The following is a 56,268-nucleotide window of genomic DNA, read 5'->3' as shown; positions in this document are numbered from 1 at the left end:
CAGCCCGGTCCACCGCCCGAAGCCGGTGAAGACCAGGGCCCCCACTCCGCTCGAGAGCAGGGCGGGCAGCATGACCGCGAACAGTTGCGGCCCGCCGACCCCAGCCACTTCGATCAGGAGTACCGCGGCGACCAGCGGGTTGCCGAAGATCGCCGCGATGGCGGCGGCGGCGCCGGCGGCGCCCAGCAGCGCGGTGCTCTGCGGGGTCGCCGGAGCCCGTGTGAGGTCGCGGAAGAGCAGGACCAGGGCACCACCCAGAGCGATCAGCGGTGCCTCCGGTCCCAGAACGGCGCCGAAGGGCAGGCTCGCGGCCGCGGCGAGCAGGACGCCCGGGAGTGTGGCCGGCGTGGTCCCGCCGGTGTGGAGACCGGACGCGGGGACGTGCCCGCCGGCGCCGGGCAGATGTGCGGCGACCAGACCGACGACGACGCCGGCTACCGAGAGCAGGGGGAGCGGCCACCACCACGGCGGAGCGTCCCGCCCCAGCCCGTGCGGAAGGTCCGCCCACAGGACGTGCTCCAGTTCGTGCAGTCCCACGAGGAACCAGAACGCGATCAGGGAGACCGGGATGCCGATGAAGGCGGCGAACGTGAGCGCCTTGAGGTAGCCGGGAGCGCGGAGCATGTCGCGTAGCCGGTCCGCCTCCTGCGGCTGCTGCCCTCTGCCGGGGTCCGCGGGTTGTGTGCTGGGCTCCGTCATGGATGGCCTTCTTCCTTGCCCATGACCAGGATTCTTGGGGATGGCCGCCGAAGCAGCGCCGGCGGCCGGATGGGGGTCGAACGGCCGAGCCCCGTTCCCGATGATCCGCCCGGCCGGCTTTCCCCGCCGCATGGGAGAGGGACTGCGGCTCGGTCACGTCTGCCTCCCTCTGCGGCTGCAGGCGTCAGGGAACGCTCGCAGCCCGGTCGAGTTCACTGTCGAGAGCGAGTGCGGCGGTGATGAGGGCCAGGTGGGTGAAGGCCTGGGGGAAGTTGCCGAGCTGCTCGCCGGTGAGGCCGACCTCTTCGGCGAAGAGCCCGACGTGGTTGGCGTAGGTGAGCATCTTGTCGAAGGCGTAGCGGGCCTGATGGACGCGGCCGGCCCTGGCGAGGGCGTAGACGTACAGGAAGGTGCACAGGGAGAAGGTGCCCTCGGAGCCCGCGAGTCCGTCGGGAGAGGCCTCGGGGTCGTAACGGTAGACGAGGCTGTCCGAGACGAGTTCGGCGTCCATGGCGTCGAGGGTGGAAAGCCAGCGCGGGTCCTTGGAGCTGATGAAGCCGGCCAGGGGCATGAGCAACAGGGAGGCGTCAAGGATGCTGCTGTCGTACTCCTGGACGAATGCCTGACGTTCCACGCTCCAGCCGAGGGTCATCACCTGCTCGAGGATCGCGTCTCGTGTGGCGGTCCAGCGGGTCAGGTTGCCGGGGCGGGCGTTGGCGGTGGCTTGGCGGATGCCGCGGTCGAGGGCGACCCAGCACATGAGGCGACTGTAGGTGAAGTCCTTCCGGCCGGCCCTGGTTTCCCAGATGCCCTCGTCGGGGCGGTCCCAGTTCTCACACAGCCAGTCCAGCAGGGCGGCGCAGCGTTGCCAGTCGTCGAAACCCACTACGTCGCCGGCCTGGCCGCCGCCCTGGGACAGTGCGTAGACGGCCTCGCCGTAGATGTCCATCTGCAGCTGGTCCGCGGCGCCGTTGCCCGCGCGCACCGGTACGGAGCCCCGCCAGCCCTCCAGGTGGTCGAGGACCTCCTCGCTCACGTACGGGTCGCCGTCGACCCGGTACATGATCTGCAGGGGTTCTCCGTTGGGAGCTCCGCCGTCCCTCAGCCGCTGGATCAGCCAGCTCCGGAAGGCGTGGGCTTCCTCGGTGAAGCCGAGGTCGCGCATGGCGCGCACCGACAGGGAGGCGTCACGGACCCAGGTGTACCGGTAGTCCCAGTTCCGCTCCCCGCCCTCCTGCTCCGGCAGCCCCATCGTGGCGGCGGCGATCGGCGCACCGGTGGGGGCGTACGTCATCAACTTGAGGGTGATGGCGGAGCGGTTGACCATCTGCTGCCAGCGACCGCGGTAGGTGCAGTGTCCGATCCAGCCGTGCCAGAAGGCACGCACCGCGTCGAACTCCTCCGCCATCTCACCTGGGCTGACCGGCGGTGGGGCCGCGGTGCCCGCGTCACAGACCGTCAGCAGGACGGCCGCGCGTTCACCCTCGGCCAAGGTCACGGCTGCCCGCACGTCCGTCCCGTCGGCCTCCAGGGCCACAGGGCCCAGGGCTTGCAGGTGCGCGGTGACGCCGGGTCCGTCGAAGCGGGCGGTGTCACCGTCGCACGTGAGGTCGTGGGGCGCCCGGCCGTAGTCGAAGCGCGGGCGGCACTCCAGGACGAAGCGCACGGTTCCACGTACCACCCGGATGACGCGCACCACTTGGTGGCGGTCGGTGGGGGTGTGCGGTTCACGGACGGGCATGAAGTCGATGACCTCGCCGACGCCTTCGGGGGTGAGGAAACGGGTGATGAGGACTGCGGTGTCGGCCAGGTAGAGCTGGCGGGTGATGACGTCCACGTTGTCCGGCGGTTCGCCCGGAGGGATGCGGACGGGGTCGGCGGTGATGGCGAAGTAGCCGCCTCGGCTGTCGTCGAGCAGGCCGGCGAAGATGCTGGGCGAGTCGAAGCGTGGTGAGCAGAACCAGTTGAGCACCCCCTCGGACGAGACGAGGGCACAGGTTTGCAGGTCCCCGATCAGACCGTGCTCGGCGATCGGCGGGTAGGGGCGCACCGGCCCTCCACAGGGGGTGGGAGCTGCCCGTCGGGGCAGCGGCGGCCCGTTGGCCTGCTGGGCCAAGGGATCTCCACGTCATGGGTGGTCCTCAGGCATTGAGGACTTTGGCCTTGGCCTGTTCGTACTCGGCTGCCGTGATGTCGCCGTGGTTCTTGAGTGCGGCCAGCCGGGACAGTGCCTCGGTGTGGTCGGTGGTGCCGGCGCTTTCGCGTACGTAGGAGCGGAAGGCCTGCTCCTGCCGGTGGGCCCGCTTGAGCTCTCGTTCGCCCATCCCGCGTCCTCGGGCGATCAGATAGGCGAAGACGCCCAGGTAGGGCAGCAGGATGACGAAGACGGTCCATCCCGTCTTGCCCCAGCCGTTCATGTCGTCGTCGCGGAAGATGTCGCCGATGACGCGGAAGAGCAGCATGAACCAAAGCACCCAGAGGAAGCACAGCATCATGGTCCAGAAGAGGTTCAGCAGGGGGAAGTCGTAGTCCTCTGCCAGGTTGAGCAGCGAGTTCTGCATGGTCCGCCTCCTTGGGTGGTCGAGGTCCCGCAAGCCCTGGGCGTGGTCCGCGGCTGCTGCATCACTGGTCGTGTCACGCAGGCACCGGGGCGAAGGGGTACAGCTCGTCAGCACCGGGCTGTACGACGCCACAGCTGCTTTCCGGCACCTCGTTCCAGGCGCCCGGCAGGTCCCCGAGGGGTTCGGACACGATGAGGCGGGTCTCCTCTGAAACCTCCCGCAGAAACGCGACGTCGGGGTGCAGCCTGCGCAGTGCGTCCACCCGGCTGCTGTAGAACAGCGACCGGGACGCGTGCCCGCTGGAGTAGCGGAAGGCCCAGACGCGTTCGCCGTCGGTGATGGCCAGGGTCATCTGGAGGGGGAACTCCACGCCGTGGTCACGCCCGGCGCGCTCGACGACTCCCGCCATCCGGGCTACGGCGGCCGGCGGGTCGTGCTCCAGGCCGAAGGTGAGGGCCAGATAGAACATCACCTCGGAGTCGGTCGTCCCTTCGAGGTCGGCGTAGAGCGCGGCGTCCACGAGCAGGGTCAGGTCACGGCGCATGAGGTGGAAGCCGGAGATGGCGCCGTTGTGCATGAACATCCAGCGGCCGTGACGGAACGGATGGCAGTTCGACTGCTGCACCGCGGTGCCGGTCGACGCCCGGATGTGAGCGAAGAACAGCGGTGAGCGGATGTGGTCCGCCATCTCCCGCAGGTTGCGGTTGTTCCAGGCAGGACCGACGTCTCGGAGCAGGGCCGGCGTCTTGTTGTCCTCCGAGTACCAGCCGACGCCGAACCCATCGCCGTTCGTGGTCTCCACGCCGAGCTTGGAGTGCAGGCTCTGGTCGATCAGTGAGTGGGCGGGTTTGAAGAGGATGGTGTCGAGCAGCATGGGTGTCCCCGAATAGGCGAGCCATCGGCACATCTGCGATCACCTGGGTCCTTCAGCATGCCGGGAAGGAACGTGCTTCCCGGTCGCTCGGAGTGGCGCTGCCCGACGAGTTCGCGCGTCACCCCTTCGCCGCGACCGCCATGGTGGGTGGGAGCCACCCCGGCATGGATTGCCGCGGATTCTGCGGGCGACATCCTGGGGATCTTGTCCGGCATTCTCATTCTCGGCTCCGCCTTCGGGGCGCGCCACACGGGGGCGGGAACACGGCGCCCGCGTATCCGGAGGCACCGCTGTGGTGGTGGATCCAGCACCTCCGGCTGGGCGGCCCCCGAGACCGTCAGTGGTCACGGGTGCAGGCCGGGCCGATGGCTTGCCCCTCCCCCGGTGCTATCCGTCTTCGGCAGCTGTCCAGACGAGCGGGTACGCCCCATTGCCGGTTCGCTCGACCCATTGGAGCCGGTCGTACACCACTGCACGCCGGCACTCCGGGGCGTGCTCTGCCAGCCTGTGCAGAAGGTCGCGCATTCTGCGCAGGGCCATCGGGGAACCGGCGGCGGCGAAGACCACGTCGTCGACGGCGGTCCGGACGTACCGGTCCCAGCCGGGCACGGGGACGCTCACCCGCAGCCGTCCGGCAGGGTCGTGGAACCGGCCGATGTCCAGGTCCCGGTCGGCGAGGCGGATCAACAGGTCCTCGAGGCGGTCCATGACCTCCACCGCCGTGGCCGGATCGTTCACCGCCGGGGACAGGGCACGGAGAGCGATGTCGGCGAGGAGCCTGAACGGCAGTTCGGGGTCCTGGCCGAACGTCCGCTCGACCCCCGTCGACAGGACCGCGCGCAGTGCTGTCTCCGCCGGACCGCCCGCCGTCACCTCGGCGAGGACCATGCCCCCCGACAGGGTGGCACCAGGCGCGACGCGGAAGGCAACCGTGGAGTCGTGTTCCTGCGTGATGCCCATGAGGGCGGGCACGTCGATCGCGTGCAGTACGGCGGGCGGTGCCGCCCAGCGGACCGTGACGCCCGCGCCGGCCGCGGAGGGCTGCGAGGTGGCGGCACCGTCCCGGGCGTACGGGCGTGGGTACAGGCCGTCGTAGAGACGGTGCGCACGGGCGGTGATCGCGGTCAGAGAGTGGCCGAGCTGAATCGAGTCGAAGGCCTTCATCTGCAGCGTACGCATCAAGCCGAGGGCGACCAGCGTGAGGAGCATGGCGGCGCACGGGACGAAGGCGGAGACACTCTCCCGCGTACCGATGGTCAGGGCCGAGGTGATGCAGAAGACGAACACGCCGACGGTGAAGGCGAACGCCCGCCAGACGATCGGTTCGTCGCGGAACAGACCAAGGCGCGGTGTGAACGTGCTCGCGGAGAACTGCACGACCAGGAACAGCATCGAGTAGATGATGCTCACCAGGCTGACAACGCCGAAGCCCAGGGTGAACAGGACGCTGACCACCCGCCCTGCGGCCACCTGGGGCCCCGCCGTGACCAGGGGGGCCAGCAGGCCCAGCACCAGCCCGGCGACCGCGCACAGCAGTTGGGACAGGTCCTTGCGCAGGGCGCGCGTGGGCCGCTGGAACAGCGCGCCGCGCCGACTCCGTTCCCGTACCCCGGGGCGGGCGGGGCCGTCAGCAGAGCCGGGCATCCGGTCTCCTCCAGGGTCATGTCTCGAGGGTGGGTCGCGGCCGCCTCCCGGCGCCGCCCCGGGGCAGCGGCCCCGGAGTGGGCGGCGCGGTGGGCGGTGGTCCGGTCTGCGGTGACCCGGGAGCCGTCCACCCGCACGTCAGCCGCTCCGGTGATCCGGTGGACGGCTGTTGCTTCGATGTCGGGGGTCGAGGCGAGCGGGGAGACCGTCCACGCGTACCGCCCGGTGTCGAACACGGTGTCGTGCACCCAGACGGTGAGAAGTGAGGTCTGCGCGAGGATGCACGCGAGCGCCCGGTGCGGGCGCCTCGGCGGGTGGCTCGGACGGCAGGCTCATGGCGCTCCCCGGGGACGACGGAGGTGAAGGCCGTTTCCCGGCCATTGGACACGTCGCGCCGCGGTCTTGCGCGTCAGGTTGAGCTCAGCGTGTGATGCGCCCCACGTCTCCGGCGCAGTCGGAGGGCCGCCGTAGGCACGAGCCGCCACCTGCCCCGTTCCGGACCGGTGTGGCCGCCAGACCGCACACCCGGCATCGCCCCGCAATTCACTGCACGCCGGCACGCCGGCACGCCGGCTGACAGCATGCGGGACATGACGACGCACCCGTTCGAGGCCGTGACGCACACCCCGGCGGTCGAGCCTCTGCTGGACCGGCTGGGCACCGTGTTCCGGAGGTTCGACGATCAAGACTCCGGCTGCACCTCCTATGGACTGCTGGCATCGGGGCAGCGCTGGTTCGTGAAGACGGCGTCGACGCCCGAAGCCGTGCCGTCGTTGGACAGGGCGATCTCCGTTCACGGTGCCATCTCACATCCGGCCGTCGTGCCCCTGGTGCATTCCTTCACCACGGACATCGGCCCTGCGCTCGTCCATCCGTGGACGAGCGGTGAGGTTCTCTACCACCCGACCCGGTCACGCCACGGCGGACGGGTCGCTCCCGGCAGCCCCATGGCAAGGTTCAGGGCTCAGCCGGTCGCCCACGTCGACATCGCCCTGCAGACCCTGCTCAGCGCCCACCTGGCCGTCGAGGACGCCGGGTACGTGGCGGTCGATTTGTACGACGGCTGCATGCTCTACGACTTCGAGCGGCACCGCATGATGCTCTGCGATCTGGACGAGTACCGCCCCGGACCCTTCGAGCTGGAGGCGGACCGGCTGCCCGGCTCCAGCCGCTACATGGCGCCCGAGGAGTTCGTCCGCGGCTCGGTCATCGACATCCGCACCACGGTCTTCAACCTCGGCCGGGCACTGCGGCTCCTCCTCGACTCCGGCGACGAGGAGAACCAGTGGCGCGGAACCCCCGCCCAGCTGGCTGTCATCGCAGAGGCGACCGCGCCTGAGCCGGGGAACCGGCTGCCCTCCGTGCGCGCCCTCGCCGATGCCTGGCAGGCGGCGGGGAAACGGTGAACCGGCCTCGGGTGAGGAGCTTCGCGAGCAGGACCACTCCGGAGGGCGGATCGATCACCGGCTGGATCAGGAGTGCGTCGACGCCGGCCCTTCCACGGTCGTGATGCGGGCTCGCGCAGGCCGCGTCCTGCGCGTCGTGCCGCCGACCGGATGGCCTTGGCGGGCGTTTCGTCTGCGGACGCGCCGCGCGGGGTAGTACGGTTCCGTGCTGTCTTTGCCTGCCGACCACCGCGGCCTGCGTGAGCGCTTCGCCGAAGAGGGCTACGTGCCCCTCCCCGGTCTCGTGCCCCTGGAGCGGCTCACGCTGTTCCGGCGCGAGATCCGCCGTCTCGAAGCGCTGGCGGCACACCGCGATCCCGCGGCGGCCCGGCCCCCGGCCGCCCTCGACGGGCTGGTCATCGCCGCGGAGTCCGAGCTGATCCCGCGCGTCTACCACGACCCCGCCCTGATCGAGCTGGTGCGCGGGATCTCCGCGATGGAGGCCGTGCCCGTCGCCGATCCGCTGGAGCGGCACGTGGTCGACATCCTGCACCGGCACGGCGAGACGCCGGGCACGCACGTCCACCCCCACCCCCACCCGCACCCGCTGGCCCTCGTCGTCTTCGCCGAGGCGCCGGGCTCGGCCCGGGACGGCGGCCTGCTGCGGTACGGTCCCCGGGGCGCGGCCGCGGCGGTGCTGGACGAGGCCGCCCGCCGGGCCCACCACCGGCCCGGCGACGGCTACCTGCTGCGCTGCGACACCACCGCCCACCAGGTCACCGGCCTGCGCCGGCCCGGGCTGCGGCGGGTCGCGCTGCACTTCGCGTACACCACGCCCGACCGGCAGACCGCGGCAAGATAGCAGTCCCGCGAGGGCTTGCCCGGATGTTTATCCGATGGTGATGGTCCTTCCGCAGCGGCACCGGACGGGGCACTAGCGTCCCGTGGCACCCCAGGAGTGCGGGTGCGCACCGCAGGCCGCGTACCGCCACTGCCGCCCCGCGCCTCCTGCCGGCCCACGGAGCGAGGAGGCACAGTGCTGTCATTGCGGCGGCGATCCGTCAGCGGCTTGTCGGTGGCCACGAGGTACACGATCGGGAGCGGTCTCGTCATCGCCGCCCTGGCCGTCACGCTCATCGCGCTGCTGATTCCCGTCTCGAAGTTCGGCGACCGGGCCTCGGCCGCCGCGGCGGGATCGGCCGCCAAGCCCGGTATCGACGACGACGGCGCGGGGACCATGAGCACGGCCTACGGGCCCCTGACCGCCGCGGACCGGGACTTCGTACGCAAGGTGCGGCTCGCCGGGCTGTGGGAGGGCCCCGCCGGGCGGCAGGCCCAGCAGCGCGGGATCCGCCCCGCGGTGCGCACGGCCGGGATGCACCTCGTGGAAGGCCACGCCGACCTGGACCGCCAGGTGATCCAGGTGGGCCAGGCCCTCGGCGTGGACCTGCCCGACAAGCCCAGCGCCCAGCAGCAGGACTGGCTGAACCAGATGACGAACGCCCCCGACAGCGAGTACGAGCGGCTGTTCGTCCAGCTGCTGCGCCGGGCGCACGGCAAGGTGTTCGCGCTGCTGGCGCAGATCCGGGCGCAGACCCGCAACTCCATGGTCCGCGCCCTCGCCACCTCGGCCAACGCCACCGTGCTGGACCACATCACGGTCCTGGAGGAGAGCGGGCTGGTCGACTTCGACTCCGTCTCCGACGCGAGCCCCGCACCCGCCTCCCCCGCCCCGGTCCACCACCAGGGGGCCGCGCCCCCTCAGATGTCCGACCGACGAAACGAAGTGAAGTGATCGTATGAGTCACAAGGGCCACAGGCGCCCCCGGTTCAAACTCCTCGCGATGGTCTCCGCCCTGGTGCTGGGCGGTGGCGGGGTCGCCGTCGTCGCCGGCAACGCGAACGCCGGGCAGGACGGCCGCCCGGGACAGGTGACGGCCACCATCGACTGCCCGGACGTGGGCGACCGGCTCACGTCCGTACCCGACCAGGCCAGGGGCGAGGTCGACGCGAACCTCGCCCAGCTGGACGTGCAGGTGGCCGACGCCTACCGCCGGCTCGCCGCCGGGGAGGTCCGGGGCGAGGCGCAGAAGGACGCGCTCCTCGGGCGGCTGCGGGACCAGCGCTCCACGACGATCAGCAAGGTGTCCGATGCGATAGGCCGCTCCTCCGGCGGCCAGGGCGGCCGCCCGGAGGGACTCGACCAGCTCAGCGGTTGCGAGATGAAGGAGGCTCCGGCGGCGCAGGACGACGCGGCGGCCGCGGAGGCGGGTCCGGACGCGGCCGCCGCCCGGAGCGCCGGGCAGCAGGGCGGGCCGGCCAAGAGCGACTTCGTCTCCATCACCAAGGTACGGCCCAACGTGCGCACCCCCGCGCCCTCGGCGGGCGCCTCCAAGGGCTCCTTCACCTCCGAGTGCGGCCGCAACGAGAACGGCCACTTCAACCCCGACAACGTGATCGTCGCCCCCGGCGTGTCCAACGGCGCGCACCACATGCACGACTACGTAGGCAACAAGACCACCGACGCCTTCTCCACCAACGGCAGCCTCGCCGCCTCCGGAACCACCTGCGGCAACGGCGACCAGTCCACCTACTACTGGCCGGTCCTGCGGCTGCGCGACGGCAGGGCGGAGCGGGACGCCAAGGCCCCCGGGGGTGGGCAGGACGCCAACGTCGGCACGATCCTGCGGCCCAAGCAGGTCTCGATCACCTTCAAGGGGAGCCCGGTGGGGCAGGTCAAGGCGATGCCGCGGTTCCTGCGGATCATCACGGGTGACGCCAAGGCCTTCAGCAACGGCACGGCCAACGCCAACGCCTCCTGGAGCTGCACCGGCTTCGAGGACCGCCAGCTGAAGGACAAGTACCCGGTGTGCCCGAAGGGCAGCGACGTGGTGCGCACCTTCACCTTCCAGAGCTGCTGGGACGGCCGCAACACCGACAGCGCCAACCACCGCACGCACGTGGCCTTCGCGGACAAGTCGGGCCGCTGCAAGAAGGGCTTCACCGCCATTCCGCAGCTGGTGCAGCGGATCACGTACGGAGTGACGCCGGGGGCGCGGTTCGCCGTCGACAGCTTCCCCGAGCAGCTGCACAAGCCGGTGACCGATCACGGCGACTTCATCAACGTCATGTCGGACGGCCTGATGGCCAGGGCCGTGGGGTGCGTCAACAGCGGGCGCAGCTGCCGCTGATCCGGCGCTGCCGTCCGGTCCGGACGCGGCGGTGGCCCGGAGCCGAAGGGCTCCGGGCCACCGCCGCGCTCGCGCGAGGAGGACCGCCGCGGTTCACAGTCCGTTGACGCGGGCCATCCGTCCGACGACCAGGGGGGTGAAGTCGGCGGTGACGACCCGTCCGTTCCTGCGGCCGGAACGCGAGTTCTGGCGCCGTACCTGCGCCATCAGCCGGCGGCTGCGCAGGGCCATCTCCAGCTCGAACCGGGTCCGCGGGTCGCGCAGTCCGGGCCCGAAGAGCTTCTCGAGCTGCCGCATCCGGTAGCGCACCGTCTGCGGGTGCACGCTCAGGGCCTTCGCCGCCTCAGGGGCGCCTCCGCCCTCCAGCCAGGCGAGCAGGGTGACCTCCAGCCGCTCGCTCTGGCGCGGGGTCAGGTCGGCGAGCGGCCGGAGCCAGCGGGCGGCGAGGGCGTGGGCGAGGGGTTCGTCCTGGAGCAGCAGGAGGGTCGAGAGGTGGTCGTCCACGAAGACCGCCCGGTCCAGGCCGCCGCGGTTGGGCGTGAGGGTCAGCAGGCGCAGCGCCCAGCGCAGTGAGGAGGCGGTGTCGCGCAGGGGGACGGCGTGGCCGACGGCGGCGAACCGGCCGCGCAGCGGGAGTTCCAGGGCGGCGCGGGCGTCGGGGTCGGGGCTGGGGAGCAGCAGGCACGGCCGGCCGGCGAACATGCCGGCGAGGGAGTCGTCGAGTACGGCCGCCAGCTGCTGCGTTTCGCCGGGGGTGGCCAGGGCGACGGCCCGGACGGCGGGCGGGAGCGGCCAGTGGGCGGCTTCGGCGAGTTCGGCGAGGGAGCCCTCGCACGCGGTCCGGTCGTCGGTGAGGGCCCGGAAGAGTTCCTGGCGGGCCCGCTCGGGCGGGGCGGCGGGCTCCTGCCGGGCGCCCTGGCCGGCTCCGGTGCCGTCACCGGCTCCGCCGCCGTGGTCGTGGCCGTGCTCGCGCGCGGGTTCGCGCACGTCCTCCCGTACGCCTCCCCCCACGATCTCGAGGCGGCCGTCGTGGCGGTCCTCCTCGCAGCCGTGACCGGCCCGGGCCGGGGCCCCTGGGGTGGCCCGGGGCGGGGTCCCGGACGGGTCCGCGACGGGGTCCGCGCAGGGCGCGTCCCGGTCGGCGGCGTCGCGGTAGCCGAGAGCGGAAAGAAGGGCTTCTTCCACCCTCAGCCTGAGCAAATCGTCATCGATGGCATCGTTGTCATCGACAAGTGCGGAAAATCCCGGAATTCCATGCAGAAGCTCCTCCACTATCTCCGCGGCCAGCGCGGGGAGTTCCCTGCGCAGAACACGGGTCCACTCTCCGCGCGGGCGGGACCAGATGCGGTTCAGAAGTTCGCACATCGTTTCCTCGTTCTTGCCGGGGTGAGGCCTGTCCGGTGCAGGGGTGACAGGCCCGCCGGGTTGTCTGCCTCGCCAACAACCCTGTCTGTCAAGAGAGTTGCAGCCCCCACGTCCCCTTCTGGAGGGTTCCGGCCACTTTCGGTCCCGCGGGTTTGCCTTGATTTTGCCGTCGGGGACGCATGGTTGGCCGGCGACGCGGTGGCCTGTCACGACCTCCACTGGAGGGGAATCTTCCGGGGTTGTTCGATGCCTCGGAGACGCGGTGCGAGAAATTATCACGTTTCGATAAATCCTGTGGAGATGCTGCGCAGCTCCACGATGCTGCTGCACTCCGGCCCCCGAGCCCCTCGGCCGGCGCGGGAATTCCACAGCGCTGCCGGCCGTCACCGACCCCAACCCCCGGGTGCCGAGCGCCAGGTGGACCGCTCGGAGCCCGGGTGCTCAGGAGAACCGCATGCCCCTGCCCCAGCCGCACATACCCCGCTCCCACAGGGCACGACGCAGGAGTCGCCACGCGGCGGCGGCCCCCGGCGCGGCTCCGGCCGCGGGACGGCGGGCCGTCAGAAGGCCCTCCCTGCTGCCCGCCGCCGGAAGGTTGCGCCCCAGCGCCCTGTGCGCCGCCGGCGCCGCCCTCGTCTCGCTCCTCGTGGCGGCCCGAGCGGGCGCCCTGACCCGCCTGTGGGAGTTCCTCGACTTCGGGGCGGGCGTGCTCTCGCTCGTCTGCCTGACCTCGACCGTCCTGTGGGGGCTGGTGGCCACCGACCGGGTGCTGCTCGGCTCGGGCCACCGGCTGCTGGCCCAGGGCGTGCACCGCGGCCTGGCCGTGTCCGGGCTGGGCTTCCTCGCCCTGCACATCTGGGTCAAGGTGGCCGAGCGGCAGGCGGACGCCGCGGCCGCCGTGGTGCCGTTCGCGGACCCGGACCGGCCCGTCGTCATCGGCCTCGGCACCCTGGCCGGATATCTCTTCGTGGCCGTGGCCGCCTCCGGCGCCCTGCGTAGTGTGTTCGCCACCAAGAGCCGCTCCCTGTGGTGGCGGGCGCTGCACATCGGCGCCTACCCCGCGTGGGGGGCGTCGCTGCTGCACGGCCTGAAGGCGGGCCGCGCCGCCGACACCTGGGTGACGACGGCGTACGCGCTGTGCCTGGCCGGGGTCATCGCCCTGCTCGCGTTCCGGCTCAGGGCCCGCGGCCTCGGCGCCGCCTGGCAGCAGCCCTCCGTACCGCAGCCGGCCGCCTCCGGGCGGGAAGCCCCCGCCCAGCCGCCGCGCGTGCGCCCGTTCTTCATCCAGGACGTGCCCCTCGCGGACCTGCTGGTGCGGCCGAGGCCGAGCACGGGCAGGGGCGGGCCCGGCTCCCCGGCACAGCCGCCGCGGACCGGCCGTGCCCCGTACGCGGCCGCCGCCGCGGCCGGCCCGGGCGCCGACCGGACCTCCGAGCAGCTCGCCGACCGGGACCGGACGTGGTGAGCGGAGCGCCGCGCCCCGGGCTCGGCTGCGTGGGCACCCCCCGGCTGCTGGCCGGGCTCGACCGGGACCCGCGGCTCGACCGCGAGGCGCATCTGGCGGCGCACGGCCCGCTGCCCGGCTACGCCCCGGACGAACTCGTCGCCCTGGCCGAGGACATCGACCTGCGGGGGCGCGGCGGGGCCGGCTTCCCCTTCGCCCGGAAGCTGCGTGCCGTCACCGGATCCGCCCGGGAGCGGGAGGGGCCGACCGCCGTGGTGGTCAACGGCAGCGAGGGCGAGCCCAGTTGCCTCAAAGACACCGCGCTGCTGCTGCACGCCCCGCACCTGGTGCTCGACGGCGCCCTGCTGGCCGCCGCCGCGGTCGGCGCGCAGGAGGTGGTGGTGGCCGTCACCCGGGCGGACGTGGAGCGCTCGGTACGGGACGCCGTCGAGGAACGCGGCCCGGGCGGCCGGCGGGTGCGGGTGTCGCGGCTGCCCGAGCGCTTCGTGACCGGCGAGGGGACGGCCCTGGTGGGCGGGCTGAACGGCGGCGCGGCGCTGCCGTCCGGGCGGCGGGTGCGGACCAGCGAGCGGGGGCTGGGCGGGGTGCCGACCCTGCTGTCGAACACCGAGACCTACGCCCAGCTCGCCGTCGCCGCCCGGATGGGCGCCCCCGACTACCGCGCGGCCGGCCTGCCCTCGGAGCCGGGCACCGTGCTGCTGACCGTCGCCGGGCACACGGTCGTCGAGACGCCGACGGGCACCTCGCTGGCGTACGTCCTCGACCTGTGCGGCACCCGCACCGGCCAGGGCGTGCTGGTCGGCGGGTACCACGGCCGGTGGCTGGACCCCGGCGCGGCCCGCTCGGCGGACGTCTCGCGCGGCTCGCTCTCCGCCTTCGGCGCGGTGCTGGGCGCGGGGGCGGTGCTGCCGCTGCCCGAGGACACCTGCCCGGCCGGCGAGGTCGCGCGGGTGACGCGCTGGATGGCGAAGGAGTCGGCGGGGCAGTGCGGGCCGTGCGTACGGGGGCTGCCCGCGCTGGCCGACGTCCTGGAGGACGCGGTACGGGGCGGGGGGCGCGGCGCCCTCGACGCCGTGGAGGCCCGGCTGAGAGCCGTCCGGGGCCGCGGGGCGTGCAGCCACCCCGACGGCACCTCGCACTTCGTGGCCTCCGCGCTCGCCGCGTTCCCCGACGAGTTCCGCGACCACGCCCTCGGCAGCGGCTGCGGGCGGCGGATCGTGGGCGCGCTGCCGCTGCCGCTGGACGAGAGCCCCCCGGAGCGGCTGGTGGTGGACTGGACGCTGTGCAAGGGGCACGGGCTGTGCGTGGACATCCTTCCGGACGTCGTACGGCTCGACGCGGACGGCTACCCGGCGGAGGCCTCCATGCCGGTGCCGGGCCCGCTGCGGCCCAAGGCGCTGCGGGCGGTGCGGCGCTGCCCGGCCCTCGCGCTGCGCATCCAGGAATGAGCGGGCGCACGAGTGCGGGACGCGCCCGAGTTCATTCTTGGCGCGATCTGACAAATTCCCGCGGGTTTCGGTTTCCGCCGCCGTTCGCCCCGTATCAATGACGGCAGGCAATGAGCACCACGGGACCCCATCCCAAGGAGAGATCGTGAAGACAATGCGCCGGGAGATAATCGCCGGGTCGGCAGTCGCGGTACTGCTGCTGACGGCTGGTTGCGGTATCGCCGACAAACCCGCTTCGAAGGCGAATGCGGTACAGCCCGCAGGAGCCGGGAAGCAGCTCGGCGCATACGGTTCCGACGGGGGTTCCGGATACGGGTCGGCGAACGGATCGGGGTACGGCGAAGGCTCCGGGGCCGCCCCGGCCGGCGGGGCCGGACAGAGCGGGCCGGCCGGGAAGCTCCAGGTGCGGGAGATCCCGGCCCTCGGCTCCGGGGTCGCCGACGGCGAGGGGTTCACCCTCTACCGCTTCGACAAGGACACCGCCAAGCCCCCGAAGTCCAACTGCGAGGGCGACTGCGCCAAGGCGTGGCCGGTCGTCCCGGCGGACGAGGCCTCCGCGGGGGCGGGCATCGACGCGGCCCTGCTCGGTTCGGTGACCCGGGCCGACGGGAGCAAGCAGCTGACGGTCGGGGGCTGGCCGGTGTACCGCTACGCCAAGGACACCAAGGCGGGCGACGCCCTCGGCGAGGGGGTCGGAGGCACCTGGCACGTCCTGGGTCCCGACGGGAAACCGGCCGGAGCCGGAAAGGCCCCGGGGATGCAGGGACAGGCGATGGAAAAGGAAGGAGGTGCGAAGGAGGAGGCGAAATCCGCGGTTTCGGTCCGGCAGAATCCCCAGCTCGGCAACATTCTCCAGAATGCGGAGGGCTGGACCCTTTACCGGTTCGACAAGGACAGCGCCTGGCCGATGAAAATCGGCTGCGTGGATTCCTGCACGGACACCTGGAAGCCCGCCGAGCCCGTCGACGCCTCGCAGGTCTCGGGAATCGAAGCCAAACTGGTCGGTTCGGTGAAACGGCCCGACGGGACGGAGCAGCTGACGATCGACTGCTGGCCCGTCTACACGTTCACCGGTGACAAGGCACCCGGTGAGGCCAACGGCCAGGGCAAGCAGGGCCTGTGGTGGGCCGTCACCGACAAGGGGAAGAAGGCGAAGGCGGCAGGCTGACCCTGCCGGGACGCCCCCATTGACGTGGTGCCCGGCCCCCCTCCCCTCCCCGCCGGGCACCACCCCCCCTCCCCCTTCGTCCCCGATCAGCCCGTGAGGTCGCCATGTTCCCGTTCCGCCGCCCCGGCCGCCGCCTCCTCCCCGCGGCCGCCGCCGCGCTGTGCGGCGCCCTGCTGGCCGGCGGCTGCGGCGCGGAGCGGCCCGCGCACGGCGGCGCGTCGGCCCACGGAGCGCAGGGAGCGCACGCAGCGCACGGAGCACCCGCGGGCGACGGCTCCTCCCCCGCGAAGACCGCCACGGTCGAGGAGCTCGCCGCCGCCCTGGGGTGCAGTGCCGAGGTGAGCATGCAGGCCGACGAGCTGCGCCAGGGGGCCTGCGCGACCGGGCAGGGCGCCTACCGCATGACCACCTTCGCCGCCGAACAGGGCCTGCGCTCCTGGCTGGCCGAGACCCGGGTGTACGGCGGGGTCTACCTGGTGGGTGACCGCTGGGTCGTGACCGCCCAGTCGGCGGACGCCCTGACCGCGTTGCGCGAACGCCTCGGCGGGACGTTGGAGAACGGCTCCGGGCACGCCGGCCACTGACCCCGCAACGCACGCGGCGCGTCAGCCAGTTGTCCGGAAATCCAGTCATTCGCGAGGTGGACGGAAGAGCACAGGAGCCGCCCTCGGGGATGATTCGCCCCGCCGCCGCGTGCCCCAGGGTGGGCAGGGAATCGTCCCTCTCCGAAAGGAACGGCCCTTCGTGCGCACGAAACGGCTCGCACCCCTGCTCGCCGCCGCCGGCCTCCTCACGACCCTCCCCCTCCTGTCCGCCACCCGGGCGGCCGCCGCCCCCGCCGACTACGGGCCGCAGCAGCCCTCCTGGCACCGGTGCAGCGCCGAGCAGCCGGCGTCGTACGAGTGCGCGACCGTCAAGGTGCCGCTCGACTACCAGCGGCCCCGCGGCAGGACCATCGACCTCGCGATATCCCGGATCAAGAGCCCGGACCCCGCCCGACGGCACGGCGTCATGCTCCTGAACCCCGGCGGACCCGGCGGCTCCGGCCTCGACCTGCCGCTGATGATGGATGGGGCGATGCCCAAGGAGGTCAGGGAGCGGTACGACCTGATCGGCTTCGACCCCCGGGGCGTCGGGGCCAGCAGCCCGATCAGCTGCGGACTGACCGACGCGGAGCAGAGCATCGACCGCCCGTACCGCCCGGAGACCTTCCCGTCCGACGTCGCCTGGGCGCGGACCGTCGCGGACAAGTGCCGCGAGAAGGCCGGTGCCGTGCTTCCGTACATCACCACCCGCAACACGGCCCGTGACATGGACGCGATCCGCTCGGCCCTGGGCGAGCGGAAGATCTCCTACGTCGGCTACTCGTACGGGACCTACCTCGGGGCGGTCTACACGCAGATGTTCCCGTCCCGGACCGACCGCTTCGTCCTGGACAGCGGGGTCGACCCGCAGCGGCTCTGGCGGGGGATGCTCCAGGTGTGGGCCACGGAGGCCGAGCCCGCCTTCGCCCGCTGGACGCGGTGGACGGCGGAACGCGACGCCGAGTACCGGCTCGGGGCGACGCCGGAGGCGGTGTCGGCGGCCTTCTGGGGGCTGGTGGCGCGGGCCGACCGGGACCCGATCGAGTTCCAGGGGACGAAGGTGACGGGCGATGACATCCGGTCGGCCCGCGCCCTGTTCTTCTACCCGCGGGAGGCGGCCCCCTTCGTCAGCGCGCTCAAGGCCGCTGCCGAAGGCACCCCGCCGCCCGCCGGCCTGGCCGTGCCGGACCTGAAGAAGACGCTGCGGGGTGCCGAGCCGGCCTCCGACAACGGCACGGCCGTCTTCTGGTCCGTGGTGTGCGGGGACACCGGCTCCTGGCCGCGCGATCCCGGACAGTACGCGCGGGACGCGGCGCGGGACAAGGCCCGGTACCCGCTGTACGGGGACTTCGCCTCCAACATCAAGCCGTGCGCCTTCTGGCAGCGGCCCGCCGAGGCGGCCACGCCCATGAAGACCCGGGCGAACGTGCTGACCGTGCAGAACGAATGGGACTCCCAGACCCCGCTCGTCAGCGGGCAGGGCCTGCACCGGTCGCTGAAGGGCTCCCGGATGGTCCTCGCGGCGGGCGGGGAGGGCCACGGGGTGTACCTGGCGGATCCCCGCTCCTGCGCCAACGCCCCGGTCAACTCCTACCTGGCGACGGGCCGGCTGCCCGCCCGGGACGTGACCTGCCGGACCCCGCAGGACGCGGACCGGCAGCGCGGCGCCCTGACGTCGCCGCTGCCGGTCCCGGCCGGCCCCCTGCGGTTCTGACGCCCGGACGGCCTTCGGCGCTCCGCAGGACGCAACACCCGCGAAGGGCTTCGCACCCGGGCACCGCCGCGCCATCATGGGCGGTGCCCGGGTCGTGCCATCGGGGGACCACGGCCGGGCCGTGATGTCCGGGGGGACACGTGTCCGCATCCGTACGCCCGCAGTCGGCGCCGCCGTCGTCCGCACCCCGCGGCCGGGGCGTCCTCGAAGGAGCCTTCGCCCTGCTGGAGGCGCTGCGCCGGCACGGCGAGGAGGCCGGCGTGACCGAACTGGCCCTGGCCTGTCAGGTGCCCAAGGCGACCGTGCACCGGCTGCTGGACCAGCTGGTGGCGCTCGGCGCCGTCGAGCGGTGCGGCGCCCGCTACCGCCTCGGCGCCCAGCTGTACCGGATCGGCGAGGCCTGGCAGCCGCACCCGGGGCTGCGGCCGGCGTCCCGGCTCCCGCTGCACCGGCTGCGCGCGGCGACCGGGGCCAGCGTGGTGCTGACCGTGCTGTACGAGGACCAGGCGCTGACCGTGAACTCGGTGCCCGGGGTGCTGGAGCCCGCGCTGCCGGTCCGCGACGGTGCGGGCTTCCGGCTGGACACGGCGGCGGGCCGTGCCCTGCGCGGCCCGGCCCGGCCCGGGGCGGTGCTGGACCGGGAGGAGGTCATGGAGGGGGTGTGCTGCGCCGCGCTGCCGGTGCGCGCACCCGACGGCCGTGCGGTGGCGGCGCTGGCCGCGCTCGTTCCGGCGGGGCAGCCGCTGGGCCGGCTCGCCCAGGCCGTCGCAGAGGCCTGTGCCGCGATCACCCGGGGGCTGGCGCGCGGGGTGCCGGGCCCCGCGGGGCTGCCGCCGGGACTGCTGCGCTGAACCGCCGTGCGCGTTCCACTGAGCGGAACGCGCGTAGAACCGCGGCCGCCCGGCAGCGCACAGTGGTGGAGCCGCCGGGGGGACCGGCGCTCACACGACACTTCCGGGGGATTCCACCATGAGCCGCAGCATCGCCCGCTTCGCCGCCGCCACCCTGCTCGCCCTGGGGGGCGTCGCCGGGTTCGCGGGGGCCGCCCAGGCCGAACCCGTCGACTACGTACGGATCGAGCTGCTGGAGCTGACCTGCCACCAGCAGAGCGAGGGCGACCACGACGAGGCGTACCTCAAGGTCACCGACGCGAACGGCAACCAGGTCAAGGTCTGGCCGGGGAGCCTGAAGTACCAGACGATGGGCACGAACTACGTGCGCTCGATGGAGGACGGGAACGGCAACGCCGCCCTCGTCCTCGGCAAGCAGCAGGCCCGCACCCTGACCCTGTGGGACTACGACACGACCAGCCCGGACGACAAGCTGGGCGCGACGCTGGCCACCGGGAGCGAGTTCGGCGGCGAGGTCCAGTACCGCTCCCTGGAGGGCTCCGGCGGGGTGTACACGATCGCCTACCGCGTGATCGACATCTGAGCCGGGACCGGAGCCGGGTCAGCCGAGCAGGGCGTACACCGTCGAGGCCTTCGCCGCCGGGTCCGGGCTGCCGTCCGGGGTCATGGTGATGTCGGCGAAGGCCATGCGCTTGCCGAGTTTGGTGATCCGCACGTCGATCAGCACGTCCGCGCCCGTCACCGGCCGCTGGAAGCTCGTCGACTGCTGGACGGTGGTCATCGGGCCGTACGCTCCGCGCGCGGCGGAGATGGCGACGACGGTGGCGGTGTCGGCCGCGGCCATCAGGGCCTGGCCCGACAGGCCGCCGCCGTCGCGCGCCAGGGCGTCGGACCAGGGCAGCCGCAGGACGGCGTGCCGCTCGCCGGTCTCCTCGACGGAGAGGCCGAGGGCGAGCACCCAGGGAGCGAAGTTGTCGCTGAGGATCTTGTCCGCGTCTGCCGGTGTCAACGTCACCCGCCGATTGTGGCGGCCCGGCGCGGGCCGCCACAACTCCCTAGAGGCCGGCGGCGAGTTCCGTGCCCTGGCGGATGGCCCGCTTGGCGTCGAGTTCGGCGGCCACGTCGGCGCCGCCGATCAGGTGCGCCTCGACGCCTTCGGCGCGCAGCGCCTCGTACAGGTCGCGGCGGGGTTCCTGGCCGGTGCACAGGACGACCGTGTCGGCGGGCACCAGGTGCGGCTCGCCGCCGACGGTGATGTGCAGGCCCTCGTCGTCGATCCGTTCGTACGTCGCCCCGGCGACCGAGACGACCCCGCGGTGCTTGAGCTCCGCGCGGTGGATCCAGCCGGTGGTGGTGCCGAGGCCGGCGCCGACCTTGGTGGTCTTGCGCTGGAGCAGGGTCACCTGGCGGGGGGAGGCCGGCCGCTCGGGGGCGGTGAGGCCGCCGGGGCCGGCGTAGGCGGTGTCGACGCCCCAGTGGCGGAAGTAGACCTCGGGGTCCTGCGAGGCGCCCTCGCCGCTGTCGGTGAGGAACTCGGCGACGTCGAAGCCGATGCCGCCGGCGCCGACGACGGCCACGCGCTCCCCGACGGGGACGCCGTCGCGCAGCACGTCGAGGTAGCTGACGACGTCGTCCCGGTCCACGCCCTCCAGGGCGGGGGTGCGGGGGGTGACGCCGGTGGCGACGACGACCTCGTCGTAGCCGCGCAGGGTGTCCACGTCGGCGCGGGTGTCGAGGCGGACGTCGACGCCCTGGGCCGCGAGCTGGGTGCCGAAGTAGCGGATGGTCTCCTCGAACTCCTCCTTGCCCGGGATCCGGCGGGCCACGTCGAGCTGGCCGCCGATGTGGCCGGAGGCTTCGAAGAGGGTGACGGCGTGGCCGCGTTCGGCGGCGGTGACCGCGCAGGCGAGGCCGGCCGGGCCGGCGCCGACGACCGCGACGCGCTTCTTGCGCCGGGTGGGCGAGAGCACGAGCTCGGTCTCGTGGCAGGCGCGCGGGTTGACCAGGCAGCTGGTGATCTTGCCGCTGAAGGTGTGGTCGAGGCAGGCCTGGTTGCAGCCGATGCAGGTGTTGATGGTCTCGGGGCGCCCGGCGGCGGCCTTGGCGACGAAGTCGGAGTCGGCCAGGAAGGGGCGGGCGAGGGAGACCAGGTCGGCGCGGCCGTCGGCGAGGATCTCCTCGGCCTTCTCGGGGGTGTTGATGCGGTTGCTGGTGACGAGCGGGACGCTCACCGCGCCCATCAGCCGCTTGGTGACCCAGGTGTAGGCGCCGCGCGGGACGGAGGTGGCGATGGTGGGGATGCGGGCCTCGTGCCAGCCGATGCCGGTGTTGATGATCGTCGCGCCGGCCGCCTCGACCTCCTTGGCGAGGCGCACGACCTCTTCCAGGGTGGAGCCGCCCGGGATCAGGTCGAGCATCGAGAGCCGGTAGATCAGGATGAAGTCGTCGCCGACGGCCGCACGGGTACGCCGGACGATCTCCAGCGGGAAGCGCACGCGGTTCTCGTACGCGCCGCCCCAGCGGTCGGTGCGCTTGTTGGTGGCGGCGGCGATGAACTCGTTGACCAGGTAGCCCTCGGAGCCCATGATCTCGACGCCGTCGTAGCCGGCGAGCTTGGCCAGGCGGGCGGCGCGGACGAAGTCCTCGATGGTTTCCTCGACCTCGGCGCCGGTGAGCTCGTTCGGGACGAAGGGGCTGATGGGGGCCTGGATCGCGGTGGGTGCGACGAGGTCCTTGTGGTAGGCGTAGCGGCCGAAGTGGAGGATCTGCATCGCGATCTTCCCGCCCTCGGCGTGCACCGCGTCGGTGATCACCCGGTGCTCGGCGGCCTCCTCCTCGGTGGTGAGGCGGGAGCCGCCCTCGAAGGGGCGCCCGGCGTCGTTCGGGGAGATGCCCCCGGTGACGATCAGGCCCGCGCCGCCGCGCGCGCGCTCGGCGTAGAAGGCGGCCAGGCGCTCGAAGCCGCCCTCGTGCTCTTCCAGGCCGGTGTGCATCGATCCCATGATCACGCGGTTCGGCAGGGTGGTGAAGCCGAGGTCCAGGGGGCTCAGCAGGTGCGGGTACCGGCTCTGGGAACTCATGAGGGGGCGCCTCCTCGCGCGGGGGTGATGCTCCCGTTGTAGCGAGGGGAGGGCGGTTTTGCAACTAGGTGCAAAACCGAGTGCGGTCCCTCCGGCCCGGGATTGCGGGGGACGGGGGCCCCTCCCGCCGGACGCTGTGGCGCAGTTCACGCCCCGCCCCGCGCGGGCCGGGACCCGGGCGGGTCAGTGGATGACCCGGAAGCTGCGCCAGGGAAGGGTGCGCGGGGCGGTGACGTTCGACAGGGTCGTGGCCACGTAGACCCCCTCGGCCCCGTCGACCTCGCCGCAGTTCTCCGTCCGGTACAGGACGATGTCCACGAGGGTGTTGTTCTCGACGTGGGTGGCCCCCTTCGGAATGCGGATCCGGTGGCAGCCCTTGACGGGGGTGTTGGAGTAGCTCAGCTCGGCCGGCGAGTCGTGGCCGCGGAAGGTGAGCACGCCCACGGTGCTCCGGCCCATGCCCGAGCAGGCGGTGGCGGTCAGCAGCAGTGCCGCGGCCCCCACGATGGTGCTGATCCGTCGGCTGTGGGACATGGCGCGGTCCTCGTCTGTGCGGTGGTGGCGGTGTCCTTGCCCACAGCTTTGCCCGGCGGAGCGCGCGTGGCTTGCGCTGCTCGGCCGACCGGATGAACAGGCCGGGGAACGCGGTGGAGCCGGACCGGAGCGGACCCGGCTCCACGGACCTCACGCCCGCCGGAGGCGGACCGTGACGATCTGGAACGGCCGCAGGGTGAGGGGGACCCTGCCGTCGGGCGCGGGGGCACCGACCGCCGAGCCCGCCAGGGGGCGCTCCAGCAGGTCGCTCTCGACCGCCGCCACGACCGGGAAAGCCGGCGAGAGAGCCGCCCGGGCGCGTCCGCCGCGGGACTCGTAGAGGCGTACGACCACGTCCCCGCTGCGGTCCTCCGCCAGCTTGACCGACTCCACCACCACCGCGTCGTCGTCGACGGCCAGCAGCGGGGCGACCGGCCCCGCGCCCCGCAGCACGCGTTCGGGCAGGTTGAAGGCATGGCCCTCGCGCACCGCGTCCCCGATCCCCGCGCCGGGTGCGAGCGCGTAGCGCAGGGTGTGGCGGCCCTGGTCGGTCTCGGGGTCCGGGTAGCGGGGGGCGCGCAGCAGGGAGAGGCGGACGGTGGTGGTCTGGCCGCCGTCCGCGCGCATCCCGCGCGTGACGTCGTGCCCGTACGTGGAGTCGTTGAGCAGCGCCACGCCCCAGCCGGGTTCCCCGGCGTGGATCCAGCGGTGGGCGCAGATCTCGAACTTGGCCGCCTCCCACGAGGTGTTGGTGTGGGTGGCGCGGTGGACGTGGCCGAACTGGGTCTCGGAGGCGGTGTGTTCGGCCTTGACGTCGAGGGGGAAGGCGGCCTTGAGGAACTTCTCCGTCTCGTGCCAGTCCACCTCCGTGGTGATCTCCACCGCCTTGGCCCCGGCCCGCAGGGTGAGGGCCTGGGTGACGGCGGAGGAGCCGAAGGTGCGGGAGACGGTGACGGTGCAGGAGTCCCGCTCCCGCTCGGTCACCTCCAGGGAGTCGAGGGCGACGAGGTCGGTGACCTTGTTGCGGTAGAAGGCGTCGACGTCCCAGGCGTCCCACATGTTCGGGAAGTCGGGGTGGACCTGGAGCAGGTTCGCGGCGCCGCCGGGGGCGAGGGCCTCGCGGCCGCCCTCCAGGTCGTACGCGGAGACGATCAGGCCGCGCCCGTCGACCTCCACGAGCAGCCGCCCGTTGGCCAGGACGTGCCCGCCGCCGTGCCGCTCCTCCACCGTGACCGGCTGTGCGGCCGGCCGCGGCCGGGCCGCCCCGCCGGCCGGGATCCCGCGCCGCTCGTGCGGGGCGCAGTTGAAGACCAGCTCCTCCTCGCCCCGGCCCGCGAGGGCGGTCTGCGCGTCGAGGGTGATGCCGGCCAGCTCCCGGCGCACCTCCTCGTAGGTCGCGCGGGCCTCGCGGTGCACCCAGGCGATGGAGGAGCCGGGGAGGATGTCGTGGAACTGGTGCAGCAGGACGGTCTTCCAGATGCGCTCCAGATCCTCGTACGGGTAGCGGAAGTCCGGGACGCGCACGGCGGCCGTCGCCGCCCACAGCTCGGCCTCGCGCAGCAGCGACTCGCTGCGCCGGTTGCCCTGTTTGGTCCGGGCCTGGGAGGTGTAGGTGCCGCGGTGGAGCTCCAGGTAGAGCTCGCCGGCCCACACGGGCGCGTCCTCGTACTCGGCGCGTGCCTTCTCGAAGAAGGCGTCGGGGCGCTCGATCTCCACGCGTGGGGAGCCTTCCAGGTCCCGCTGGCGCCGGGCCCGGGCCAGCATCTCGCGGGTGGGGCCGCCCCCGCCGTCGCCCCAGCCGAAGGGCACCAGGGAGCGCGAACCCCGGCCCTTCTCGCGGTAGTTGCGGGCGGCATGGGCCAGCTGGGCGCCGCCGAGGTCGCTGTTGTAGGTGTCGACCGGCGGGAAGTGCGTGAAGACGCGGGTGCCATCGATGCCCTCCCACCAGAAGGTGTGGTGCGGGAACCGGTTGACCTGGGACCAGGAGATCTTCTGGGTCAGGAACCACTGGGCGCCGGAGAGCCGGACGAGCTGGGGCATCGCGGCGGTGTAGCCGAAGGAGTCGGGCAGCCAGACGTTCCTGGTCTCGATGCCGAACTCGTCCAGGAAGAACTTCTTGCCGTAGAGGAACTGCCGGGCCATGGCCTCGCCGCCGACCATGTTGGTGTCGGACTCCACCCACATGCCGCCGACCGGCACGAACTGCCCGTCCGCGACCTTCTTCTTCACCCGCTCGAAGAGTGCGGGCCGGTGGGTCTTGACCCAGTCGAGCTGCTGAGCCTGCGACATGGCGAAGACGAACCCGGGGTGCTCGTCCATCAGAGCGATCATGTTGGAGGTGGTGCGGGCCACCTTGCGGACGGTCTCGCGCAGCGGCCACAGCCAGGCCGAGTCGATGTGGGAGTGGCCGACCGCGCTGATCCGGTGCGCGGAGGCGTGCGCCGGGGCGGCCAGCACCCCGGCCAGGCGGGCGCGGGCGGCGGCGGCCGTGCCGGCGACGTCGTCGAGGTCGACCTCGTCGAGCGCGCGGTCGACGGCGCGCAGGATCTGGTAGCGCCGTGCGTCGTCCTCGCCGAGCTGGGTCATCAGGTCGTGGAGGACCTCGAGGTCCTGTACGAGTTCCCAGACCTCGGTCTCGAAGACGGTGAGGTCCATCCGGGCGAGCCGGTACAGCGGCCGGTCGCCGCTGGTGAGCCGGTCGCCCTCGTAGGTGGGTGCGTGCTCCACCAGGACGGGGTTGGAGGCGGCCTCGACGTACCACTCGATCCGTTCGCCGCCCGCCGCGGAGTCCGCCACGCGCACCCAGTCGTTGTACGGGTTGAGGGCCTTGACCTCGCTGCCGTCGGCCCGGTGGACCAGTCCCTCGCACTGGAAACCGGGCATCATCCGGTCGAAGCCGAGGTCGAGGACGGCCTCGACGGTGCGGCCCGCCCACTCGGCGGGGACGGTGCCGGTGACCTTGAACCAGGTGGTCCCCCAGGCCCGCCCCCACGCGTCGCCGCTCGCGCAGGGCGCGTACGGGGCGGCGAGCGCCTCGGAGACGGGGACCGGTTCGCCGGGGGCGTCCCAGCGCTCGACGGCCAGGGGCCGCGGGCGGGAGCGGACGGCGGGCCGGATGCGCTCCCCGAGGACCCGGCGGAGGCGGTGTTCGGTGATGCTGCGGTCGTCGTGCATGACGGGGGCTCCAGGAGATCGCGGGCAGGAGGACGGAGAGCGGTGGAGGGCCGGCGGCGGACGGTGCGGGCGCGCGGCGGTCAGAGTTTGACGGCCCCCTCGCCCACTCCCTTGAAGAAGAAGCGCTGGAGGGCGAAGAAGAGCAGCATCATCGGGACGAGCGCGGCCATGGCGCCGGCGGCGACGATCCGCTGGTCGCTGGTCGTGGTGGCGCCGGCCAGGGTCTTCAGACCGAGCTGCAGGGTGTAGTGGTCGCTGTCGGTGAGGACGAGCAGCGGCCACAGGAAGTCGTCCCAGGCCCCCATGAAGCTGGTGATGCAGACGACGGCCAGGGCGCCCCGGGCGGACGGGAGGAACACCCGGGTGAAGCGGGTCCACTCCCCCGCACCGTCCAGGACCGCCGCCTCCTCGATCTCCTTGGGCACGGCGAGGAAGGCCGCCCGCATGATCATGATGTTGAGGACGGAGACCGCGCCGGGCAGCCAGACCCCGACGAGGGTGTCGATCAGGCCCATCCCGCGCACCGTGAGGAACATCGAGATCATCACGGATTCGAAGGGGAACATCAGGGTCGCCACCAGGACGGTGAAGACCGCCTCGCGGCCCTTCCAGGCGGCCCGGGAGAGGGCGTAGCCGCCCATCGCCGCGAAGAGCGCGTTGGAGGCGACCGCCAGCACCGCCACCACCAGGGTGTTGCCCACGTACTGGACGAGCGGGAAGGACTCGGCGACGCGCAGGTAGTTGTCGAGGGTGGGCCGCGAGGGGAGCAGCCCGTCGTAGACGTTCTCGGTGCGGCCGCGGACCGAGGTCAGGAACTGCCAGACGATCGGCCCGAGCATCAGGACGAGCGTCAGCAGGAGCACCGCGTAGCGGACGGCGAGGCCCGTCCGGCGGCGCCGGCGGCCGGCCCCGGTGGTGGTCAAGCAGCTCCCCCCTTCGTGAGCCTGTGCCCCAGCAGGCTGAAGGCCAGGGTCAGGAGGAACAGCAGGAGGGAGAGGGCGCAGGCGTAGCCGGTCTCCCCGGCGAAGCCGAGGCCGACCTGCCGGATGAGGAACGGCAGGGTGCGGGCGCCGCCGCCGGGGCCGCCGCTCTCGCCGCCCAGGATGTAGATCTCGGTGAAGACGCGCAGCGCCGAGATCGCGGAGAGGGTGCCCACCAGCAGCATCATCGGCTTGACCTGGGGGACGGTGATGCTGAAGAAGCGGCGGACGGGGCCGGCCCCGTCGAGGGCGGCCGCCTCGTGGAGGGAGGCGGGGACGTTCCCGAGGGCCGCCAGGTAGAAGACCATGTAGTAGCCGAGGCCCTTCCACACCGTCACGAACATGGCGGAGACGAGCAGCAGGGTGCTGTCGGTGAGGAAGGGGACCGGCTCGGAGATCACGCCGATCGCCCGGAACACGGTGTTGACCAGTCCGTCGCTGCGCAGCACCCACTGCCAGATCAGGCCGACGACGACGGCCGAGGCGATGACCGGGGTGTAGAACGCGGAGCGGAAGAAGCCGATGCCGGGGACCTCCTCGCGGACCAGGACCGCGAGGGCCAGCGGCAGCAGGACCAGGCAGGGGACGACGACCAGCAGGTAGAGCACGCTGTTGCCGGCGGCGGTCCAGAAGTCCGGGTCGGCCAGCGCGCGCGTGTAGTTGTCGAAGCCGACGAAGGAGCCGCCGCGCAGGATCCGGGCGTCGGTGAAGGACAGGACGACGGTGTTGAGGAACGGCCAGATGCCGAACAGGGCCGCGGTCACCAGCCCGGGGGCGAGGAACAGGTAGGGGGTCCACCACCTGCGGTGCACGAGCCCGGTGTCGGCCTCCATGGCCCGGCGAGACCGGCGCAGGCGCCTGCGGTCGCGCCGGGCGGCCGCCGCGGCGGCGCGGGCGGCGGGAGCCGCCGGGGCGGGGGCCGTCACGAGCGGTTCCCGGCGGCGAGCAGCCGGTTGGCCTCCTCCTGGGCCCTGCGCACCGCCGCACGGGGGTCCTGCTCGCCCTGGATGGCCTTCTGCACCTCCCGCACCACCGCGTCGCCGACCTGGTTGGTCCACTGGACGGGGGTGTTGGCGTCGAGGTCCGCCGTCTTCAGCTGCTCGGCGCCGATGGCGCGGGCCAGCGTCTCGGGGTCGTTGCCGTCGCCGCGGTCGGTGAAGCGCGGGTCCGCCAGGCCCTTGGCGTTGGAGGGGTAGATCGTCGCGTTCCGCGAGAACTCCACCTGGTTGGGGCCGTTGGTGACCCACTGGGCGAACTCCGCGGCGGCGTCGGGGTGTTCGGTGTCCTTGCGGATGCCGAGGGACTGCGCGTAGATGCCGATGTGGCCGAGCGTGCCGGTGACGGCGCCCGCGACCCGGGTGCGTGCGTAGACCTGCGGGGCGTTCGTGCGGATGTCCCTGACGAAGCCCGGGGAGCCGGGGCCGAAGACGAGTTTGCCCGCGCCGTACAGCTGGTTGATGTCGTCGGCCTTCAGGAGGGACTCCTTGGGCATGGCGCCCTTGGCGTAGAGGTCCTTCATCCGCTCGACCCAGGCGACGGCCCGGTCGGTGTCGAAGGTGAACCGGTCCCGCGCGTCGTTCAGCAGCGGGACGCCCATCTTCTGCCAGTCGCCCGGCAGCCGCCCCTTGGGGTCGGCCATGAACGCGGCGTACCGGCCGCCGGAGCGCGCGGCGATCTGCTCGGCGTAGTCGAAGAACTGCTCGACGCTGGTCGGGGGCTTGTCGGGGTCCAGGCCGGCCTTCGCGAACAGGTCCTTGTTGTAGGTGAGGATCTCGGGGGTCACGTACCACGGGTAGGCGTACACGCCGTCGCCCTTGCCGGGCAGCCTGAACTGCTCCCAGGCACCGCGGACGTACTCCCCGGCGGCCTTCCCGTCGAGCCGGGCCACGTCCGCGAGCATCCCGCGGTCCCCCAGGAGCTGGAAGGAGTCGGTGGAGAGGTTGACCACGTCCGGCAGGGCCCCGGCCTGGGCGTCGGCGACGAGCTTCTCGTTGTAGCCGTCGCCGGGGACGTCCTCCCACTTCACCCTGACGGCCGGGTACTTCGCCTCGAAGGAGTCGATGACGCCCTGGACGTAGGCGGTGAACTTCGGTTTCAGCTGAAGGGTCCGGAAGGTGATCTCGCCGGACACCTCGCCGGTTCTGCGGGCCTCTTCGGCGCCCGCGCCGCCACCGCCCAGGCCGCATCCGGCCGCCGACAGCAGGCCGGCGGCCACCAGCGTGACGAGGGCCGTGCGGGTCGCGGGGGAACGCGTCATCGTCGCCGCCTTCGGGAGAGGTTCCGGCTCCGCTGCCGGAGGGCGGTGCCCACGCTGGCCGCCGGGGAAGGGGCCGTCAACGAGGCCTGCGCCCCGTTGGCCTAAAGCGGTTCGCCGCCCGCACCCGACGCTCGCGCGGACACCGCGGCGCGGGCCCGGCCCGGGCCGTTAACACGGGGAGGGGGCGGCTGCCAGGCCTTCACCGGCCTCCGACCCGAACGGATCATGGATTTTGCTTGATCAACGCAATGTGATGCAGTGATCACCCACCGTTTCCACCCGCTCGCGAAGGAACCGCCATGCGCACGGTCCGAGAGTCGGTCCTCGACGTCCTGCGAACCCGTGGGATGACCACGGTCTTCGGCAATCCCGGGTCGACGGAACTGCCCATGCTCAAGCAGTTCCCGGACGACTTCCGCTACGTCCTGGGGCTCCAGGAGGCGGTGGTCGTCGGCATGGCCGACGGCTTCGCGCTCGCCTCCGGCACCACCGGCCTGGTCAACCTGCACACCGGCCCGGGCACGGGCAACGCGATGGGCGCGATCCTGAACGCCCGCGCCAACCGCACCCCCATGGTCGTCACCGCCGGCCAGCAGGTCCGCGCCATGCTCACCATGGAGGCCCTGCTGGCCAACCCGCAGTCCACCCTGCTGCCCCAGCCCGCCGTGAAGTGGGCGTACGAGCCGCCGCGCGCGGCCGACGTCGCCCCCGCCCTGGCCCGCGCCGTGCAGATCGCCGAAACCCCGCCGCAGGGGCCGGTGTTCCTCTCGCTGCCGATGGACGACTTCGACGTGGTGCTCGACGAGGCCGAGGACCGGGCCGCCCTGCGGACCGCGGCCCGCACCGTGACGCACGCGGCCACCCCCTCCGCCGAGGTGGTCCGGCGGCTGGCCGCGCGCCTGGCCGGTGCCCGCAGCGCCGTCCTCGTCGCCGGCAACGACGTCGACGCCGCCGGGGCCTGGGACGCCGTCGTGGAACTGGCCGAACGCACCGGCCTGCCCGTCTGGTCGGCGCCCACCGAGGGCCGGGTCGCCTTCCCGAAGTCCCACCCCCAGTACCGCGGGACGCTGCCGCCTGCGATCGCACCGCTGTCACGCTGCCTGGAGGGCCACGACCTGGTCCTGGTGATCGGCGCCCCGGTGTTCTGCTACTACCCCTACGTCCCCGGCGCCTACCTGCCCGAGGGCGCCGAGCTGGTGCTGCTGACCCGGGACGCGGACGAGGCCGCCCGGGCCCCCGTCGGGGACGCGCTGGTCGCCGACCTCGCCCTGACGGTACGGGCGCTGCTGGCCGAGCTGCCCGTACGAGAGCCGGCGCCCCCGGCCGGGCGGATCGAGCGGGCCGAGTCCGTCGCGGACGTGGACGGGGTGCTCACCCCGCTCGCCGCCATGACGGCCATCGCCCAGGGCGCCCCCGGCAACACCCTGTGGGTCAACGAATCCCCGTCCAACCTGGGCCAGTTCCACGACGCCACCCGCATCGACACCCCCGGCTCCTTCCTCTTCACGGCGGGTGGCGGTCTCGGCTTCGGTCTCGCGGCGGCCGTGGGCGCCCAGCTCGGCGCCCCCGACCGGCCCGTGGTCTGCGTCATCGGCGACGGTTCCACCCACTACGCCGTGCAGGCGCTGTGGACCGCGGCCGCGTACAAGATCCCGGTCACGTTCGTCGTCCTGAGCAACCAGCGCTACGCGATCCTCCAGTGGTTCGCCCGGGTGGAGCGCGCCCAGGGCGCCCCCGGGCTCGACATCCCGGGCCTGGACATCGCCGCCGTCGCCACCGGCTACGGGGTGCGCGCCCACCAGGCGTCCGGCGCCGGCGAACTGGCCAAGCTCGTGAGGGAGTCGGCCCTCCAGCAGGACGGGCCGGTGCTCATCGACGTCCCGGTGACCACGGAGCTCCCGACCCTGTAGCCCTCCCGACTCCCCCGCGCCCCGCCCCCGACCCACCGCACCGCACCGCCCCGGAAGGCCGGCATGCCCCCCACCAGCGACACCTCCCTGCTGCTCGACAGGCTCCGCACCGCGCTCCCCGAAGAAGCCCTGCTCACCGACCCGGCGGAACGCGCCGCGCACTCCCGGGACTCCGCTCCCTTCTCCGCGTGCGGCACCCCCGCCGTGGTCGCCGTCCCCCGCACGGCCGCGCAGGTCGAGCACGTCATGCGCACCGCCTACGCACTGGACGTCCCGGTCGTCCCGCAGGGCGCCCGCACGGGCCTGGCCGGCGCCGCCAACGCCGTCGACGGCTGCGTGGTGCTGTCCATGACCGCGATGGACCGGATCCTGTCCGTCGACCCCGCCAACCGCCTGGTGCGCTGCGAGCCCGGCGTCACCACCCGCCGGCTGGCGCAGGCCGTGGCCGCGCACGGGCTGACGTACCCGCCCGACCCGGCCTCCTGGGACCGCTGCACCATCGGCGGGAACATCGCCACCGGCGCCGGCGGCATCTGCTGCGTCAAGTACGGGGTCACCGCCGACTACGTCCTCGGGCTGGACCTCGTACTGCCCGACGGGCGGCGGATGCGTACCGGCCGGGACACCGCCAAGGGCGTCGCCGGGTATGACCTGACGCGCCTGATCGTCGGCTCGGAGGGCACCCTCGCGGTCGTCGTCGGCGCCACCCTCGCCCTGCGGCCCGCCCGGCCGCCGGCGCTCTCGCTGCTGGCCCAGTTCCCCACCCTGACCGCCGCCGGGGACGCCGTCGCCGCGATCACCGCCGCCGGCCACACCCCGTCCGCGCTCGAACTCCTCGACCGGGCCACGACGCAGGCCGTCGTGGACCTCGGCACCCATCCGCTGCTGCGCCCCGGCAGCGCCGCCACCCTGATCGTGGAAAGCGACACCGCCGACCCCTCCCAGGACCTGTCCGCCATGGAGCTCCTCTGCAAGGAGGCCGGCGCCGAGCACATCACCACCTCCGCCACCGGCGAGGAGGCGTACGAGATCATCGAGGCGCGCCGGCTGGTCAGCCCCGCCCTCGCCGCGTACATGGCCGCCCGCGGCGGCGGGCTCACCGCCTTCATCGAGGACGTCGCGGTGCCCCGCAGCGAACTCGCCGGGCTCATCGGCCGGATCGAGGAGATCGCCGACTGCTACGGCCTGAAGGTCTTCACCCTCGGGCACGCCGGGGACGGCAACCTGCACCCCACGGTCGTCTTCGACCAGAACGACCCGGACGAGCTGCGCCGCGCCCAGGAGGCGTACGACGCCATCATGGACGCCGGCCTGGAACTGGGCGGCACGACCACCGGCGAGCACGGCATCGGCACGCTGAAGCGGGACTGGCTGGAACGCGAGCTGGGCCCCGTCTCCCTGGAGCTCCAGCGCGGCCTCAAGCGGCTCTTCGACCCGAAGAACCTGCTCAACCCCGGCAAGGTGGTCACGGTATGACGCAGTCCACCGACACCGCTGACACCGCGCGGGGCGAGGCGCCCGCGCCGCCCCCCGTCCGGGCCGGCCTGGCGGAGACCGTCCGGTTCGTCGCCACCCACACCCTGCCCGTGTTCGTCCGCGGCGTCGCCAGCCCCCGCTTCCCGGTGATGGCCCTGTACGCCCGGGTGAACCAGCCCGCCTGGTCGAACGCGACCCTGCGCGCGATGAAGGCCCGGCACGGCGGCGCGCCCGTCATGGTGCGCGCCCTCTCCGGCGAGATGCTCGTCCTGTTCGACCAGGCCGACATCCGGCGGTTCTTCGAGGAGCCCGTCGCGGACCTCGCCATGGACGCGGACGACAAGCGCGCCAGCCTGTCCGTCTTCGAGCCCACCGGGGTGATCTGCTCGCACGGGCGGGTGCGCGAGGACCGGCGCCGGGTCAACGACCACGCCCTCGCCGCCGACCAGCCGGTGCACCCCTCGTGCGAGCCGTTCCGGACCGTCGTGGAGGAGGAGTGCCGACGGCTCACCTCGCGGCCGGTCGTCGACTTCCCGCTGCTCTGGAAGACCCTGACCCGCATCTCGCGGCGGGTGGTCCTCGGCGACCAGGCGCGCGACGACCAGGAACTGTCCGACTGGCTCGCCACCCTGCGCGGCCGGGCCAACTGGATGGGCCGCAGCAAGCCGGAGGCCGCCAAGGCGCTCTACTCGAGGATCGAGGCCCGGATCGCCCGGTACGCGGCCGACGCGCCTGCGCACACCCTGGCCGCCCGGGCGCTGGCCGAGCCCGCCCCGGAGGGCACCGATCCGCTGGGCCAGACCCACCACTGGCTGCTGGGCATCGACCTCGCCGCCCCCGTCGTCGCCCGCACCCTGCTGCTGCTCGCCCACCACCCGGCCGAGCAGGAGGCGGCCCACGCGGAGGCGGCCGAGGGGGTCCCCGGGCTGCCGAGGCTGCGGGCCTGCCTGGAGGAGTCGGTGCGGCTGTACCCGATCGTCCCCGACCTCGTACGGGTCACCCGTACCGAGACCGAGTGGCGCGGGGTGCGGTACCCGGCCGGCACCAACGTCCTGGTGCCCATCGGGTTCCACCAGCGCGACCCCGCACAGGTCGACGGCGGGAACCTCTTCGCGCCGGGCCGCTGGCTGGCCCCGGACGCCCACCGGGACACCCGCATCGCCCCGTTCAGCCACGGCGGCGCCCGCTGCCCGGGCGAGTACGTGGCCCTGCTGCTCACCTCCCTGGTCTGCGCCGAGGTGCTGCGCGGCCACCGGCTCACCGGGGCCCGTCCGGTGCTCGACCCGGGGCGTCCGCTGCCGGGGGTCATCGACACGGCCGGTATCCGGCTGCGCCTCGGCCGGCTGTAGGAGGAGCCCCGCCATGACCGAAGCCGACACGTCCGTGACCCAGCCGGACGTCGCCTCCCTGCACCACGTGTGCCGCGAACTGGCCGAAGCGGCCGACGCCGTGCGCGAAGCGGCGCGCTACGCCTCGCGGGTCGCCCTCGGCGCCCGGCTGCCCCTGGCGGCGGCCGGCCCCCGCCGGGCCCGCGCCGCCCAGCGCGACCTGCTCAGGACCCTCCTGGACCGCAGGGGCCTGGGCTGGGCGCCGCAGGGCGGCAGCCCGCTCGCCGCGGCCCTCTGGCTGGCCGGGGTGCTCACCAGCCGGGAGAGCCTGGCGGTGAGCCTCGCCGTCGCCGGCCTCAAGGCGCGGATCCGGGCGGCCGCGGTACGCCACCCGGAACTGCTCGACAACCCCACCACCTCGCGGGTGCTGCGCGCCATCGAGGAGGACCGCCAGACAGAGGCGGTACGGCTCTTCCGGGGCCTGCTGACCGAGAAGGGCGCGGAGTACGCCCTCGCCCTGCTGGCGCCGTCCTTCACCGACATCATGGCCTGGAACGCGCTGACCGACGAGAACCCCTTCAACGACACCGCCGGCTGGCAGATCGCCACCGGCCGGCCCCTGACCTCCGACTACTTCGCCGGGGTCAGCAGCTCGGTCTGGGCCCTGCTCAACCGGGGCCGGGGCCGCGCCGAACCGCACACCCCCTCGGCCGCGCTGCTGGGCAGCATCGACACCTCGGGCACCATCGTCGGCTACGTCCGCAACATCGGCCGGATCGGCACGCGCGGGCTGCTCCTCGTCCAGGAGGTCACCGGCCCGGACGGGGAGCGCCGCTACGTCGTCCAACTGGCGGGCATGGGCCCGCGCTTCAACCAGGAGGGCCCGCAGGACCTGCTCGGCGGCATCGACGCGGTCGGCTCCATCGACACCACCTACACCCGTGCGGTGGTCCGGGCGCTGCGCCGGCTCGTCCCCTCCGGCGCGCAGATCGCGCTGGTCGGCCACAGCCAGGGCGGGATCACCGCGATGAACCTGGCGGCGAGCCGTGACGTCAACGCCCTCTACACGGTGACGCACGTGGTCGCGATCGGATCGCCCATCGACCAGAAGCGGGCCGCCGATCCGCGCACCCGGGTGGTCTCGCTCGTCAACGAGCACGACATCGTGCCCAGCCTGGAGGGCCGCTCGTCGGTGTCCCCGTACGCACTGCCCCGGCAGTTCACCGAGTTCACCTGGACCGACGACACCCACTCCTTCCCGCTGTGCCACGCCGCCGAACGGTACGCGCACAACCTCGAACACGACGTCCCGCACGCGCGCACGCACGTCGACTCCGAACTCGCCGCCTTCCGCGGCCGGGTCACCGGTACGCACCTCTTCACCCTCCACGACCGCTGAGGACCCCGTATGACCGACACCGCGTCCCACACCCCGCCGCCGGACACGGCGCCGCCCGCGCCGGAGCCGCCCGGGCAGGGCGCCCCCGCGCACCGGCCGCCGGCCGCGCCGCCGCGGCCGTACGGCCCGCCCGGCCTGCTGGAGCGGCTGGGGTCGGCGGCCTTCGCCCGCGTCAACCGCACCCGCGAGTGGTACGAACTGCCCGGCCCCCTCGGCCTGCTGAACCTGTCCGTGATCCGCGAGGACCTGCGCCGCCACAACCTGCACGACACCTTCGGCGCGGGCGGCGAGCGCGACCGGCGGCCCACGAAGCACCTCGCGCCGTACCGCTCGTACGACGGCTCCGGCTACGACCCGCACGACGAGGACATGGGCCGGGCGGGCACCCGCCTGGACCGCAACTCCCCGCTGCACCTGGCCCATCCGGACGAGGAGGAGGAGCTGCTGGCGCCCAGTCCCCGCGAGGTCAGCCGGCACCTGCTGGCCCGGCGCGGCTTCACGCCCGCCCCCACCCTCAACCTGCTGGCCGCCGCCTGGATCCAGTTCCAGAACCACGGCTGGGCCAACCACGGCGACAACGAGGAGGCCGAGCCCTTCACCGTCCCGCTCGCCGCCGACGACGACTGGGCCGAGCAGGGCGGCACCTGCCCGATGCGGATCAGCCGCACCCGCCCCGACCCGGTCGCCCACACCACCCCCGACGCCCCGCCGACGTACGAGAACACCGTCACGCACTGGTGGGACGGCTCGCAGATCTACGGGTCCGACGAGGCCCGCTGCCGCTCGCTGCGCACCGGCGAGCACGGGCACCTCGCCCTCGACGGCGGGCGGCTGCCCACCGACCCGAGGCCGGGCATGGCCTGCCTCGACGCCACCGGCATGAACAGCGACTACTGGACCGGCCTCTCACTGCTGCACACGCTCTTCGCCAAGGAGCACAACTCCATCTGCGACCTGGTCCGCTCGCACCACCCCACCTGGGACGACGAGCGGCTCTTCCACACGGCACGGCTGGTCAACACCGCCCTCATGGCGAAGATCCACACCGTGGAGTGGACGCCGGGCGTCCTCGACCACCCGGTGGTCCATCGGGCGATGCGGGCCAACTGGTACGGACTGCTGCCCCGCTGGGTGACCAGGAACGTCGGCCGGATCGGCGGCGAGGCCCTCAGCGGCTCCCGGGGCTCGGCCACCGACCACCACGCCGCGCCCTTCTCCATGACGGAGGAGTTCGTGTCGGCGTACCGGCTGCACCCGCTGATCCCCGACGAGATCACCGTCCGCGACCACCTGCGCGGGGCCCGGCGCGAGGTCATCGGCTTCGACGACATGCAGGGCGCGACCACGCGCACCGCGATCGACGCCTACGGGATGAGCGACCTGTTCTACACCTTCGGCGTCTCGCATCCGGGGGCCCTGGTCCTGCACAACCACCCGGACGCGCTGCGCAACCTGAAGCGGCTGTCCGGCGAGCACATCGACCTCGGGACCGTGGACGTCCTGCGCGACCGCGAGCGGGGCGTGCCCCGCTACAACGCCCAGCGGCGGATGCTGCGCAAGCGGCCCGTCACCTCCTTCGAGGAGCTCACCGGGGGCCACCCGGGCGACACCCCGCTGCTGCGGGAGCTGTACGACGGCCGCCTCGACCGGGTCGACACCCTCGTCGGGAACCTGGCCGAGCCCCGGCCGGCGGGCTTCGGGTTCAGCGACACCCTCTTCCGGGTCTTCGTGCTGATGGCCAGCCGCCGCATCAAGAGCGACCGGTTCTTCACCACCGACTACCGGCCGGAGGTCTACACGGCCGAGGGCCTGCGCTGGATCGACCGGAACTCGATGGTGACGGTGCTGCTGCGGCACCACCCCGAGCTGGCCCCCGCGCTGGCCGGAGTGGCCAACGCCTTCGCCCCCTGGAAGGAGCGGGCATGACCGGTCACCCCGCCGACGGCCTGCGCGGCCACGCCGCCGCCCTGCGCGAGCGGGCGGACCGGCTGCGCGGCGCCTGTGACGGTCTGGAGTGGAAGGGCCCGCAGGCCGACGCCTTCCGGGCCCGCGTCGACGAACTGGCCCGGCGGTGCGCGACGGCCGCCGACGGGCTGTCGCGCTCGGCCGCCCGGCTGGACGGCCGGGCGGACTGACGGCACGGCGGCGGACGGCGGGGGCCCGGGCGCGTGCGGTGCGGAGCTACTCCATGCGGTACTGGGCCTTCTCCGCGAGCCTGCCGTCCTTGAAGCAGAAGCGGAGCACGTCCTCGGTCTTCCCCTCGGCGGCGGAGAGGTACCAGGCGCACACGCTGCCGGCGGGCTGCGCCGGGCCGCCTTCCCTGAGGACGTCCTTGACGAAGGTGTCGCCCGAGGGGAGCTTCGCGCGGACCTCGGCCTCGGCGTCGCCGACGCGCACCTCCTCGTAGACCTTCGGGTCGAGCAGGGTCTTGTCGGCCACGTCGAGCACCTTGGACGCCCCGAAGAACAGCGCCACGAGGGCCCCCACCCCCAGCACCAGGGCGATACCGCACCCGATGAGACAACCCTTGCGCTGAGCCATGGCCCCGTTCCTCCGTGCCCTCGACGTCCCGTGCGGTGCGCACCGGTGGGTCAGAGCCTCGCAAGGGCGGGGCGTGCGCGCCGTACTCGAAAGTCGTCGGACGCGGCGACGATCGTCGCGGGGCGGCGGGGAGGGCGGCTGCGGCCATATTGCTGGTCATCGGGCCATAACCCGCGACATGTGTTGACAGCGGGTATGCACACCGCTGCACTGGGCCACGACGCCCGTCGGTACTCCCCCACGAAGGAGACCCGTGCCGCCTCGCCTGCGCGCTTCGCTCCCCTGCCTGACCGCGGCCGCCCTGCTCGCCCTCGCGCTCGGGCCCGCTCCGGCGGCGGCCGAGCCGACCGCGACCTGGGACACCCCGCTCGCGCTCACCCCGCCGATGGGATGGAACAACTGGGCGCACTACATGTGCGACATCGACGAGGCCGAGGTGGTCGCGAACGCCGACGCCCTCGTCTCCAGCGGTCTGGCCGCCAAGGGCTACGACACGGTGACCGTGGACGACTGCTGGATGCTCAAGGAGCGCGACGCGCAGGGGAACCTGGTCACCGACCCGGGGAGGTTCCCGCACGGCATGGCCTGGCTCGGCGACTACCTGCACGCCAAGGGGCTGAAGTTCGGCATCTACGAGGACGCCGGATCCCTCACCTGCGAGCGCTACCCGGGCAGCGGCTCCCCCGAGGGCGGCGGCCCGGACCACTACGCCCGCGACGCGCGGCAGTTCGCGTCGTGGAAGGTGGACTACGTCAAGATGGACGGCTGCAACCTGTGGGTGCCGCCGGGGAAGACGAAGGAGCAGGCCTACCGGGACGCCTACCGGTCCGTCGCCCGGGCGCTGCGCGACAGCGGCCGTCCCATGGTGCTCTCCGCCTCCGCCCCGGCCTACTTCCAGCAGGGCGAATGGGGCGGCTCCGACTGGCACAGGGTCCTGGACTGGGTCGGTGAGAGCGGGCAGTTGTGGCGCGAGGGCCGGGACATCAAGGTGTACGCGCCGAGCGCGCCCGCCGCCTCCCGCTGGAGTTCGGTGCTCGGCAACTACGGCTACAACCGCTGGCTCGGCCGGTACGCGGGCCCGGGGAACTGGAACGACCCCGACTTCCTGATCGCGGGCGCCCCCGGCCTCACCGACGCGGAGAGCCGCAGCCAGGTCGGGCTGTGGGCGATGATGGCGGCCCCCTTCATCCTGTCCTCCGAGGTGTCCGCGCTCACTCCGGGCGGGCTCGCGGCGCTCGGCAACACCCGGCTGATCGCGCTGGACCAGGACCCGATGGGCCGGCAGGGCGCCGTGGTCTCCTCCAACGCGACCTTCGAGGTGCTGGTCCGGCCGCTGGCGGGCGGGGACCGCGCCGTGGCCGTGCTCAACCGCTCCGGCAACGCGCGGGACGTCTCCGTACCGCTGGCCGACGTGGGGCTGCCGGGGGCGTGCGTGGTCGACGCCGAGGACCTGTGGAGCGGGCGGCGCGGCGAGGTCGCGGACGCGCTGACCGGCCGGCTCGGCGCGCACGACACGATGGTGTGGCGGCTCACCCCGCGCGGCTGCGGCGCGGCGGTGCCCACGGGGCAGATCAACGGCCTCGGGGCGAAGTGCGCCGACGGGGCCACCACCAGCGGGGTGGGCGCGGTCGTCCTCGGCACCTGCACGGCCGGGGCCGACCAGCGCTGGACCCTGGGCGGCGGCGGGCGGCTGCGCCTGGCCGGCGAGTGCCTCACGGCCGGCGCGGGCAGCCTGGTCGAGCTGGCCGGCTGCGCGCCGGACGGGCGGCGGGCCGGCCAGAGCTGGAGCCACCGGCGTGACGGGGCCCTGGTGGAGCAGGCGAGCGGGCTGTGCCTGACGGCCCCGGCCCCGCCGGCCACCCCCGACGCCCCGGCCGAGCGGCTGCGGCTCGCCGCCTGCGGCGACCACCGGGTGGACCAGGCCTGGTCGCTGCCGGTCTGAGGCTCCGGCGGCCCGCGGCTCCGCCACGGGCCCCGCGCCCTCACACTTCCGGGGGAATCGGCGCGGGGCGGCCCCCGTCGGGGCGGGGCGCTGGGTTCACTGGGCTGCAGCCGAGGGGCGGCCGCCGGAACGATTCGGCGGCCGCCCCTTCGCGATGTCCCAGGGCCACGAGGCGACAGGAGTGCACCGACATGTCCGAGAGCGCGCACGAGCGCACCCAGCCCCCCGCGCCGCCCGCCGGCATCACCGACGGCGTCGTGGAGCTGCGCAAACGCCGGCCCGCCGGCCCCCTCGCGGACCCGCGCACCGCCGCGGGGCCGTGCCACGGGGAGGCGGTGCGGGCGCAGCCCCCGGCAGCGGTGGGTGAGTGAGACCGCATCGGCGCTACGGTGACAGGACGAAGGGGAGGTTTCCCCCTGATCCGGGCGGAGGTGGCTCCGCATGACGCGTACGCGGGACGGCCGCGGGCTCCGGCGGCGCCGAGCGGCGGCCGGCGCCGTCGGCGGGCTGGCCGCCGGGTGCGCCGGGCTGGCCGTGGCGCAACTGGCCGCGGCGCTCGTACGCCCCGAGGCGGCCCCGCTCACGGTGGTCGGCGGGGCCGTGGTGGACCGTACGCCGACGGCCGTCAAGGAGTGGGCCGTGCGGTCGTTCGGCACCGCCGACAAGCTGGTGCTGACCCTGGGGACGGTGGTCCTGCTGGCCCTGCTCGCCGCGGCGGCCGGGATCCTCGCGGTACGCCGTCCCCGCGCGGGCTGCGCGCTCGCCGCCGCGGCCGGCGCGCTCGGGGCGGCGGCCGCGCTCAGCCGCCCGGAGGCGGCCTGGAAGGACGCGCTGCCCTCGCTCGCGGGCGGGGCGGCGGCGGCCGCGGTGCTGTACCTGCTGGTCTCCGCCCTGCGCCGGCCCCGGCCGGCGGCCGGTTCGAGCGGCGGTACCTGGCCCCTGGACCGGCGGGCCTTCGGCCGGCTCCTGGCGGCCACCGCGGCGGGCTCGGCGGCGGCCGGGTACGCGGGGCGGCGCCTCGGCGCCCACGGCGCGGCGGGGGCCACCGCCTCCCGGGCGGACCTGGTCCTGCCGCCCCCCGCCGTCCCCGCGGCGCCGGTACCCGCCGGGGCGGACCTTAGGGTGCCGGGCCTCGGCCCGTTCCTCACCCCCGGCCGGGACTTCTACCGGGTGGACACCGCCCTGGTGGTGCCCCGGGTGGACGCGGACACCTGGCGGCTGGAGGTCCACGGGGACGGGGTCGCCAGGCCGCTGAGCCTGACCCTGCCGGAGCTGCTCGCCCGGCCGCTGACCGAGCACGACATCACCCTGTGCTGCGTCTCGAACGAGGTCGGCGGCCCCTACGTCGGCAACGCCCGCTGGCTCGGCGTACCCCTCGCGGACCTGCTGCGCGAGGCGGGGGTGAGGCCGCCGTCCCGGGGCGGGCCGGCCGACCAGCTGGTGGCCCGCTCGGTGGACGGGATGACGATCGGCACGCCCGTGGAGGCGGTCATGGACGGCCGGGACGCGCTGCTGGCCGTCGGGATGAACGGGGAGCCGCTCCCCTTCGCGCACGGCTTCCCCGTCCGGATGGTCGTGCCCGGGCTGTACGGGTACGTCTCCGCCTGCAAGTGGCTGCGCGAGCTGCGGCTGACCACCTTCGCCGCGTACGACGCGTACTGGGTGCGCCGGTCGTGGGCGCAGCGGGCCCCGGTCAAGACGCAGTCGCGGATCGACACGCCGCGGTCCTTCTCGCAGCGGCCGGCGGGACCGGTGGCCGTGGCCGGGGTGGCGTGGGCGCAGCACCGGGGGATCGCCCGGGTGGAGGTACGGGCCGACGGCGGCCCGTGGCGGGAGGCGCGGCTCGGCGCCCCGGACGGCGTGGACACCTGGCGGCAGTGGGTGTGGCCGTGGCGGGCGCCGCCGGGGCGGCACACCCTGGAGGTGCGCGCCACGGACGGCCGGGGCGAGGTACAGCCGCAGCGGCGTACGGGCACGCTGCCGGACGGAGCGACCGGCTGGCACTCCGTCACGGTGGACGTCCGCCCGTAGCGGGCTGGCCGTACCTGGGCCGGCCCGTACCTAGTTCAGGCGCACGGGCAGGGCCTCGACGCTGTTGCCGATGAAGCTGCGCTGGTGCGGGAGTCCGGCCTCGGGGACCGCGAGGTCGAGGCGGGGGAAGCGGGTGAAGAGCCGTTCCAGGGCGATGGTGGCCTCCAGCCGGGCGAGCGGCGCGCCGACGCAGTAGTGCGCGCCGTGCCCGAAGGAGAGGTTGCGGGAGGCGCCCGGGCGGGTGACGTCGAAGCGTCCGGCGTCGGGGCCGTGGAAGGCCTCGTCGCGGCCGGCCGCCGTGTAGCCGGCCAGGACGGGGGTGCCGCGGGGGATCACCGTGCCGTCGAGGGTCAGGTCGCGGGTGGGGTAGCGGAAGGGGAACCAGCTGACCGGCCCGTCCCAGCGCAGGGTCTCGTCGACCACGTCCGACCAGCTCGCCTTGCCGTCCATGACCAGGGCGAGCTGGTCCCGGTGGGTGCACAGGGCGCGGACGGCGTTGCTGATCAGGTTGAGGGTGGTCTCGTGGCCGGCGACGAGCATCAGCCGCATGGTGCCGGTCAGTTCGGCCTCGCTGAGCCGGTCGCCGTCGTCGTCGCGCGCCGCGATCAGGGCACTGGTGAGGTCCTCGCCGGGGCGGGCGCGGCGGGCCGCGGCGATGGTGGTGATCAGTTCCAGGAGTTCCCGTACGGCCGCCATCACCTCGGCCGGCGGGATGTCGGTGGAGATGATCACGGTGTTGGAGAGGTGGTGCAGGCGGCCCCGGTGCTCGGGGTCGACGCCGAGCAGTTCGCAGATGACGCTCATGGGCAGCGGCAGCGCGAAGTGCGTGCGCAGGTCGGCGACCCCGTCGGGGATGCCCTCGGCGGCCCGGGCGAGGCCGTCGAGGAGTCCGTCGGCCAGTTCCTCGACGCGGGGGCGCAGCCGTTCCACCTGGCGGGCGGTGAAGGCGTTGCCGACGAGGGAGCGCAGGCGCCGGTGGTCGGCGCCGTCGGCGGTGTGCATGCCCTGGGCGTCGGCGAAGACCCGCAGGGGCCAGTCGGCCGGGACGGTGCCGTCGTGCAGACCGGGGAAGTGGCGGGCGTCCTTGGCCACGTCGGGGTGGGCGAGGAACTCCTTCAACGCCTCGTGCCCGAGGACGACCGCACCGGGTATCCCGCCCGGGAGGACCACCTCCGCCACCGCACCGCGGGCGCGCAGCCGGGCGTTGAGGGCGTGGGGACAGCCTCCGGCGGGGTCGATGACGTGGGCCTGGGGGTGCGCGTGCGCGGGCTCGGGTGACAAGCGGGCTCTCCTGGAGGGCGGCCGGACGGGCGGATCACGGCCAACAGTGCGACCTGGAGGGCGGGTTGCACAAGCCCGGCCGGCCCGGCTCTGCCGGGAACCGGGGGCCGGCCCGCCGCGCGCCGCGCCGCCGCTGCCGCAGGGGGGCGGGAGCAGGGCGTAGGGTCGCCGCATGCCGGAAGACGAACGGGATCTCACGGGCAGGGTGGCCCTGGTGGCCGGGGCCACGCGGGGTGCGGGGCGGGGAGTGGCGGTCGAGCTGGGCGCGCGCGGAGCGACGGTCTACGTGTCGGGACGCAGCACGACCGGGCGGCGTTCCGAGTACGACCGGCCGGAGACGATCGAGGAGACGGCGGAGCTGGTCACGGCCGCGGGCGGGCGGGGCGTGGCGGTGGTCGCCGACCACCTGGTGCCCGCGCAGGTCGAGGCGCTGGTGGGGCGGATCGACGCCGAGGAGGGCCGGCTCGACGTCCTGGTGAACGACATCTGGGGCGGGGAGCGGCTCTTCGAGTGGGAGAGCACCGTCTGGGAGCACGACCTGGACAAGGGGTTGCGGCTGCTGCGGCTCGCGGTGGAGACCCACGCCGTCACCAGCCACTTCGCCCTCCCGCTGCTGCTGCGCGAACCGGGCGGGCTGGTGGTGGAGATGACGGACGGGACGGCCGAGTACAACGCGGACCACTACCGGGTGTCCTTCTTCTACGACCTCGCCAAGTCCTCGGTGCTGCGGATGGCGTTCGCCCTGGGACACGAGCTGGGGCCGCGCGGGGCGACGGCGGTGGCGCTGACACCGGGCTGGCTGCGTTCGGAGATCATGCTCGAGGAGTTCGGGGTGGCGGAGGAGAACTGGCGCGACGCCCTGGAGCGGATGCCGCACTTCGCGATCTCCGAGACGCCCTCGTACGTGGGGCGCGCGGTCGCGGCACTGGCCACCGACCCGGAGGTGTCCCGCTGGAACGGGCGGTCCCTCTCCAGCGGGCAGCTCGCGGGCGTCTACGGGTTCACGGACCTCGACGGGAGCCGGCCGGACGCGTGGCGGTACCTGGTGGAGGTCCAGGACCCGGGCCGGCCGGCCGACACCACCGGCTACCGCTGAGCCGGCGACGGGCGCCGGAACAGGGCGGTCCACAGGAAGGGCTCCCCGAAGTACGGGGACCGGGCGTCCTCGTCGCGCATCCGGCGCAGTTCGGCCTCCTCCAGGCCGGAGAAGATCCAGCGCAGGGACTGCGGGGTGTAGGCGAGGCCGCCGCCGAGGCCGCCCTGCCGGTAGAGGTCCGCGTCCGCCGACTCGGAGCCCATCGCGCCGGAGGCGAAGCAGGTGAGGGCGAGGTGGCCGCCGGGGGCGAGGACGCGCTCCAGGAGGGCGAGGTAGCTGACGCGCCGGTGGGGCGGCAGGTGGTGGAAGCAGCCGGAGTCGTACACGAGGTCGTACGGGCCGCTCAGCTCCACGCCGCCCGGCCGGAAGGCGTCACCGCAGTGGAAGCGGATGCCGGTGGCACCGGCCTCGCGGGCTCGCTCCCCGGCCCAGGCGACGGCGGTCGGGGAGAGGTCGACGGCGTCCACCTCGAAGCCCAGCGAGGCAAGGTAGAGGGCGTTGCGTCCGGGCCCGCACCCCAGGTCGAGGGCGCGACCGGGGGTGATCAGGCCGCGTTCGGCGTAGGAGGCCAGGTTCTCGTCCGGCTTCGCCACGAAGAACGGCACGGGCTTGGAACGGTCCGCGTAGAAGCCGTCCCACCAGGAGGCGCCGCCGTCCGTCCAGCGGTCGGCCTCCTTGGCGAACAGGCCGTCCAGGAGGTCCAGTACGTCCTCCACCGAGCGTATGTTGCGTTCCATCAACTCCCCTTTCCCGAGGGGGAAATGGTAGCGCGACAGAGCATGAAACCCCAGGTCGGAGGCGGTGCCGGGAGGTCGTGGGCGGGCGCCTGGAGGCCGTCGGGAGGGGCCCGGGGCCGCCCGGGCCCCGGCGGGGGGCGCGGCCGCCCGCGCGGCCCTGGGAGGCCGTCACGGGGGCGGTTCGGGGTGCGCCCGGGCGGCTTTCCGCACGGAGTTCGGAGAAGGGTGTACGCATGATGCGTACAGTGTCCGCAAGACGTTAGTGTGGGGGCATGTCCTCTACAGAGCAGCAGACCGCACAGCCCGTGCCCTCCGTCTGGACCCGGCCCCGCCGCCGGAAGGAACAGCCCGCGCTCAGCCAGGATCAGATCGTCGCGGCCGCGGTGCGGCTCCTGGACGCCGAGGGCATCGAGGCCCTGAGCATGCGCAAGCTCGGCACCGAGATGGGCACCGCCGCCACCTCGCTCTACCGGCACGTGGCCAACAAGGACGAGCTGATCGAGCTGGTGGTGGACGAGGTCTACGGCGAACTGGAGCTGCCGGAGCCCGGCGGCCCGGACGGGTGGCGCGAGGCGCTGGCGCAGTGCGGGCACAGCCTGCGGGACATGGTGCTGCGCCACCCCTGGGTGGCCTCGGTCCTCGGCCAGGTCGGACTGGCGTACCTGGGGCCGAACCTGATCCGGATGTCGGACCGGCTGCTGACGCTCACCCTGTCGGCCGGCTTCCCCCAGCGCGAGGCGGACCTCGCGGTGAAGGCCGTCATCTCCTACGTCATCGGCGCCACCACCAGCGAGGCCTCCTACCTCTCGCTCCTCGCCCGCAGCGGGAAGAGCGAGGTGGAGTGGCTGCGGTCGCTGCTGCCCGCCGCCGAGGCGGCCCTGGAGGACCACCCGGTCGTGCGGGACCACGCCTCGGCCCTGCGCGGCCAGGACCCGGCGCGCATGCGCGAGGAGAACTTCGAGTACGGCCTCCAACGGGTCCTCGACGGCCTCGCGGTGCGCCTCACCCGGCGCTGAGGCGAGGGGCCGGGGCCCCCGGCCAGGGACCGGCGCCGGACCGGCCCGACCCGGGTCCGGCGGCGGCCAGCGCCGGCCCGCGTCCCCGGTCAGCCGGGGCCGGCCCCGGGCTCCGGGAAGGTGAGCTCGCGGTCCTCGCCCAGCGGGGCGAAGAACCGCTCCACCGCGGCCGCCCGCACCTGGACCAGGGCTGCCGGGGACCAGCGCGGGCGGCGGTCCTTGTCGATCACCTGGGCGCGGATCCCCTCCACCAGGTCGGGCGCGGACAGCGCGGCGCTGGAGACCCGGTACTCCTGCTCCAGCACCCGTTCCAGCGAGTCCAGTTCGCGGGCGCGGCGCAGCGCGGCGAGGGTGACCTTGAGGGACGTGGGGGACTTGGCGTGCAGGACCCCGGAGGCCTCCCGGGCGGCCGCCAGGCCCGAGCCGCACAGCCGGGAGTGGATCTCCTCGACGGTGTCGGCGGCGTAGCAGCGGTCGATCCACTCCCGCTCGGCGGCCAGCGGGGCAGCGGGGGTGGTGGCGCCGTGGAACTTGCCCAGCACCTCGGCCACGGGCGCCGCCACGAGCTCCCGGGTGAACTCCTCCAGCCAGTCGGAGGGCAGGTAGTGGTCGGCGAGTCCGCACAGCAGGGCGTCGCCGGCTCCGACGGCGGTACCGGTCAGGGCGAGGTGGGTGCCGAGTTCACCGGGGGCGCGGGAGAGCAGGTAGGTGCCCCCGACGTCGGGGACGAAGCCGATGCCGGTCTCGGGCATGGCCACGCGGGAGCGTTCGGTGACGATGCGGACGCTGCCGTGGGCCGAGAGTCCGACGCCGCCGCCCATCACGATGCCGTCCATGAGGGCGACGTACGGCTTGGGGTAGCGGGCGATACGGGCGTTGAGCCGGTACTCGTCGCGCCAGAAGGCGAGGGAGCCGGTGGTGCCGGCCTTCGCGTCGGCGTGGATGGCCCGGATGTCCCCGCCGGCGCAGAGGCCGCGCTCACCGGCCCCGCGCAGGAGGACCTGGCTGACGGCCGGGTCGTGCTCCCAGGCGGTCAGGGCTTCGCCGATCCGCAGCACCATGGCGTGGGTGAGGGCGTTGAGGGCCTGGGGACGGTTGAGGGTGATCAGCCCCGTACAGCCGTCGGTCTCGATCAGAACGGTGTCGTCTTGGGTCACGTGCGCCAGTATGTCTCTTCCGTCGCCTTATGAAGATCTTTTCTGACGATCATGTCAACTCTGCCCGGATTCGCGGTGAACGGGCGTACGGACAGCGGTCCGGCGCCGAACATCCGCCCGTGTCAGGGGCGTGGACCGGGCTCAGCCGGCTGCTTGGGGTGGGCGCCCGGGGTGTGGCCGAAAGCGCGCCGGAACACGTCGATGAAGGCGCTCGCGGAGGACCATCCGCAGCGGTGCGCGACGGCGGTCACGGGGGTGCCCACGGCCAGCAGCCGCAGCGCCTGATGGAGCCTCAGCTGGGTGCGCCACTGCGGGAAGGTCATGCCCAGCTCGGCCCGGAAGAGCCGGCTCAGGGTCCGCTCCCCCGCCCCGGCGTGCGCGCCGAGCGCGGCGAGCCCCCGCGGGTCCGCCGGGTCGGCGTGCAGCAGGGCGCACACCGCCGCCAGGCGGGGGTCGGCGGGTGCGGGCAGGTGCAGCGGCTGGAGCGGTGAGACGCGCAGCTGGTCGAGCAGGACCCCGAGCATCCGGCGCCGGGCGGGGCCGGGGCCCTCGGCGCCCCGGGTGTAGGCCAGGATCAGCTCGCGCAGCAGCGGGCCGACGGCGATCACGCCGGGGGCGTCGAGGGCGAGCGGGTTGTGGCGGGTGGGCAGGCCCACGCAGTGCAGGTCGGTGCGGCCGTAGGCGCGGTGCTCGTGCACCGTCCCGGCCGGGATCCACAGGGCCCGGGTGGGGGGCGCCACCCAGGTGCCGGCGTCGGTGGTGACGGAGAGCACGCCGGAGCCGGCGTAGACGATCTGGTGGTCGTCGTGGCGGTGGGGGTCGATGCCGACGTGGGTGTCGAGGTGGTTGATGTCCGTCGGGGCGCGCGGGGCGTACCGGACGGCCGCGCGGCGGGGGTCGGCAGGGTGGCGGTTTTTCTGCATCACCCGGCAATTTATCGGAAGCGGCGCCCGGGGCGCGCGGCCGATCCTCGGAGGGTGGAAGAAGCCGACACCGTCAACCCGCCCCCCGTTCCCGCTCCTTCGCCGCCGACGCGGACCCCGCCCGGGCCCGCCCGGCTCCGGCGGCGCACCGCCGCCTTCTCGGCCGGGCACGCCTGCGTGGACGTCTACCAGGGCGCCGTCGCCGCCCTCGTCCCGTTCCTCGTCGCCGAGCGGTCGTACGGCTACGCCGCCGCGTCCGGCGTCGTGCTGGCCGCCTCGCTGCTCTCCTCGGTGGTCCAGCCCCTGTTCGGGGCGCTCACCGACCGGTGGGCCCTGCCGTGGCTGATCCCGCTGGGCGCGGGCGCCGCCGGGCTCGGGATCGCCCTGGTCGGGGCGGACGCCGGGTATCCGGCCACGCTGGCCGCCGTCGCGCTCTCGGGGCTGGGGGTCGCCGCCTACCACCCGGCGGCGGCCCGGCTGGTGCGCACCGGGCTGGGCGACGGGCACACCGCCATGAGCTGGTTCGCCCTGGGCGGCAACATCGGCTTCGCCTGCGCACCCCTGCTGGTCGTCGGGGCGCTGTCGGTGTCCGGGCCGGCCGGGTGGGTGCTGATGGCGCTCCCCGCGGTGGCGGGCGTGGTCCTCAACCGGCCGCCGGGCGCGCGGCGGAGGGCCGACTCGGGTGCGGCGGGCGCGGCGGCGGTGCGGGGTGCCCCGGCGGCGGAGGACCGGCGGGCGTTCCTGCGGCTGTCGCTGGTGGTGGTCGTGCGGTCGGTGGTGTTCATCGGCCTGAGCACCTTCATCGCCCTGTACGTGCGGGAGCGCGGCGGGGGTGCCGCGGCCGGGGCGGTGGCGCTGTCGGCGCTGTTCGCGGGGAGCGCGGGCGGCACCCTCCTCGGCGGCCGCCTCGCGGCGCGCTGGGGGCGGGTCACCGCCGTCCGCCGGGCCTACGCTGCGGCCGCCCCGGCCGTCGCGGGGATCCTGTTCCTCCCGCTGCCCCTGGCGTACGGGTGCGCGGCGCTCGCGGCCGCCGCGCTGTACGTGCCCTTCTCCCTCCAGGTCACCCTGGGGCAGGACTACCTCCCGGCCCGGATGGGCACCGCGAGCGGGGTCACCCTGGGCCTGACCGTGAGCGTCGGCGGGCTGGCGAGCCCGCTGATCGGCGCCGCCGCCGACGCGGCCTCGCTGCGTACCGCGCTGCTGCCGCTGGCCGTGCTCCCGCTGCTGGCGTGGGCGCTGGCCCGGCGGCTGCCCGAGCCGGAGCCGGCCGCCTGAGCCGGCCCGCCCGAGCGGGCGCCGTCAGTGGCGGGGGCGGGCCCGGTGTCCGCGCCAGGCGGCCAGTGCCTGCTCGCGGGTGCCGTCCGGGTGCCGGGCGTGCCAGTCGCGCAGGAACCGGTTGAACTCGAACTGGGCGCCGACCTCCTGGGGGCGCGCGGCCTCCCGGCGGGTGGCGTGCCAGTGGGCGACGGCTTCGGCGAGGGTGCGCCCCGCGCCCCGGGCGACGTATTCCCGCATGAAGGCGTCGAAGTGGAATCCCGGGCCGATCTCCCGGAGGAAGAACGCGCGGAGCACCTGGCTGCACCGCTGGCCCTCGGGGATCACGGTGGCGCCGTCGACGGGCGCCTTCAGCTGTCGGCCGCCACGCCGGGCGGCCGGCGCGGCCGGCGGGATCGGCCGCCCGTCCAGCGCGGCCGCGAGGCGCTCCGTCAGCGCGGCCTTCCCGCCGCCCGTGGGGACGCCCGTCCGCCGGGCGAGCGCGGTCAGTTCCTCCAGCGTCCAGCACCAGCGCAGCAGCTCGTCCCCGGACAGCCCGGGGGCCGGCTCGGGCCGGTCCTCCCCCACGTCATTCGCACTCATGTTCCTATCCTAGGGGCGCGACACACGGCGGGCGCACACCCGCGGCCGCGACTGCCTACGGGTCTCCCCATGGCCCCCTCCTCCGCCCCGCCGCCCGCGTTCCCGCCGGGTCAGCTCCGCCCGCGAGGTCGTCAGGGCTCTGGAAACGATCGCCTGAGCAGAACGGGGCAGGCCACTTCCAGCCAGACGCACTTGCCGATCACCCCGGGACGCGAACCCCAGGCCCGGGCCAGCCGGTCCACGATCATCAGGCCGTGCCCGCCGGGCTTGGCGGGATCCTTCCCGCGGGCCGGCAGGGCGGGCGCCGCCGGGTTGGAGTCGGTCACCTCGATGCGCAGCCGGCCCTCCGTGCAGTCCAGGACCAGGGCCCCGGGGCCGCCGCCGTGCAGACAGGCGTTGGCGACGACCTCCGACACGAGGAGCATCACGTCCTCGGCCGCGTCGCGTGCGGCCTGGTCCTCCGCCGGGAGCCAGTGCCAGGCGGTCAGCGCCCGCCGGGTGAAGTCACGGCTGCGCAGGACCGGGTCGGGCATCCCCTCGAGAACCAGGAGCCAGTTGCGTCCGGCGGGCCCACGCTGCTCCACGGCTCTCGCCCCCTCTCATCGGCCCTGGACCGAACCCAGCGCCTGCGCCACGTCGGCGTGGACCGGGAAGACGCCGTCCGCGCCGGTGATGCGGAACATCCGCGCGACCGGCCCGCTCAGCCCTGCCAGCTCCAGGCTGCCGCCGACCTCCTGGAGGGCGAGGCGGCCGTGCAGCAGGGCGTTGAGCCCGGTGGAGTCACAGAAGTCCAGGCCCGCCATGTCCACCACCAGCCGGCCGCCCCGGTCGGCCGCCTCGTCCAGGGCCTGTTTCAGAGGGGCGGCCGTGTCGTGGTCCAGCTCACCGCCGAGGGTGAGCAACAGGGCTCCCTCCACCGTCCGCACCGCGACGGTGAACCGCCTGTCGTCCGTTTCGGAGGCCATCCGGCATCACCTTCCGTCAGCTGCCTCCTACGCCTGCCCTGTGGCCGCCGCTCTATGCGGCGACTCCACACTCCTTGCGGCTCCCGGCGCCCGCCGGCAGGCCGCCGACGGCGACACCCGCCCTGACGCCACGTGGCACCACATGGCACCATTCGGCGCCACGGTCGGCACACAAAGGCACTCCGGAGTGCCAACCGTCCCGACTGCCCGCTCCACGTTTCCCCAGGTCAGCGCAACCACTCAGCACCGCGTTCCCCCGATGGCACCACTCACCCTTGCGGATGGCGCCACAATGGTGCCATGATGGCGCTATGGACCTCACGCCGTACATCGACACCCTCCGCCGCGAACTCGCGGTGGCCGCCGAAGCAGGCGGGGACGCCGCGCGCGAGCTGGCCGACCGGCTCACCGCTCCCCTGGAGTCGGCGACCCGGCTGACCATGCTCAACGTGCTCTCCGCCGCGATGGACGAGATCACCCGCGAGCTCGCCCCCGGCTCCGTCGACGTACGGCTGCGCGGCCTGGACCCCGACTTCGTGGTGACGCTGCCGCCCGTCGAGACCGGCATCGCGGCGGAGCCGGGCACGCCCGCCGAACCGTTCAGGACCCCGGCCCCGGCCGAGGGCGACGACGGCGGCACCGCCCGCGTCAACCTGCGCCTGCCCGCCCACTTGAAGGCGCGCGCCGAGGAGGCCGCGAGCCGCGAAGGCGTGTCGGTCAACGCCTGGCTCGTGCGGGCGGTGTCGGCCGCCGTCGACGGCGGCACCCGGCCACGGCCAGCGGAGAAGATCCAGACCATCGGACAGAGCGTCACGGGCTGGATGCGCTGACGCCCCCGCGCCGCGGCCCCGCAGCGCACCACACCACCGCACCACACCACCGCACCGCACATCGCGTCCCGCCGACGGGACGGACCCACGACACCAGAGGACGGGACAGCCATGCCTTCTTTCGACACTCCCGAACCGATCTCGGTCAGGGCGCAGGTGGACGCCGGCTCCATCCGGTTCACCGCCGCGGACCGCCTCGACACCGCCGTCGAGGTGCGGCCCCGCGACCCGAAGAAGGACCGCGACGTGCGGGCCGCCGAGCAGACCGAGGTCGCCTACGCGGGCGGCACCCTGACCGTCAGGACGCCCAAGTCCCGCAATTCGCTGCGCCGCCCCGGCATCGTCGACGTGACGGTCGAGCTCCCCACGGGCTCGCACGTCGACATGACCGGCGCCTGGGCGCAGGTGCTCGGCGAGGGACGGCTCGGCGAGGTCCACGCGAAGACCTCGTCCGGCGACGTCCGGCTCGAGACGACCGGACCGCTGCGGCTGACCGCTTCGCACGGCTCGATCACCGTGGACCGCGTCGAGGGTGCGGCCGAGATCACCACCAGCTCCGGCAGCGTGCGCGTCGGCCTCGTGGACGGTCCCGGCGTCCTGAAGAACTCGCACGGCTCCACGACCGTCGGCGCCGCGACCGGCGAGCTGCGGGTCAGCGGCGCCAACGGCGACATCGACATCCGGCGCGCCGAGGACTCGGTCACCGCCACCACGGCCCACGGCACCCTGCGCGTCGGCGAAGTGTCCTGCGGCACCGTCCAGTTGGAGACCGGCTACGGTGCCATCGAGATCGGCGTCCGCGAGGGCACGGCCGCCTGGCTCGACGTCAGCTCGGGATCCGGCCAGGTGCGCAACATGCTCACCACGACCGGGACGCCGGAAGGGGCCGAGAACACGGTCAAGGTCCGGGCCCGCACCCGGCACGGCAACATCGACGTCCTGCGCGCCAAGGCCTGACCCGCTCCCCCTTCACCCGCACATCCACCTGCCCCTCGCGGCCCCTCACGCCTTCGAACGGAGGGCTCCATGCCTTCTTCTGTCATGCCCACATCAATCCAGGCTCCGCCGGCCGCCATCCGCGCCACGGGTCTGCGCAAGTCGTACGGGGACAAGACCGTCCTCGACGGGATCGACCTGAACATCCCGGCCGGGTCCGTGTTCGCCCTGCTCGGACCGAACGGCGCCGGCAAGACCACCGCCGTGAAGATCCTCTCCACGCTCGTCACCGCCGACGGCGGACGGGCCGAGGTCGCGGGCCACGACCTCGCCGCCGCCCCGCACCGGGTGCGCGCCGCGATCGGCGTCACCGGCCAGTTCTCCGCCGTGGACGGGCTGATCACCGGCGAGGAGAACATGCTCCTCATGGCGGACCTGCACCACCTGCCCAAGCGGGAGGGCCGCCGGACCGCCGCCGCACTGCTGGAGCGGTTCGACCTGCTCGAAGCCGCGAAGAAGCCCGCCTCCACCTACTCGGGCGGCATGAAGCGCCGCCTCGACATCGCCATGACCCTGGTCGGCAGCCCGCGGATCATCTTCCTCGACGAGCCGACCACCGGCCTGGACCCGCGTTCCCGCCACAGCATGTGGGGGATCATCCGCGAGCTGGTCACGGGCGGCGTCACCGTCTTCCTCACCACCCAGTACCTGGAGGAGGCCGACCAGCTCGCCGACCGGATCGCGGTGCTCGACGGCGGCAGGCTCGTGGCCGAGGGGACCGCCGAGGAGCTGAAGCGGCTGATCCCGGGCGGCCACGTCCGGCTCCGCTTCACCGACCCGTCCGCGTACCGCTCCGCCGCCTCGGCCCTGACCGAGGCCGTACGCGACGACGAGGCGCTGTCGTTGCAGATCCCCAGCGACGGCAGCCAGCGCGAGCTGCGCTCCGTCCTCGACTGGCTCGACGCGGCCGGCATCGAGGCGGACGAGCTGACCGTGCACACCCCCGACCTGGACGACGTGTTCTTCGCCCTCACCGGCTCCACCGCGCCGGCCCGCCCGAACCAGCCCGAGGAGAACGTCCGATGAGCTCCCTCTCCCCCGCGTTCCGCGACTCGTCCACGATGCTGCGGCGCAACCTGCTGCACGCGCGGCGCTACCCCTCGCTGACGCTGAACCTGCTGCTGACGCCGGTCGTCCTGCTCCTGCTGTTCGTCTACGTCTTCGGCGACGTGATGAGCGCGGGCATCGGCGGCGGCGCCGACCGCTCCGCGTACATCGCGTACCTGGTCCCGGGCCTCCTGCTGATGACCATCGGGAGCACCACCATCGGGACCGCGGTCTCCGTCTCCAACGACATGACCGAGGGGATCATCGCCCGCTTCCGCACGATGGCGATCCACCGCGGCTCCGTCCTCATCGGCCACGTCATCGGCAGCGTGCTGCAGGCGGTCCTCAGCGTCGCCCTCGTCGGGGCCGTGGGCGTGGCCATCGGGTTCCGCTCGCACCAGGCCACGGCCGCGGAGTGGCTCGCCGCGTTCGGGCTGCTCGTGCTCTTCGCCCTGGCGCTCACCTGGATCGCGGTCGGGATGGGCATGGTCAGCCCGAACGCCGAGGCCGCCAGCAACAACGCGCTGCCGCTGATCTTCCTGCCGCTGGTCTCCAGCGCCTTCGTCCCCGTCAGCTCGATGCCGGGCTGGTTCCAGCCGGTCGCCGAGTACCAGCCCTTCACTCCGGTCATCGAGACCCTGCGCGGGCTGCTGCTGGGCACTCCGATCGGTGACGCCTGGTGGATCGCCCTGCTGTGGTGCCTGGGCCTGGCCGCGCTCGGCTACCGCTGGTCGAAGGCGGTGTACGACCGCGACCCGAAGTGACGCGGACCCCTTCCGGCCACCCCGGCCCCTCACGCAGCGTGTGCGCCGCGCTCGCGAGGGGGACCGGGGTGGCACGCGTTGCCGCACTGTCATGATGCGTTCGCTCAGCGGAGGCTCAGATCCGCATAACGATGACGTCACTGCGCAAGGGCCTTTGGGCCTGGTCACGGGCGAATGGCCGTTTTGCCGGTGATGTTCGCCACGGTACGCAGCCGGACACCGTGGTACATCTTCTCGACCGCCAGCCGGACCACCCACGTCCGGACGGGGGCGCTGAAGTCGGCCGACCGCCGGCATGCAACTCCATCAGCATCCGGGGGATCGGAACCCGATCCGCGGCCGAGCACGGCAGCGGATCGGCATGGAGCGGAAAGGCGCACCAGAGCATGACCTCGACGCAGGTCGAACAGCACCACGGCGACGACAACGCCACCACGGGCACCACGCCCGAGGAAGGCTACGAGCGCGGCCTCGGCAGCCGCCAGGTCCAGATGATCGCCATCGGCGGCGCCATCGGCGTCGGCCTCTTCCTGGGAGCCGGGGCGAACATCGCCAAGGCCGGACCCAGCCTCATCCTCATGTACGCCCTCGCCGGCGTCATCGTCTTCTTCATCATGCGAGCGCTCGGCGAGCTGCTCCTCTACCGCCCCGTCTCGGGCTCCTTCGCGGAGTACGCCCGCGAGTTCCTGAGCCCGTTCTTCGGCTTCGTGACGGGCTGGACGTACTGGTTGATGTGGGTGGTCACCGGCATGGCCGAGCTGACCGCCGCGGCCATCTACGTGCACTTCTGGTTCCCGGACGTCCCGCAGTGGGTCACCGCCCTGGTCTTCCTGGTGGTCCTCTACGTCGCCAACCTCATCTCGGTGAAGATCTTCGGCGAGATCGAGTTCTGGTTCTCGATGGTCAAGGTCACCGCCCTTATCGGCATGATCGTGATCGGCATCGGCGTGGTCACCTTCGGCTTCAGCCAGGCCGGTGACACCGCCGCCGTCTCCAACCTGTGGGCCTTCGACGGCATCTTCCCCAAGGGCGTCGGCTCCAGCCTGATGACCCTGCAGGGCGTCATGTTCGCCTACCTGGCCGTCGAGCTCGTCGGCGTCACCGCGGGCGAGTCCGAGAACCCGGAGAAGACCCTCCCCAAGGCCATCAACACGCTGCCCTGGCGCATCATCGTCTTCTACGTCGGTGCGCTCAGCGTGATCCTGATGGTCGTGAAGTGGACCGAGTTCCAGCCGGGTGTCAGCCCGTTCGTGGCGGCCTTCGCCAAGATCGGCATTCCGGCCGGTGCGGCCATCGTCAACTTCGTGGTGCTCACCGCGGCCCTGTCGTCCTGCAACTCCGGCATGTACTCCACCGGCCGCATGCTGCGCGACCTGGCCGCCAACTCCGAGGCGCCGAAGGCGCTCGGCAGGCTCAGCTCCACCAAGACCCCGGCCCTCGGCATCACCCTCTCCGTCGCCCTCATGGGCATCGGCGTGGTCCTGAACTACGTCGTCCCGGAGAAGGCCTTCGGCTACGTCACCTCGGTGGCGACGGCGGCCGGCATCTGGACCTGGCTGATGATCCTGGTCAGCCACATCCGCTACCGCCGCGCGGTGGTCGCGGGCAAGTTGCCCGCCTCCTCCTTCCCGGCGCCGGGCGGCACGGTGTGCAGCTGGATCGCCGTGGCCTTCCTGCTGCTGGTCACCGTCATGATCGCCATAGACCCCGACAGCCGCGTCTCCCTGTACGTGGGCGCCGGCTGGGCGGTCTGCCTGGCCATCGGCTGGGCCGTGCTGAAGTCGCGCAACCCGCGGATCGCGGCGCGCTCGGCGGGCACCGCCGACGAGGCACCGGAGCCCGCGGGACGGTCCTGACCCCCGACCGCACTCCCCCGACGGGGGCGCACCGGCCCGTCCCGGCCCCTGCGCGACGTCGAAGCGCTTGTCGAAGCGCTCCCACTTGCGCTCGGACGCGCCGGAGGTCACGCCGTAGCGCTTCAGGCGCGCGGCCTGGACG

General features: G+C 73.5%; 49 protein-coding genes (1 of these 49 only partly in view). 28 read left to right on the top strand and 21 right to left on the bottom strand.

The window, feature by feature from the left end:
• The 5 genes from AB0D45_RS21735 to AB0D45_RS21715 form a co-directional block, all read right to left on the bottom strand.
• Positions 1-699: the 5' portion of a chloride channel protein gene (locus tag AB0D45_RS21735; protein ID WP_362461506.1), read on the bottom strand. It extends 687 nt beyond the left edge of the window; 699 of the gene's 1,386 nt are visible here — the first part of the coding sequence; its start codon is at positions 697-699; its stop codon lies beyond the left edge, outside the window.
• Positions 700-883: 184 nt separating this feature from the next.
• Complete coding sequence (locus AB0D45_RS21730; RefSeq protein ID WP_362461503.1) at positions 884-2,749, bottom strand: glycoside hydrolase family 15 protein; 1,866 nt, start codon at positions 2,747-2,749, stop codon at positions 884-886.
• A 91-nt stretch (positions 2,750-2,840) separates the two neighbouring features.
• Complete coding sequence (locus AB0D45_RS21725; protein ID WP_362461499.1) at positions 2,841-3,260, bottom strand: SHOCT domain-containing protein; 420 nt, start codon at positions 3,258-3,260, stop codon at positions 2,841-2,843.
• A gap of 73 nt (positions 3,261-3,333) precedes the next feature.
• Positions 3,334-4,167 (bottom strand): class II glutamine amidotransferase, encoded by an 834-nt coding sequence (locus tag AB0D45_RS21720; protein WP_362461496.1) that lies wholly within the window; start codon positions 4,165-4,167, stop codon positions 3,334-3,336.
• 354 nt (positions 4,168-4,521) lie between these two features.
• Entirely contained in the window at positions 4,522-5,778 is a 1,257-nt protein-coding gene (locus AB0D45_RS21715; protein WP_362461493.1) for a DUF2254 family protein, read from the bottom strand.
• A 590-nt stretch (positions 5,779-6,368) separates the two neighbouring features.
• Here AB0D45_RS21715 and AB0D45_RS21710 point away from each other — a divergent pair.
• The 4 genes from AB0D45_RS21710 to AB0D45_RS21695 all read left to right on the top strand — a co-directional run bounded on the left by AB0D45_RS21710 (position 6,369) and on the right by AB0D45_RS21695 (position 10,354).
• Positions 6,369-7,184: a serine/threonine-protein kinase gene (locus tag AB0D45_RS21710; RefSeq protein ID WP_362461491.1), complete on the top strand. Its 816-nt coding sequence runs from the start codon at positions 6,369-6,371 to the stop codon at positions 7,182-7,184.
• A gap of 205 nt (positions 7,185-7,389) precedes the next feature.
• Positions 7,390-8,025 (top strand): hypothetical protein, encoded by a 636-nt coding sequence (locus tag AB0D45_RS21705; RefSeq protein WP_362461488.1) that lies wholly within the window; start codon positions 7,390-7,392, stop codon positions 8,023-8,025.
• A 174-nt stretch (positions 8,026-8,199) separates the two neighbouring features.
• Positions 8,200-8,958 carry a DUF4142 domain-containing protein gene (locus tag AB0D45_RS21700; RefSeq protein WP_362461485.1) on the top strand — a complete coding sequence of 253 codons (759 nt, stop codon included), beginning with the start codon at positions 8,200-8,202 and terminating at the stop codon, positions 8,956-8,958.
• Positions 8,959-8,962: 4 nt separating this feature from the next.
• On the top strand, positions 8,963-10,354 hold the full coding sequence (locus tag AB0D45_RS21695) for a DUF1996 domain-containing protein (RefSeq protein ID WP_362461482.1): 1,392 nt from the start codon (positions 8,963-8,965) through the stop codon (positions 10,352-10,354).
• A gap of 93 nt (positions 10,355-10,447) precedes the next feature.
• Here the strand turns inward: AB0D45_RS21695 and AB0D45_RS21690 are convergent, their stop codons facing one another.
• Positions 10,448-11,719 carry a helix-turn-helix domain-containing protein gene (locus AB0D45_RS21690; protein WP_362461479.1) on the bottom strand — a complete coding sequence of 424 codons (1,272 nt, stop codon included), beginning with the start codon at positions 11,717-11,719 and terminating at the stop codon, positions 10,448-10,450.
• Positions 11,720-12,173: 454 nt separating this feature from the next.
• Here AB0D45_RS21690 and AB0D45_RS21685 point away from each other — a divergent pair, with 454 nt between their 5' ends.
• The 7 genes from AB0D45_RS21685 (at position 12,174) to AB0D45_RS21655 (ending at position 19,532) form a co-directional block, all read left to right on the top strand.
• On the top strand, positions 12,174-13,184 hold the full coding sequence (locus tag AB0D45_RS21685) for a hypothetical protein (protein WP_362461476.1): 1,011 nt from the start codon (positions 12,174-12,176) through the stop codon (positions 13,182-13,184).
• A complete protein-coding gene (locus AB0D45_RS21680) occupies positions 13,181-14,632 on the top strand; it encodes an NADH-ubiquinone oxidoreductase-F iron-sulfur binding region domain-containing protein (protein ID WP_362461473.1) in 1,452 nt (483 codons plus the stop codon). Before AB0D45_RS21685 ends, AB0D45_RS21680 begins: the two co-directional genes overlap by 4 nt.
• Before the next feature lie 154 nt (positions 14,633-14,786).
• Positions 14,787-15,800, top strand: a complete 1,014-nt coding sequence (locus AB0D45_RS21675; protein WP_362461524.1) for an SCO0930 family lipoprotein — start codon at positions 14,787-14,789, stop codon at positions 15,798-15,800.
• A gap of 104 nt (positions 15,801-15,904) precedes the next feature.
• Positions 15,905-16,384 carry a hypothetical protein gene (locus AB0D45_RS21670; RefSeq protein ID WP_362461470.1) on the top strand — a complete coding sequence of 160 codons (480 nt, stop codon included), beginning with the start codon at positions 15,905-15,907 and terminating at the stop codon, positions 16,382-16,384.
• Positions 16,385-16,544: 160 nt separating this feature from the next.
• A complete protein-coding gene (locus AB0D45_RS21665; protein WP_362461467.1) occupies positions 16,545-18,098 on the top strand; it encodes an alpha/beta hydrolase in 1,554 nt (517 codons plus the stop codon).
• Positions 18,099-18,238: 140 nt separating this feature from the next.
• Positions 18,239-18,949: a helix-turn-helix domain-containing protein gene (locus AB0D45_RS21660; protein ID WP_362461464.1), complete on the top strand. Its 711-nt coding sequence runs from the start codon at positions 18,239-18,241 to the stop codon at positions 18,947-18,949.
• A 118-nt stretch (positions 18,950-19,067) separates the two neighbouring features.
• Positions 19,068-19,532, top strand: a complete 465-nt coding sequence (locus tag AB0D45_RS21655; protein ID WP_362461461.1) for a hypothetical protein — start codon at positions 19,068-19,070, stop codon at positions 19,530-19,532.
• 18 nt (positions 19,533-19,550) lie between these two features.
• Here the strand turns inward: AB0D45_RS21655 and AB0D45_RS21650 are convergent, their stop codons facing one another.
• The 7 genes from AB0D45_RS21650 to AB0D45_RS21620 all read right to left on the bottom strand — a co-directional run bounded on the left by AB0D45_RS21650 (position 19,551) and on the right by AB0D45_RS21620 (position 28,974).
• Positions 19,551-19,964: a PaaI family thioesterase gene (locus AB0D45_RS21650; RefSeq protein ID WP_361604103.1), complete on the bottom strand. Its 414-nt coding sequence runs from the start codon at positions 19,962-19,964 to the stop codon at positions 19,551-19,553.
• A gap of 40 nt (positions 19,965-20,004) precedes the next feature.
• Positions 20,005-22,029: an NADPH-dependent 2,4-dienoyl-CoA reductase gene (locus AB0D45_RS21645; protein WP_362461458.1), complete on the bottom strand. Its 2,025-nt coding sequence runs from the start codon at positions 22,027-22,029 to the stop codon at positions 20,005-20,007.
• Positions 22,030-22,212: 183 nt separating this feature from the next.
• Entirely contained in the window at positions 22,213-22,563 is a 351-nt protein-coding gene (locus AB0D45_RS21640; RefSeq protein WP_361604109.1) for a hypothetical protein, read from the bottom strand.
• Positions 22,564-22,713: 150 nt separating this feature from the next.
• Entirely contained in the window at positions 22,714-25,737 is a 3,024-nt protein-coding gene (locus AB0D45_RS21635; protein ID WP_362461455.1) for a glycoside hydrolase family 38 C-terminal domain-containing protein, read from the bottom strand.
• 80 nt (positions 25,738-25,817) lie between these two features.
• Positions 25,818-26,660 (bottom strand): carbohydrate ABC transporter permease, encoded by an 843-nt coding sequence (locus tag AB0D45_RS21630; protein ID WP_362461452.1) that lies wholly within the window; start codon positions 26,658-26,660, stop codon positions 25,818-25,820.
• Complete coding sequence (locus AB0D45_RS21625; protein WP_362461521.1) at positions 26,657-27,550, bottom strand: sugar ABC transporter permease; 894 nt, start codon at positions 27,548-27,550, stop codon at positions 26,657-26,659. The genes AB0D45_RS21630 and AB0D45_RS21625 overlap by 4 nt, the downstream gene beginning before the upstream one ends.
• An 89-nt stretch (positions 27,551-27,639) precedes the next feature.
• Positions 27,640-28,974 carry a sugar ABC transporter substrate-binding protein gene (locus AB0D45_RS21620; RefSeq protein WP_362461449.1) on the bottom strand — a complete coding sequence of 445 codons (1,335 nt, stop codon included), beginning with the start codon at positions 28,972-28,974 and terminating at the stop codon, positions 27,640-27,642.
• A gap of 299 nt (positions 28,975-29,273) precedes the next feature.
• Here AB0D45_RS21620 and mdlC point away from each other — a divergent pair, with 299 nt between their 5' ends.
• From mdlC to AB0D45_RS21590, 6 genes are all read left to right on the top strand, one after another.
• Positions 29,274-30,884, top strand: coding sequence for a benzoylformate decarboxylase (gene mdlC / locus AB0D45_RS21615; RefSeq protein WP_362461447.1), 1,611 nt, complete (start codon positions 29,274-29,276; stop codon positions 30,882-30,884).
• Positions 30,885-30,947: 63 nt separating this feature from the next.
• Entirely contained in the window at positions 30,948-32,360 is a 1,413-nt protein-coding gene (locus AB0D45_RS21610; protein WP_362461444.1) for an FAD-linked oxidase C-terminal domain-containing protein, read from the top strand.
• Positions 32,357-33,709 (top strand): cytochrome P450, encoded by a 1,353-nt coding sequence (locus AB0D45_RS21605; RefSeq protein WP_362461441.1) that lies wholly within the window; start codon positions 32,357-32,359, stop codon positions 33,707-33,709. The genes AB0D45_RS21610 and AB0D45_RS21605 overlap by 4 nt, the downstream gene beginning before the upstream one ends.
• Positions 33,710-33,722: 13 nt before the next feature.
• Positions 33,723-35,087: a hypothetical protein gene (locus tag AB0D45_RS21600; protein ID WP_362461438.1), complete on the top strand. Its 1,365-nt coding sequence runs from the start codon at positions 33,723-33,725 to the stop codon at positions 35,085-35,087.
• A 9-nt stretch (positions 35,088-35,096) separates the two neighbouring features.
• Positions 35,097-37,013 (top strand): peroxidase family protein, encoded by a 1,917-nt coding sequence (locus tag AB0D45_RS21595; RefSeq protein ID WP_362461435.1) that lies wholly within the window; start codon positions 35,097-35,099, stop codon positions 37,011-37,013.
• The gene (locus AB0D45_RS21590; RefSeq protein WP_361604135.1) at positions 37,010-37,222 is read left to right on the top strand and encodes a hypothetical protein; all 213 of its coding nucleotides are present in this window, start codon (positions 37,010-37,012) and stop codon (positions 37,220-37,222) included. The genes AB0D45_RS21595 and AB0D45_RS21590 overlap by 4 nt, the downstream gene beginning before the upstream one ends.
• A gap of 46 nt (positions 37,223-37,268) precedes the next feature.
• Here AB0D45_RS21590 and AB0D45_RS21585 read toward each other — a convergent pair whose 3' ends face one another.
• Entirely contained in the window at positions 37,269-37,628 is a 360-nt protein-coding gene (locus AB0D45_RS21585) for a hypothetical protein (protein ID WP_362461433.1), read from the bottom strand.
• A gap of 253 nt (positions 37,629-37,881) precedes the next feature.
• Here AB0D45_RS21585 and AB0D45_RS21580 point away from each other — a divergent pair, with 253 nt between their 5' ends.
• The 3 genes from AB0D45_RS21580 (at position 37,882) to AB0D45_RS21570 (ending at position 41,601) form a co-directional block, all read left to right on the top strand.
• Entirely contained in the window at positions 37,882-39,570 is a 1,689-nt protein-coding gene (locus AB0D45_RS21580) for a ricin-type beta-trefoil lectin domain protein (RefSeq protein ID WP_362461431.1), read from the top strand.
• A gap of 191 nt (positions 39,571-39,761) precedes the next feature.
• Entirely contained in the window at positions 39,762-39,941 is a 180-nt protein-coding gene (locus tag AB0D45_RS21575; RefSeq protein ID WP_361604144.1) for a hypothetical protein, read from the top strand.
• Between the two features lie 70 nt (positions 39,942-40,011).
• On the top strand, positions 40,012-41,601 hold the full coding sequence (locus AB0D45_RS21570; RefSeq protein ID WP_362461428.1) for a molybdopterin-dependent oxidoreductase: 1,590 nt from the start codon (positions 40,012-40,014) through the stop codon (positions 41,599-41,601).
• 30 nt (positions 41,602-41,631) lie between these two features.
• Here the strand turns inward: AB0D45_RS21570 and AB0D45_RS21565 are convergent, their stop codons facing one another.
• Positions 41,632-42,882: a cytochrome P450 gene (locus AB0D45_RS21565; protein ID WP_362461425.1), complete on the bottom strand. Its 1,251-nt coding sequence runs from the start codon at positions 42,880-42,882 to the stop codon at positions 41,632-41,634.
• Between the two features lie 172 nt (positions 42,883-43,054).
• On the opposite strand from AB0D45_RS21565, the gene AB0D45_RS21560 reads away from it, so the two are divergent.
• Positions 43,055-43,978, top strand: a complete 924-nt coding sequence (locus tag AB0D45_RS21560) for an SDR family oxidoreductase (RefSeq protein WP_362461422.1) — start codon at positions 43,055-43,057, stop codon at positions 43,976-43,978.
• Here the strand turns inward: AB0D45_RS21560 and AB0D45_RS21555 are convergent.
• Positions 43,969-44,715 carry a class I SAM-dependent methyltransferase gene (locus tag AB0D45_RS21555; RefSeq protein ID WP_362461419.1) on the bottom strand — a complete coding sequence of 249 codons (747 nt, stop codon included), beginning with the start codon at positions 44,713-44,715 and terminating at the stop codon, positions 43,969-43,971. The two genes, AB0D45_RS21560 and AB0D45_RS21555, sit on opposite strands and share 10 nt — an antisense overlap.
• A 272-nt stretch (positions 44,716-44,987) precedes the next feature.
• On the opposite strand from AB0D45_RS21555, the gene AB0D45_RS21550 reads away from it, so the two are divergent.
• Positions 44,988-45,731: a TetR/AcrR family transcriptional regulator gene (locus tag AB0D45_RS21550; protein ID WP_362461417.1), complete on the top strand. Its 744-nt coding sequence runs from the start codon at positions 44,988-44,990 to the stop codon at positions 45,729-45,731.
• Between the two features lie 89 nt (positions 45,732-45,820).
• On the opposite strand, the gene AB0D45_RS21545 is transcribed toward AB0D45_RS21550, so the two are convergent.
• Both AB0D45_RS21545 and AB0D45_RS21540 read right to left on the bottom strand, forming a co-directional pair.
• Complete coding sequence (locus AB0D45_RS21545; protein ID WP_361607041.1) at positions 45,821-46,897, bottom strand: enoyl-CoA hydratase/isomerase family protein; 1,077 nt, start codon at positions 46,895-46,897, stop codon at positions 45,821-45,823.
• A 113-nt stretch (positions 46,898-47,010) separates the two neighbouring features.
• Positions 47,011-47,811: a helix-turn-helix transcriptional regulator gene (locus tag AB0D45_RS21540; RefSeq protein ID WP_362461414.1), complete on the bottom strand. Its 801-nt coding sequence runs from the start codon at positions 47,809-47,811 to the stop codon at positions 47,011-47,013.
• Positions 47,812-47,988: 177 nt separating this feature from the next.
• Here AB0D45_RS21540 and AB0D45_RS21535 point away from each other — a divergent pair, with 177 nt between their 5' ends.
• Entirely contained in the window at positions 47,989-49,086 is a 1,098-nt protein-coding gene (locus tag AB0D45_RS21535) for an MFS transporter (protein WP_362461518.1), read from the top strand.
• A gap of 24 nt (positions 49,087-49,110) precedes the next feature.
• On the opposite strand, the gene AB0D45_RS21530 is transcribed toward AB0D45_RS21535, so the two are convergent.
• The 3 genes from AB0D45_RS21530 to AB0D45_RS21520 all read right to left on the bottom strand — a co-directional run bounded on the left by AB0D45_RS21530 (position 49,111) and on the right by AB0D45_RS21520 (position 50,633).
• Entirely contained in the window at positions 49,111-49,668 is a 558-nt protein-coding gene (locus AB0D45_RS21530; protein WP_362461411.1) for a DUF6434 domain-containing protein, read from the bottom strand.
• 131 nt (positions 49,669-49,799) lie between these two features.
• Positions 49,800-50,252, bottom strand: a complete 453-nt coding sequence (locus tag AB0D45_RS21525) for an ATP-binding protein (protein WP_361607020.1) — start codon at positions 50,250-50,252, stop codon at positions 49,800-49,802.
• A 15-nt stretch (positions 50,253-50,267) separates the two neighbouring features.
• The gene (locus tag AB0D45_RS21520; protein ID WP_361607023.1) at positions 50,268-50,633 is read right to left on the bottom strand and encodes an STAS domain-containing protein; all 366 of its coding nucleotides are present in this window, start codon (positions 50,631-50,633) and stop codon (positions 50,268-50,270) included.
• Positions 50,634-50,944: 311 nt separating this feature from the next.
• Between AB0D45_RS21520 and AB0D45_RS21515 the strand changes: the two genes are divergently transcribed.
• The 5 genes from AB0D45_RS21515 to AB0D45_RS21495 all read left to right on the top strand — a co-directional run bounded on the left by AB0D45_RS21515 (position 50,945) and on the right by AB0D45_RS21495 (position 56,126).
• Complete coding sequence (locus tag AB0D45_RS21515) at positions 50,945-51,463, top strand: toxin-antitoxin system HicB family antitoxin (protein WP_362461408.1); 519 nt, start codon at positions 50,945-50,947, stop codon at positions 51,461-51,463.
• A gap of 111 nt (positions 51,464-51,574) precedes the next feature.
• On the top strand, positions 51,575-52,420 hold the full coding sequence (locus AB0D45_RS21510; RefSeq protein WP_362461405.1) for a DUF4097 family beta strand repeat-containing protein: 846 nt from the start codon (positions 51,575-51,577) through the stop codon (positions 52,418-52,420).
• Between the two features lie 84 nt (positions 52,421-52,504).
• On the top strand, positions 52,505-53,485 hold the full coding sequence (locus tag AB0D45_RS21505; protein WP_362461403.1) for an ATP-binding cassette domain-containing protein: 981 nt from the start codon (positions 52,505-52,507) through the stop codon (positions 53,483-53,485).
• Positions 53,482-54,270 (top strand): ABC transporter permease, encoded by a 789-nt coding sequence (locus AB0D45_RS21500; RefSeq protein WP_362461400.1) that lies wholly within the window; start codon positions 53,482-53,484, stop codon positions 54,268-54,270. Before AB0D45_RS21505 ends, AB0D45_RS21500 begins: the two co-directional genes overlap by 4 nt.
• A 386-nt stretch (positions 54,271-54,656) precedes the next feature.
• Complete coding sequence (locus AB0D45_RS21495; protein ID WP_361607038.1) at positions 54,657-56,126, top strand: amino acid permease; 1,470 nt, start codon at positions 54,657-54,659, stop codon at positions 56,124-56,126.
• The last annotated feature ends 142 nt before the right edge of the window (positions 56,127-56,268 follow it).

It is taken from the genome of Streptomyces sp. NPDC048352 (assembly GCF_040651895.1).
GTDB lineage: Bacteria > Actinomycetota > Actinomycetes > Streptomycetales > Streptomycetaceae > Streptomyces.
Note: the sequence above shows the minus strand (reverse complement) of the source record. Positions and strands in the feature narration are given on the sequence as shown.

What these genes read in the sequence shown, in the direction of transcription:
- AB0D45_RS21725 (WP_362461499.1), bottom strand. Translation starts at nt 3,260, where the DNA reads ATGCAGAACTCGCTGCTCAACCTGGCAGAGGACTACGACTTCCCCCTG.
- AB0D45_RS21720 (WP_362461496.1), bottom strand. Translation starts at nt 4,167, where the DNA reads ATGTGCCGATGGCTCGCCTATTCGGGGACACCCATGCTGCTCGACACC.
- AB0D45_RS21715 (WP_362461493.1), bottom strand. Translation starts at nt 5,778, where the DNA reads ATGCCCGGCTCTGCTGACGGCCCCGCCCGCCCCGGGGTACGGGAACGG.
- AB0D45_RS21710 (WP_362461491.1), top strand. Translation starts at nt 6,369, where the DNA reads ATGACGACGCACCCGTTCGAGGCCGTGACGCACACCCCGGCGGTCGAG.
- AB0D45_RS21695 (WP_362461482.1), top strand. Translation starts at nt 8,963, where the DNA reads ATGAGTCACAAGGGCCACAGGCGCCCCCGGTTCAAACTCCTCGCGATG.
- AB0D45_RS21690 (WP_362461479.1), bottom strand. Translation starts at nt 11,719, where the DNA reads ATGTGCGAACTTCTGAACCGCATCTGGTCCCGCCCGCGCGGAGAGTGG.
- AB0D45_RS21685 (WP_362461476.1), top strand. Translation starts at nt 12,174, where the DNA reads ATGCCCCTGCCCCAGCCGCACATACCCCGCTCCCACAGGGCACGACGC.
- AB0D45_RS21675 (WP_362461524.1), top strand. Translation starts at nt 14,787, where the DNA reads ATGCGCCGGGAGATAATCGCCGGGTCGGCAGTCGCGGTACTGCTGCTG.
- AB0D45_RS21670 (WP_362461470.1), top strand. Translation starts at nt 15,905, where the DNA reads ATGTTCCCGTTCCGCCGCCCCGGCCGCCGCCTCCTCCCCGCGGCCGCC.
- AB0D45_RS21655 (WP_362461461.1), top strand. Translation starts at nt 19,068, where the DNA reads ATGAGCCGCAGCATCGCCCGCTTCGCCGCCGCCACCCTGCTCGCCCTG.
- AB0D45_RS21645 (WP_362461458.1), bottom strand. Translation starts at nt 22,029, where the DNA reads ATGAGTTCCCAGAGCCGGTACCCGCACCTGCTGAGCCCCCTGGACCTC.
- AB0D45_RS21640 (WP_361604109.1), bottom strand. Translation starts at nt 22,563, where the DNA reads ATGTCCCACAGCCGACGGATCAGCACCATCGTGGGGGCCGCGGCACTG.
- AB0D45_RS21635 (WP_362461455.1), bottom strand. Translation starts at nt 25,737, where the DNA reads ATGCACGACGACCGCAGCATCACCGAACACCGCCTCCGCCGGGTCCTC.
- AB0D45_RS21625 (WP_362461521.1), bottom strand. Translation starts at nt 27,550, where the DNA reads ATGGAGGCCGACACCGGGCTCGTGCACCGCAGGTGGTGGACCCCCTAC.
- AB0D45_RS21620 (WP_362461449.1), bottom strand. Translation starts at nt 28,974, where the DNA reads ATGACGCGTTCCCCCGCGACCCGCACGGCCCTCGTCACGCTGGTGGCC.
- mdlC (WP_362461447.1), top strand. Translation starts at nt 29,274, where the DNA reads ATGCGCACGGTCCGAGAGTCGGTCCTCGACGTCCTGCGAACCCGTGGG.
- AB0D45_RS21610 (WP_362461444.1), top strand. Translation starts at nt 30,948, where the DNA reads ATGCCCCCCACCAGCGACACCTCCCTGCTGCTCGACAGGCTCCGCACC.
- AB0D45_RS21605 (WP_362461441.1), top strand. Translation starts at nt 32,357, where the DNA reads ATGACGCAGTCCACCGACACCGCTGACACCGCGCGGGGCGAGGCGCCC.
- AB0D45_RS21600 (WP_362461438.1), top strand. Translation starts at nt 33,723, where the DNA reads ATGACCGAAGCCGACACGTCCGTGACCCAGCCGGACGTCGCCTCCCTG.
- AB0D45_RS21595 (WP_362461435.1), top strand. Translation starts at nt 35,097, where the DNA reads ATGACCGACACCGCGTCCCACACCCCGCCGCCGGACACGGCGCCGCCC.
- AB0D45_RS21590 (WP_361604135.1), top strand. Translation starts at nt 37,010, where the DNA reads ATGACCGGTCACCCCGCCGACGGCCTGCGCGGCCACGCCGCCGCCCTG.
- AB0D45_RS21585 (WP_362461433.1), bottom strand. Translation starts at nt 37,628, where the DNA reads ATGGCTCAGCGCAAGGGTTGTCTCATCGGGTGCGGTATCGCCCTGGTG.
- AB0D45_RS21575 (WP_361604144.1), top strand. Translation starts at nt 39,762, where the DNA reads ATGTCCGAGAGCGCGCACGAGCGCACCCAGCCCCCCGCGCCGCCCGCC.
- AB0D45_RS21570 (WP_362461428.1), top strand. Translation starts at nt 40,012, where the DNA reads ATGACGCGTACGCGGGACGGCCGCGGGCTCCGGCGGCGCCGAGCGGCG.
- AB0D45_RS21560 (WP_362461422.1), top strand. Translation starts at nt 43,055, where the DNA reads ATGCCGGAAGACGAACGGGATCTCACGGGCAGGGTGGCCCTGGTGGCC.
- AB0D45_RS21555 (WP_362461419.1), bottom strand. Translation starts at nt 44,715, where the DNA reads ATGGAACGCAACATACGCTCGGTGGAGGACGTACTGGACCTCCTGGAC.
- AB0D45_RS21550 (WP_362461417.1), top strand. Translation starts at nt 44,988, where the DNA reads ATGTCCTCTACAGAGCAGCAGACCGCACAGCCCGTGCCCTCCGTCTGG.
- AB0D45_RS21540 (WP_362461414.1), bottom strand. Translation starts at nt 47,811, where the DNA reads ATGCAGAAAAACCGCCACCCTGCCGACCCCCGCCGCGCGGCCGTCCGG.
- AB0D45_RS21530 (WP_362461411.1), bottom strand. Translation starts at nt 49,668, where the DNA reads ATGAGTGCGAATGACGTGGGGGAGGACCGGCCCGAGCCGGCCCCCGGG.
- AB0D45_RS21520 (WP_361607023.1), bottom strand. Translation starts at nt 50,633, where the DNA reads ATGGCCTCCGAAACGGACGACAGGCGGTTCACCGTCGCGGTGCGGACG.
- AB0D45_RS21515 (WP_362461408.1), top strand. Translation starts at nt 50,945, where the DNA reads ATGGACCTCACGCCGTACATCGACACCCTCCGCCGCGAACTCGCGGTG.
- AB0D45_RS21510 (WP_362461405.1), top strand. Translation starts at nt 51,575, where the DNA reads ATGCCTTCTTTCGACACTCCCGAACCGATCTCGGTCAGGGCGCAGGTG.
- AB0D45_RS21505 (WP_362461403.1), top strand. Translation starts at nt 52,505, where the DNA reads ATGCCCACATCAATCCAGGCTCCGCCGGCCGCCATCCGCGCCACGGGT.
- AB0D45_RS21500 (WP_362461400.1), top strand. Translation starts at nt 53,482, where the DNA reads ATGAGCTCCCTCTCCCCCGCGTTCCGCGACTCGTCCACGATGCTGCGG.
- AB0D45_RS21495 (WP_361607038.1), top strand. Translation starts at nt 54,657, where the DNA reads ATGACCTCGACGCAGGTCGAACAGCACCACGGCGACGACAACGCCACC.